The following is a 57,033-nucleotide window of genomic DNA, read 5'->3' as shown; positions in this document are numbered from 1 at the left end:
GTATAATTCTCGTACCAATCTGGACCGTAACGCATGGCGAAAGCCTTCCGAGCGGAACTGCCACCATTGGCACGCAAACCAAACTCCGGCAACGCAACCACAGTCTGACCGGGCCTGAGACTACTTCCATTAATGCAAGCTTGTGGATGGTAAATAGAAAGCATAGTTCCACACCACAAATATTTTGCCAGGGCATTCGGATCTTCAGATGACACGAAAGCTCCCATTTCAGCCGTCTCTCCCTTGAGAAGCACAACCTGCTGCTCAGCGGCAACTACGCCAAGTCCCACCAAGAGGTCTCGAAAGAACTCGTTTTTTGGCGTGCCTTCATCTCCGAGCGATGAGGCATCAAGTTGATTGACGAACACAGCCGGCTTCCCACCGTAGCGAACTCCATCCATAGCGGTCATTTCAAAAAGGTCGGCGGCTGAATCGAGAGGAGTTTTGGCAGTGCTTGTGATACCTACCTTGGTTCCATTACCGTCCGGATCGAGGCTCAATTCGCAATCGTTTGAGAGCCCGCGGAGTTTAAAAGTTCGCGGCCCGCGAAATTGCCCAGCCGACCAATCCCGAACCTTGACGTAAGGACTGTTCTCATAGCTAACTCGGCAAATCCTGCCGGCAAACGTACTGAAACTATCGCCCGCGTCCAAGTCCACACCATCATTGGCGTAGGCCGGAGCTGTTTTTGTGCTCATCGTGTTTCCTTCTGTTTTAAGTGTTTTTTACTGCACTTGTTTTTCCATAGAACAAGTCTGATGCCAGACTATCTCTAATTAAAAACAGTGTCAATTTGGCAAATCAAAAGTGGCGTAAAACCGCGCAACCGTTTAGAATGAGCTCATGGAAAATGAAGATAAAAAAATTCGAATCAACAAGCATCTTGCGGATAAAGGTTTCGCGACCAGAAAGGGCGCAGATGAATTAATTGAAGCGGGAAAGGTTTTTGTTAATGGTAAAAAGGCGGTGCTCGGGCAAAAGGTGGGAGAAGAAGACAAAGTTGAGGTAAAGGGCGGCGCGCCTTCCGAGGCGCGCCGCTACCTCGCCTACTACAAACCCAAAGGCTACGTCACTTTAAACCCCACCACAGAAGAAAAAGAAATTGCTGACATTTTTGAAATGGAAGGACTGTTCCCTATCGGCCGACTCGATAAAAATTCCGAAGGATTGATAATTCTCACCAACGATGGCAGAATCACCGACCGCTTGCTCAATCCCAAATACGCGCATGAAAAAGAATACGTTGTCGAAACCGAACGCGAGCTCACTGAAATGTTTATCGAAAAATTAGAAAAAGGTGTCGACATCGGCGAAGCTACACCCGCCAAACCTGTCGAAGTAGAACTCCTCGATGACCATCATTTTTCGATTGTCATCACTGAAGGCAAAAACCATCAAGTCAAGCGCATGACCGAAGCGCTCGGCGTTTCCGTCAAAGAACTCAAACGCACCCGCGTCACCAACATCGAACTCGGCAAACTGACTCCCAACAAAAGCCGCGCCATTGTCGATAAAGAATTGGAAAAATTTCTGAAATCACTAAACCTCTCTTAGATTAAATTTTTCTTGACTTCAAATGGCCCTAGAAGTAGTCTACGAGCTAGTTTGAAGGAAAGTTAAATGTATTATGGAACGTATTTCAATCGCTGGCGCCGCTGTATTTGTTGGCGGCAGAGTGAGGTGTACCTTGAACGTACCGACAGCTTGCATCGCCCAATCAGAAAGCATCGTGGCGGGTTTTCTGGAGGCATTCCGAAGCGTGGGCAGCTTTTGTGAGGAAGTGCCTTGGCAAAAAGGACTCGACTTCGGTCTCAACACCGACCTGCAACACGAACACGGACGATCAACGATCGCTCGTTTCAATCAGTATTTCTCGCCCTACTTGGTCACGGGCCCTGACGTGGACATAGACCTTGATTATGGAGTCCTGACAGGAAACGGGAGTCGATTGATGGTTGGTTCACGTTTCGTAGCCCCATAACCCTAGCACTTTGTGTCTGGGTTTTTTCTTGCAATTTTTTTGATCCTCCAATCTGGATAATAACTGAAAAAATTGACGGTTCTCTACTGTAATGATACCGTAACGCCAGTTTTGACTGCTAGTTCCCAAAAAACAAAAAACGCAAAATTATGACCGCCTTACCTTTCTTCCCTCAATACCTCAACAAAGGTAGCAAGGGACCGGTCGGAACAATCCGGCTTCTCCAACTCTTGCTACTCGCAGGAGGACACAACGCTGGTATCGTTCCCGACGGTGACTACGGGGAACAAACTGCTCTGGGGGTAAGAAACCTCCAGGTAGAAATGGGATTTACCGGAGATGATGTCGACGGCAATTTCGGACCCAAAACCCGCGCCGCCTACAAGTTGATAACCGGTATCGACATCAACGCCATCCCCGAAGACTTTTTCCTGAATGTCGTGACCATCAGCCGGCCGAAAAGCCTTCCACCGGTAATCTTGGTCAAGGCTAAGTCAGCCTAAAATCATCTGCGCCACCCGCAATCCCGCGAGTGGTTTTTTATTAAAAATTTATTTCCCCGATTTTCCTGAAACTTTCTGCTCAAGACGACCGACGCGAACAAGGAGTGTGTCAAATTCGTTTCGGCGGACAAATTTGTCACCGATGTCGAGGATATCATTTCGAACTTTTTTAAAATTTTCTTCTACCTGTTTGAAATTTTCCCGAGTTTCAACCTTAAAAGCTTCGATGTTATTTTCTTGCTTCTCAAACCTCCTATCGACATCCGAAAATCCCCGGGCAACCATTCCCGCTAAATCTTCTAATGAAATTTTCTTGTTCAGCTCTTTTTTCATAATCATATTTTAACAAGGTCACACAAATTCCACAATTGAATTTTTGTTGTCAGCTGTGGATAACTAAATACCAAAACCACTATCTGACCGCACGAATGATCCCCTCTTTTGAAATTCAGCCTTAATTCTCCAAACCCTTGAGAATATCGCTATGTTTTGCTAAAATGCCGACGTGGAACAAGACAGCGGAAAACAACCCTGGTGGGAACCGGCGGTAGAAATATTTTCAAAAATTTCCGTTTGGATTGCCGCGCCCGTCATTTTCGCTCTTGTGGCGGGAAAATGGCTCGACACACAGTTCGGAACGAAACCTTGGATATTTTTAGGACTGGCCGCTTTTGGATTTTTAATTTCAATTGTCGGCATGATCAAAACCATTCAAAAATTCAGCAACACAATAGAAAAAGAAACACCGAAAAAATCAGATGACTCAGCAAACAACAAAGCTTAATACTAAAACTGAGGTGACGGCGGCGCCCGCAGCGGGCGCCGCTTCCGAGGTGAAGCACGAAACTACCCTTTTCGCCGAAAATATCACTCACGTCGGCTCGCTTCCTATCACCAACGCACTTTTGACCAGTGTCAGTGCGGTTTTAATCATCGCGCTTTTGGCCATCATCATTCGTGTCACGCTTCGCGAAATTCCTGGCAAAATTCAAAACTTCTTCGAAGCGCTGCTTGAAGGTGCGCTCGACCTGTGTGACCAAGTCACCAATAGCCGAAAAATTTCCGAGAAAGTTTTCCCGCTCGCTTTTTCAGTTTTTCTATTTATTTTGGTCAACAACTGGCTTGGCCTCTTGCCCTTAGGTGGCATTGGCCTCATTGAAGATGGTGAACACGGCCTTTCCTTCATCCCCTTCCTTCGTAGCGGCACCGCCGACATCAACACCACAATCGCACTGGCAATCATGGCCGTCGTCTCGGCAAACCTCTTCGGAATTTTCTCAATCGGAATCTGGAAAACTTTTAACAAATATGTTAACCTGAAGGCGCTCGGGGGAATTTTTACCCGAGTCAAAAAGGATCCAACAGTGCTTGTGGTAGCACCGGTAACTTTTTTTGTCGGCATTCTTGAGTTAGTGGGTGAAATTGCCAAAATCGCCTCCCTTTCATTTCGATTGTTCGGAAATGTGTTTGCTGGAGAAGTGCTTCTTATGGCAATGAGCAAAATTCTTCCCTACCTTTTGCCAATTCCATTTTTGTTTCTTGAAATTTTCGTCGGGCTCATCCAGGCGCTCATCTTCTCAATTTTGGTGTTGGTGTACTTCACTATCGCCTCACAAGATCATGATAGCCATGATAGTCACGATGAGCATGCCGAAGGTCCTGACGCAGGAAGGGCGGAGGAACACGAGCACCACACGGCAAAGGCTTAACTGAAATTTGAAGGTTGCCTTTTGGTATTTTTAATAAGATATCAGAAGGTAAAGGTCAAACATTTATTAATTAATTTAAATTTTTATGGAATTAATCCCACTAGCAAAAGCTATTGCAATCGGAGTAGGAGCCATCGGCCCCGCCATCGGTATCGGTATGATTGGATCAAAGGCTATGGAAGCTATCGGCCGAAACCCTGAAGCTGCTGGAAAAGTTTTAGTGCCTATGCTTATTGCTTCAGCCTTCGCGGAAGCAATCGCCATTTACGCCCTCGTTATAGCGTTTTCGCTATAACTTTCGCCTCAAGTTGTCAGTTTCTAGATTTAATTCGCAGTAGCGAATTAAATCTCCAACTGTCCGCTTAATCACGACAGTATAAACCTGCCTGCCGGCAGGCAGGTCTTAAATCTTTTTTATGGAATCAATAATCAATACTTTTCATATAGATTGGCACATTATTATCGCCCAAGCCATCAACTTCGCGATTGTTTTTATCGTAGTCTACATTTTCGCGCTTAAACCTCTCAATAAATTGATGGCTGAGCGTTCTGAGAAAATTGCCCGAGGTGTACATGATGCCAAAACTAACGCTGAACTTTTGACCGCGACAAAAGCAGAATACGAAGCCGCGCTCGCCCAGGCTCGCGCGGAAGCCCAAACCATTTTCCAAGATGGTCGCAAAAAAGCCGAGGCCAAACGAACTGAAATGATCGAGGAAGCAAAAGCTGATGTTGCCAAAATGATGGCGAACACCAAGAAAACCATGGAAGCCGAAAAGGTGAAAATGGTTGAAGATGCCCGAAAGGAGGTTGTCACTCTTGCAATTGAGGCCACTAAGAAGCTTCTTGAAAAGCAATCCGAGCAAATGTCTAACAAATAAATCTTCCACCTTCCCATCATGGCCAAATTTTCCAGCAAAAATATCGCAGAAGCAATCTACCAGTCCGCAAAAAATAAAACGGGTGCGGAACTTGATAGTGCTTTAAAAATGGCGGTAGAATTTTTAGCCAAAAAAAATTTGCTATCAAAAACGCCAGAAATTTTAAATTACATCACTCAACTTTCTGATACCGAACAAAACATTGTACGAGCAAAAGTTTCGAGCAAAAATCCCTTAAGCAAGAGCGCTGAAGAAAAAATTGAGACACTTCTGAAAGCCCGACACAAAAGTAAAACTCCGAGGATAGAATGGAAAGAAGATAAGTCCCTACTCGGCGGAGTAAAGATAGAAGCTGGCGGAGAAATCTTAGACCTTTCACTGAAACATAGAGTCGATCGATTGCAAGAATATTTAATGACAAACTAACATGGCAAACAACACTATCGTTGAGAATTTAAAAAAACAAATTGAAAAGTTTCAATTTGAAGCCAAGACAGAAAAAATCGGCCATGTTGTCGAAGTGTTCGACGGTATCGCTAAAATTTCCGGCTTGGGAGACATCAAAGCCTCTGAAATGGTGCTCTTTCCAAACGGCGAGCTAGGCGTTGCCCTTAACCTCGACGAGGATTCTGTCGGTGTCATCATTCTCGGCGATTTCTCAAAAATTAAAGAAGGAGATGAGGTGAAAGCTACTGGAAAAATTCTTGAAGTTCCTGTGTCCGATTCACATATCGGCCGTGTGCTCAACGCACTTGGAGAACCAATCGACGGCAAGGGCGCAATCAAATCTGCCAAAACCTACCCAATTGAAAAAGTGGCTCCAGGAGTTGTAACTCGCCAAAGTGTTGACCAACCAGTCCAAACCGGAATCAAATCAATCGACGCCTTGATCCCAATCGGCCGTGGCCAACGAGAACTTTTGATCGGCGATCGCCAGACCGGAAAAACTGCTATCGCTATCGACACGATTCTAAACCAAAAGGGTCAAAACATGATCTGCGTCTACGTTTCAATCGGCCAAAAAGATTCCAAACTTCGCAAATTGCAAACTCGACTTGAAGAAGGAGGCGCGATGGCCTACACCGTCATTGTCTCCGCTGGATCTTCGGAGTCGGCCGCGCTTTCCTACATTGCTCCGTACACCGGCGTTTCAATTGCCGAATATTTTATGGATCAAGGAAAAGATGTTTTGATTATTTACGATGATCTTTCAAAGCATGCCGTCGCCTACCGCGAAATTTCCCTCTTGCTCCGACGTCCACCAGGCCGCGAAGCCTATCCAGGTGATGTCTTCTATCTTCACTCTCGCCTTTTGGAACGCGCCTGCCGACGAAATGCAAAATATGGTGGCGGTTCAATCACCGCGCTTCCAATTATTGAAACTCAGGCCGGAGATATTTCTGCCTACATTCCAACCAACGTAATTTCGATCACTGATGGTCAAATTTTCTTGGAAACTGATCTTTTCTACAAAGGTATCCGCCCAGCCGTCAACGTTGGTAACTCGGTTTCTCGCGTCGGTTCTTCAGCCCAAATCAAAGCTATGAAAAAAGTGGCCGGAACTTTGAAACTCGAACTCGCGCAGTACCGCGAACTCGAAGCCTTTTCTCAATTCGGTTCTGATCTTGACGAAAGCACCAAACGCCAACTCGAACGTGGCAAACGCGCCGTTGAAGTGCTCAAACAACCTCAATACGCACCAGTTAAAACCATTCATCAAGTTGTTACCCTTTACGCTTTGGTGAAAGGCTTCATGGATGATGTTCCAGTAGCCAAGATCAAAGAATTCGAAGCTGGTCTTGTTGATTATGCCGAAAGCAACGCTAAAGTTTTCTTCAAAGATGTCACCGACACTAAAATGTGGACGGAAGCCGGCGAGGCAGAGTTGAAGAAAGTTATTGCTGAATTCAAAACGACATTTACGAAATAAATACATATGAATGGAGTAGAAAAATTATCCCAGCCTTTAGGCTTGCAAAAAATAGAAATTCCTGAGCCTCTAAAGGCGGCTTTTTTAGAGTATAAAAAGAAAAAATTGGATAACTTACCACGTGATCAACGAACGGATGATAATTATACCCTTTATGAACAACAATATCCGCTTGTATCACTTTTACCGAACACACTGGAAAGAATAGAAGAAATTGCTAGTCAAACTCTCATTGATGCTCCCTCGGCATTTGCCTTAATGGATTTAATAAAAAAAATAAATGAGGGTCTTGACGTTGCAGAGTCTGAGGGTTTAGATGTTAAATCTTTTAGGGAAGAAATTTTAAAATATTTCTCATCTATTATGGCAAAAGCTTTACAGTCTGCACTTGAACAGTTAGCCACTAATATTGAGCTCGTTGAGAGACGAGAAACCGAAATAGAGAAAGATCCCCAGTTAGTCGAAGGCTCTGATGAAAAAAGAAAGTGGAGTAATCTTTCTTTTGCACTTGGAAATCATTTGTATTATTTCCCAGAATTTTTTACTCTTGCCGCAGAACTTGGATTCGTGTTGCCTCCTGAAATCGAGCAAGATTTTAGAGGTTTATCCAAACGATTTATGCATGAATCAGATGAAAGGCTGGATGACATAATAGCAAAAGCTCGTAGTAAAGAAGAATAAATAGCTTGAACAAATTGAATTCCTTAACTTAAATCTTGAATCATAAATCTTAAATCTATTTTATGGCCGGCGCAAAAGAAATTAAAAGACGAATAAAGAGCGTGAAGAGCACGCGGAAAATCACCAAGGCCATGGAGCTCGTGGCGGCTTCGAAGATGAAGCGTGCGGTGGCGTCTACGCTTGCGTCGCGCCTGTACGCTGAATATTCGTGGGAAATTTTGCAATCAATCGGCAAAAATTTGGATGAAGTCACTCACCCGTTATTCATGGAACACGTAACACGTAACAACACTCTTTTAATACTTATCACCTCAAACCGCGGACTTTGCGGCGCATATAATTCACAAGTGATTAAGAAAACATTAACCCTGCTGCGAAAACAGCAGAATGTTGATTTGCTTACCGTAGGAAGAAAAGGCGACACCGCTATGCGCCGTGTCGGCAAAAAAATCATCGCCTCATTTACCGAACTTCCTGCAAATATTTCCCTTTCCGACATTATGCCTATTTCAAGAATGGCGATGGAGGAATTTTCAACTGGAAATTATGACAAGGTTCTCGTTGCATATACAGACTTCAAATCGGCGATAACACAAACAGCTAATATTAAACAAATCCTGCCAGTATCAAAAAGTGACCTTAAAGAATTGATAGACGACTTAGGAAAAAGCCCCGACCTGGAGACTTCACCTCAAAGTCAGGGCGGAAACGGCAAGGTTGACTATTTGATCGAGGGCGACAAAAATAAACTCCTCGGTTCACTCGCCGAAAAATTGACCCGCATGCAACTGTATCAAATGCTCCTTGAATCGAATGCTTCTGAACAATCTTCACGAATGGTCGCAATGAAAAACGCTTCAGACGCCGCGGGAGAAATGATTGATGACCTGACACTGGTATTTAACAAAGCCAGACAAGCATCAATCACCCAGGAAATTTCGGAGATTAGCGCGGGAATGGCGAGTGTGAGTTGAGGAGCGTAGGCGACGAAATACTGAGGCCACCAGGCCGAATGTATTAAGAAAGTTTATAATATTATAAAGTTTATAAAGCAAAACCCATGACAACTACAGGAAAAATTAAAAAGATCATCGGACCGGTCGTCGACGTCGAGTTTGCTGACCACGTGCCAGATATTTATAGTGCTTTGACCGTTATGAACGGTACGAAGAAAATCATTCTCGAAACCGAACAACATATCGGCGGCAACACCGTCCGCGCCGTGGCCATGGATAGCACCGACGGACTTTCTCGCGGTATGGAAGTAACCGACACCAAAGCTCCGATTTCCGTTCCTGTTGGCAAAGAAACCCTTGGCCGAATTTTCAATGTTCTCGGCGAAGCCATCGATGACGGAAAACAAGTAACCACCGGCACCCTGTCTCCCATTCATCGCAAAGCTCCATCATTCGTTTCTCAGGCAACCGAAGTGGAAATTCTTGAAACTGGTATTAAAGTTATCGACCTTATTTGTCCCGTTCTCAAAGGAGGAAAAGTCGGTCTTTTCGGAGGAGCGGGCGTCGGTAAAACTGTCGTCATTCAGGAACTCATCCACAACATTGCATCAAACCACGGAGGATATTCTGTGTTCGCCGGCGTCGGAGAACGAACGCGCGAAGGAAACGATCTCTATCATGAAATGAAAGACTCGGGTGTCATCGACAAGGTGGCTATGGTGTTCGGACAAATGAACGAACCGCCAGGTGCTCGTATGCGCGTGGCACTTTCCGGACTTACCATGGCGGAATATTTCCGCGATGTTGAAGGTAAGGATGTGCTTTTCTTTATCGACAACATTTTCCGATTCACCCAAGCCGGTTCTGAAGTATCAGCGCTCCTCGGACGCATTCCTTCAGCTGTGGGATACCAACCAACGCTCGCTACAGAAATGGGAAACATGCAGGAAAGAATTACCTCAACCGACAAAGGTTCGGTGACTTCCGTTCAAGCTGTCTACGTGCCAGCGGATGACCTTACTGACCCCGCTCCTGCAACAACCTTCTCCCACCTCGACTCTACCGTCGTGCTCAACCGTTCACTTTCTGAAATTGGTATTTATCCAGCCGTTGATCCACTCGACTCGTCTTCGACCATTTTGGATCCAAACATTGTCGGCAAAGATCACTACACCACCGCTCGAGAAGTTCAGCGCGTACTTCAACGCTACAAAGATTTGCAAGACATCATTGCCATTTTGGGTATGGAAGAACTTTCCGAAGATGACAAAGCGCTCGTTATCCGCGCTCGTAAAATTCAAAAATTCCTTTCACAACCATTCTTCGTCGCTGAACAATTTACCGGCGCCAAAGGTCAGTACGTTCCACTTGCCGAAACCATTCGATCATTCAAGGAAATTTTGGAAGGAAAACATGATAGCAAAGCTGAGAGCGAGTTTTACATGAAGGGTGCCCTCTAAAATGGCCCGAAGTCTATGGCTAAAAAACTTAAACTAAAAATCATCACCCCAGAACGCCTGATCCTCGACGAGGAAGTTGATCAGGTTACCTTCCCAACAACCGAAGGAGAATTGACCATTTTGCCTGACCACATTCCGCTCATCGCAAATTTAAAATCAGGTGATGTCGTGGCAGTTTCAAACGGTGAGCATATTCCAATGGCAGTGGCCGGCGGGTTTGTTGAGATCAAAAAAAATGAATCGGGGCAAACAACAGTCGCAGTTTTGGCTGATTTTGCTGAACATGTATCTGATCTTTCTGACGATATCATCGCCAAAGCTAAGTTACGCGCAGAGGAATTGCAAAAACAAATGGCTAATAAAGAAGTAGTGAACTTCGAACATTTCTCCGCCGAACTCGAACGCTCGCTCACACGCGTCAAAATTGCTGACAAGTGGAAATCGAAAAAATATCGCAAGTAAAAACCGCCAATTTTTTGGCGGTTGAAGTGGAATTATTGCGGAAACGTATTCCGCTTAAAACTTTTCTGGACATACCGCCTGCTTTCAGTCCACGAACTCTCCGTCTCTCCATACGTTTGACCGCATGTGTCACATTCAGCACGCTGGCTATTATACCGAGAAACACGCACAGTACCCGAACATCCGTGTCGTGTGCAATTGCCGTTGCTTTTTATTCTTTTTTCCATAAGATTCTATGCTATTCAAAACATATCACAATAGTCCAAAATAGCAAAACTAACAATTCTTACTAAAAATAAATGAAATTGTCACTTGTGATGATTTGCAAAGAACGTTAAAATTACTACATGGAAGAAGGAGCAAAATTTGTACCGAGAGTGGCAAACAAAGAGGCTTTTGATCTGGCTCGAGAATATGTGGAAGCCGGCAAAGAGCCTGACGAAGAGTTTGATAAAAAAACTAAAGCGATAATTGCTGCGGCAGTTGAAAAACGAGAGCGTCGACGAACTCGACGCCCAGCACCGACTCCTCCAGTCTCTCGTCGACAAAATTTTCAAACTGGCTCTGGCGCCATGGCAGAATGGCAGAAAAAACGAGAGGATGGCGAAAAATAATTTATAGAATTTTAAAACTGCCATCTGTGCAAAGTTTTTATATAAAAAAGCGGCTTTAGAAAAAGGCCGCTTACAAACATTATTACCTCAAGTAATGACTGTAGTCTCGAGGGCTTTTGAAATTTGGCGCCGCTTTAACCGAGCTTCCTCGTCGGCCTTCCACTTCTCCACTTCTTTGATTCTCTGCGAGATTTGATCACACAATAAACGCAACTCTCTACGTCCCGCCACCAATGGTCCGAGGAAATCGAGCCAGTCTTCCATAGGAATCAATTGATTGCCACGAAGTGCTTCGATAGTCGGCCCCAAATGGTTAATCTCGGATTCGAGTTTTAACAATCGTCCCTTTTGATATTGGATCTCTACTGTCCAAATCTCAAGATCACTGATATCGATATCCCAACAGCGTAATCCCTCATTTCTCAATCGATGAAAAAGCGTCTCCGCATCCATTTCCAATCGACGGAATTGCTCCAGGTATTCTCGCCCTCTTGCCAACGCACCCTCTCTCCTCAAACGATTTTTGCGCTTATCATCGAGGCACATCCAAACAATAGTTACAACTGCCCCGCCGATAAGCAGCGCCATGAAGCCAAATGGGAACCAACCTATTTTTTGCATATACAAGTGTTCTAAGATTTACTAAAAAAATAGTAACACACTGCCACCGAAAGATCATTAATCTTGCATTTTTATTTTAAATCAGTAGTATCAAGGCAGAAAAACTTTGGTAGATTGAAAATTATGAAGCCACTTCGACTCGCGCTCCTGATTTCAGGAGGAGGAACCACCGCCATGGCCATTGAGGAAGCCACTCGCACTGGACCGCTTCAAGGTTTGGTAGAAATCGCTTGCGTCATTGTCAGCCGGCCTGATGCTGGAGGTATCAAAAAAGCTCTTGAAAGAAAGTTGATCTGTGAGGTCGTGAGGCGTAAAGACTTTCAAGACGGCATTCAGTTTGGCAGAGCTCTTATCTCATCGTTCGAAAAATATGAGGTCACCGCTATCGGCCAGCACGGTTGGCTTCCTACCACTCCGCTGAACGTCATTAACCTGTTCCCTGAAAGAACGAACAACCAGCACCCGGGCGCAACCGACCCGGGCTATCCCGACTTTGGCGGCACAGGAATGCATGGTGCGAGGGTTCCCTGCGCCACTCTGTACTTCATGCGGAAAGCCAAGATTCCGCACCCTTGGATCGAGGCCACAGCGCACGTGGTTGATCCAGTGGTTGACCGAGGGCTTATCATTCACAGTGAGAGGGTTGCGATCCTGCCAGATGACACTGTTGCAAGTCTGCAAGAAAGACTCCTGCCCGTTGAACACAAGGTTCAAATCGAAGCTTGGCGGCAAATTGCGACGGGCACGGCCAAACCTCACCTCCGGCCAGAGGAACTGATCAAGCGGGATTACTTGGAAATTCTCAACGAAGCCAAACGAGCTGCTGAAATCTTGTACCCGAAAGGTTAACGTTCCAACCCTAGTTGGAACGTTTTTTTAATTCAAACTGAAAAATATTAAATTCAAAAATCGAAATCTTTGCGTAATTTAAAAAAACCCGCTACTTTAGTTAACTAAAGTAGCGGGTTTTTTCTTTATGCTAATTCCTAAACATTAGGTATCTAGAAATTTTCTATCTATTACAAACTATGTTCTGATATTCTTGAGAACATTAGAATATAAGGCAAGAAAAAACTCCGAAATAATTCGGAGTTTGAGTCGAGATTAATTCCCTACTTCAGAATATTCTTCGTGCCCATCATGGTTCCCACGTGCTCGCCGGCGACAAACCGCAAAATGCACTCAGTGCCGTTCAAACTAGCGATTGAAACACGCATGCCCTGCTTCGCGCATTTTGCCGCGGCCATGATTTTTGAACCCATGCCACCGCGCCCGGTTTTTGACGCTGCGCCTGCCGCGCGAAGTTCTTTCGGAATGTTGTGAGGGTCAATTTCCAGGTACGCCCGGGCATCGGCATACTGCGTTGGATTTCTCTCAAAGACGGCTTCGACATCCGAGAAGAACATAATTGCATCGGCATTAAGTAGCCAAGCAATCTTCCCTGCCAGCCAGTCATTGTCACTGATGCCCGCGAGCATGGTCTGAATTTCAAGGTCAGACACTGGGTCATTTTCGTTGAAGACTGGAGTAATACCGGCTGCCAGCGCTTCAAGCGCTGTGTCTCTAATGCTCCTGCGTTCACCCGTATCGGACCAATTGCGATAGGTCACCCAAAATTGGGCAATCAGACCTCTGTTTGAAAAAGCCTCCGCCCAATAGGTTAAAATTCGTAAGGCACCTATTGCCGCGCGCAACTTTTTTGAAATCGCGTTGGGGTTTTTACCAAGCCTTAGCAATTCTTCCCCACCGGCCACCACGCCAGCCGAGGTAACAATAATCACTTCGACTCCTTGTCTTTTCAATCGCACCACTTGATCTGCCACTCGGGAAAAAACCGCCGAGTCAAGGAAACTTCCACCGTTGAGCAAAGTTCCAGTGCCAAACTTAATCACGAGCCGTTTGATAGTTTTCATAAGTAATTCTGAAGTTTTGTTTTCAAAGGTCGAACCATGCGCTATGCATGACCAGAAACATATTTGTTCTGGTGGAAATCCGTAAAATTTTTAGGAACTTCCATCAAAACAAAACCGCTCCGATACACATCGGAGCGGTTTTGAAAAAATACGTAAATTCAATTAGCCCCGTAAATTAATTGGAGCTGGGGGAACAACAGTAACTGTAGCGATTCGGAAGGTCATGGGTTTAGTATACCCATATTCAAAAATGTGTCAACACAAACCGCCAGCCCTTCAATACGAAATACGGGCTAACGAAAATACGAAATGATACGAAAATTGTAGTGGGGTTAAAAAGTTTTTGTATTTTTTCGTATATTTCTGTATATAATTCGTATTTTCGTATGGAAGGTTTCGGGTTGACCTTTTTCCACCCCGCACGTAGACTTGCAACCAGTACTCTATTTCTCCGACCGTTTCGGAAAATACAGGCGCTAAACAGCACCTGATTGGAACCTCGACACACAAACCTATGAGAGACCCGTCAAAACGAGTCATTGTTGCTTTAGACAACATGAGCTACGCCGAAGCCATTGCGATGGCACAATTACTTCAAGCAGAAGTGGCAGGCGTGAAAATTGGCCTGGAACGTCTTTATGCCGAAGGCGTCAGTGCAACAATGGATTCACTCGCCTGTCTTCCTGGCCCGGAAATGGTTCCTGTTTTCGCAGACTTTAAACCCTACGACATAGCGAACACAGTGTCCAAAGCTATGAAAAACCTTGCTCGCCTGGGACCGCAGATTATCAATGTCCCCTGTTTGGGTGGTCGCAAAATGCTCATGGCTGCACGAAAAGCTGTTGACGACGTGTGGGAAAATGACCGATACAATTTTGGACTAACAAGAAAACCCTTGCTCGTCGGCGTCACGATTCTTACGAGTCTTGGATTTGAAGACTTGCGAGAAATCGGTTTGATCACAACCGAAGGTTACGCCGCAGTCGAAGGCATTACGCCTGAAATTGCGCAAGCAAAAACTGTTCGAAACCTTGTGGTGAAATTAGCCCTTCTGGCAAAATCTTGCGGACTTGACGGCGCCGTGGCTGGAGCTCACGAAGCACTGAGTATTCATGCCGCGTGTGGCTCCAGTTTCAAAATTATCACTCCGGGCATTCGTCTCGCAGGTGCGGCGGCGGATGATCAGGTTCGTATCGCAACGCCATCAGAGGCAATTGCGGCAGGCGCAGATTATCTTGTAATCGGACGTCCGATAACGGAAGCGAAGGATCCCTTAGCGACCTTACAACTCATCAATCAGCAAGTAGCGGAAGCACTTGCGCAACAACAGGAAGGAGTAGCTCGATATGCAAGGAAATCTTAGTGAGTCTGAAATCCTTAGGATTTTTGAAGAGTGCGGCGTGCTCATAAATGGGCACTTCATTCTGCGTTCCGGTCTCCACTCAACGGGCTACCTTGAAAAAGGTCATCTGTTAGCTCGCACTCTAGTATTAAAAAGGTTGTGCCATGCCATGGCTGAGCTCTTTGTTGACGACCACGTTGAAACAGTTGTTGCGCCAGCAGTCGCTGGAGTTGCTCTATCTCAGTGGATTGCGCACCACTTAACCATACTTACTGGTTGTGAAGTCTTTGCGGTTTTTGCCGACAAAAAGGATAGTGGTGGCTTCGAGATCAAACGGGACTTCGACAAATACATCCGCGGAAGGCGAACCTTGGTGGCAGAAGATATTGTCACAAAAGGTGGAAGTGTCCGAGATGCAATCGAAATCACGCGCAAGGCCAAAGGAGATGTTGTCGGAGCTTGTGCCATTGCCGATCGTGGTGGAATTACCGCGAGTGATCTGGGAATACAAAGGTTTGAGACTTTGATACGCTTGAACCTACCGACCTACAACGCAGGGCTAAGTGAGTGCCCAGCCTGTGCTGCTGGTGTGGCAATTGACACATTGCATGGTCACGGAAAAGTTCTTGTTCCCAATTATTTGTAGCAACACCCTGTAATTACTGGGTGTTTTTCTTTAGAAATTTAAGCGCGTAAAACTTTTTCAGTATCGTCAGTGATATCAATAAGTCGCGAGGGAGATGCGGTGACTTCCCCACCATCTTGATAGAAATCAACATGGTGTCCGAAGTATGCCCTCGCCTCGGAAATATTTTTAGCAACGAGATGACCTTGCGGATTAGCTGACGGAGCAACGAGGGGTCCGGCATCGCCAAGAAGTGACTGAAGTTCATGCCGCACAGGTACGCGAAACGCAAGCGAGTTTTTTCCACGATGAAGATACGCAAATCTTTCTGAATTGCACGGCAGAATCACACTGACTGGGCCCGGCCAAACTTTTCTTAGAATTTTTTCCTGTGCCTCAGTCGGTATCACACCAAACTTTTTCAAGTCTTTCTTGTCAGCAATCAAAACAATAAACGGTTTATTTAAATCTCGCTTGCGCAACCGGTAAATTTCATTGACCGTTCTTTCATTAAGTGCCGAACCAACAATCCCGTAAGTTGTATCAGTTGGAATCACCGCAACTCCGCCGCCTCGTAAAATATCTCGTAAACCCTTTTTTTCTTCACCCCACTTGTCCTGAGTTTTTCGAAGGGATGACCACTCAGGCTTCTCTCCTTTCAACCAGCACAGAAGATACAGAGCCGTGGTTAACAGCAAAAATCTCGGGGCAAAATTCAGTAACGTGTCACTTCCAGAGTGGGAACCTAAGTCGACTAAGCGAAAAATGTAGACCAAGAGCAACACATAGAGTGCTAAAACAGCGTAGCTTTCCCATGTTCCAAATGTCCACCCCCATCCGTATTTTTTTCTTTTAAACCAGATTTTTTTCATAATTCTTTAAAAATTCTTCTATTTTTTTACCATCTCTCTCAAGCCACCTAATATTCCCATCGATTTTTTCAAGTGCCTGCTCAACAGCTCGAGAAGCACCGGGAGCTGGGTGAGTTTTGAAAAAGGTCTTGATATCAGTATACGCCTCACGCGTACTGAAAACGACACAGGTTTTAATCAATCTGGAAAGTTGATGACCACCATCACCGAATCGCTCGAGAAAAGTTGGCCAGTTTTTCTTGAGGAATGCCCAGGCTAAATCACTTCCCGCTGGGTTACCCAAAACTGACGCAACGAGACTGAGCGCGTCCTGCCCACGAACGTCCTTTGAAAGCGCAAACGTCAAAACTTCACTTAAAAGTTTTTTATTTTTAAAGCCCGCCAACGCCCGGCCAAGTCTCCCCTGCTCTTCATGTAATTTTTCTCCTCGGTACAAAGCCAAAATTTTCCGGAAATCTTTTTCATTTCCGAACTCTGCCGCAATACCATAAACCGCGCCGCGAATATCAGCAGGCACTGGTTTCTGTTTGTACAAAAAATCATTCATCATTTTTTTGGCCATCGCGACCGTTGCACTATGACCATAATCTCCTGCCGTACCTAAAATTAAACTGCGGAGAAGTACGTCCTCATGACCATCAGAAGATTTGGCTTGCCATCCTACTCTTTGTACCGCTTTTTCAAAAATCGCAAGAACAAATTGACGGTAGTTTTCTGTATATGATTGATTTTGTATAAGACGCTTAATTTTTTGCAAACGTCCAGAAAGCTCAGCCCAAATGGTGTAACTCTCTTCATTTGTATATTGACAGACCAGAGAAAGCGCATCGGTCACTGAAACTATTCCGCCTTCGGCAAGCGCAAAACTATCGCGGACTAAACCAAATCGATCAAGGGTTGAAAGCTTGTTTTTGGAAAGTGGAATTTTAAATCGTCCCAGTAGCTCAGGCGAATAGGCCGTACGGAAAAAGCTACTCTCATTTGGATTAATTTTGTACCAAGAGCCTGCAGGCAACTTTTGGGAGGCTTGCGAAGCGTCGAGTAAAAACTTTTCTATTTTACCGGCACTTGATAGTACTGAAATGGGCACAGTCCACGTTGTTTTTTCCTTGTGCAACTTCGCTGAAACTGGATTTGAGAAAAATCTTTTTTGCGAGAGTAAAAGTTTACCTTTTTCTTCCGAAACCGAAACTACAGGATACCCACCCTTGCCTGTCCAATTTTTCATAATTTTTTCTACCGGTTTTTTGGAAACCTTGGCAAAGGCTTGCCAGAGATAAATGGTCGAGGCGTTGGCATAACTGTGTTTTTTCAAATACAATCGCAACCCGTCACGAAAATCTTTTTCACCCAGATAGTCCGCGAGCATTCTGATCACCGACGCACCTTTTGAATACGACACCTCATCAAAAATTTCGGCAATTTCTGAAGGGTGATGCACATCGATTTCAATTGGATGCGTATGTTTCAGAGCATCGAGTCCGAGTGCAGATGAAAGATCAAGATAGGCAAACTGCGTCCAGATGTTCCATTTTGGAAAAAGTTTGTCTACCGCTAGATATTCGATGTATGACGCAAAACCTTCGTTCAGCCACAAGTGCGTCCACCATTCCATCGTCACTAAATTACCGAACCATTGATGCGCAATTTCATGGGCAATGACTAGCGCCACCCACTGCTTTGAAGCGGCTGAGGTGTTTTTGGGGTCAACCAAAAGAGCCGACTCCCTGTAGGTAATCGCGCCCCAATTTTCCATAGCTCCTGCCGAAAAATCGGGAATAGCGATCATATCGAGAACTGGAAGCGGATACGGAATATCAAAATATTGGTTATAGAAAGAAAGTGTTTTAGCGGCGCATTCAAGCGCAAATTCTGCTTGGTGTTTTTTGCCGGGCGTGACGAAGACTCTTACCAATGTTCCCTCTTTAGTCTTTGTTTCGATGTGCTCAAATTCACCAATGATAAAAGCCAAAAGATAGGTCGACATTTTTGGTGTCGGCGCAAAAATTACCTCTCGCAAACCATCGCGCTCCTCCTCGGAAATCGGTAAAGTGTTTGAAATCGCTACGGTGTGAGTCGGCACCAAAAGCGTGACATCAAAAATAGCTTTGTGCGCCGGCTCATCAAAACATGGAAACGCTCGACGAGCATCGGTTGATTCAAACTGGGTTGTGGCCATGTGACGCTTCGTTCCAGCAACTTCATATTGACTGCGATAAAATCCGCGAAGTTTGTCGTTGAGAACGCCGCGGAAAACTAATTTTAATTTAGCCTGACCTTTTGGAATTAATTCTGGAAATGTGAGCGTGACTGTTTCTGCTTTTTCATTGTACGAAATTTTTCCAGCAAAATTTTTATCTTTTCCATGAGTAACTTCCGCCACTTCAATATCGAGCTCCTTTGAGTGAAGCGTGAGTGTTTGTGTAGCTTTTCCAACAATGATTGTAATGACCTCCTCTCCTTCAAATATAAATTTTTCAAGATCGGGCTTCAATTTGATCGCGTATCTTTTTGGGGCAATATCAGCTGACAACCGGACTGATTTTTTAGAATTTTTCTGCATCTGCCTAGAGTACAGCAATAATTTGATGTTTTCAAGCCACTACAGTAATAATTAATCAAACATTGACTTACACTTAAAGTGTGTTAGGGTTTGTCGCAGAAACACACCTTGAACTTTTTATGACTGAATGTCGTCTACCTAAGTTTCTGACGCAAGATATTGCCAAACAGGCAGTACAAATCGCGGTTGCAACGCTAAGTTGCCCCTACCTACTAAATGCTCTCAAACGTCAATCGTTCCACATTGTTGTACTTGTACCGAAACTCGAATACAACAACACGCTAACCAATAGTGGTTACGACGCCAATCGGGTAATAGGTTCAGTTCAACCTCACCTCCTGTATCAGGAAACAATCGGTGACAAAGGAATCTGGACCGGTGACTACGCTGAGATGGCCCTGGGTAAGGCTCAACAACTCTGGCTGGACCGCCAGGATGGCGGAAGTGACATAACTCCCCATCTGCTTTTTCCAGGAGACGTGGTTTACTGGGGCGGGGTCAAGAGGCAAGGTATTGTCGTTGCCTGCTCCGGCATCCAAGCCTATTTGGACCGCCTATTTTCGGGCATCACCGCCGACGCGTGCATTGCTCTTTCCTACCACGCATGGAAACTGCACAAAGACGGAACAGACGGTGATAAAGATTTTCTCGACTAACGAACCGATGTGATTCAATCTGCTACTCTGTGGCAGGTTTTTTATTTTGGGAAATTGAGAAAAACTCCCCGATTCGCGAAGCGAATCGGGGAGTTTTTCTATTCTCCCTGTCTTATTCATGAATCCTAAATCTTGAATCCTGAATCTACCCATTAGAACCCCAAATTCTCCCCAACAAAAATCAACGTAATCCTTTCTGGCTGAACCTCTTTGTTTACAACCAAAATTTTGCTAACAAAACTGCCGGGAACACCGTAGGCTTTGTGGGCTCTCTCACTCTCAAGTGGTAAGACGTGCTCATAAATGCGCTTGTGTCCTTCATCCAAATCTTTAACAATTTTTTGCGTACCCACAACCCAGATGACATGATCCGCTCCATAGGCATAGGCAGGCAACTGACTTCCGGTATTTGAAGCGATCATCACTTCACCGTTTTCTGTCACCGCGTGAACACTACCGACAGTCCATTCGGGCGCCGCACCGAGACGCTTTTTTTCACGGGGAGCAACGTCTTTGTCCATCAATTTATTTCGCACGGAATTAAATTTTCCGGATTGGTTGATTTCATCTACAACTCCAATCGTTTCAAGAGTTATCGAGGTCATGTTCATCACTTCAGCCCCCGCCGGAATTATTTCCAAAACCTTCTTTTTTGCCTCAACTCCGCTTTCGACAAACATAGCTTCGATGCCGGTTGATTTTAAGCCAGCGATAGTTTTCTCAACAGATTTTTTAGAGGCAAGGGTGTTATACATGTTATTTTGTAGTTTTAAGTTTTTCTTTCGGACATTCGTTAATAGTGGTCATAAAATGTTTCAGAAGATCCGCCATGTGCTTCACATTAATTGAGTAAAAAACCTCTTTTCCTCTTTTCTGATCGGAAACAAGCTGACAAGCCTTGAGGGTTTTTAAATGCTGGGAAACAGCGGGTTGGGAAAGTTTTACTTTTTTAACAATTTCTCCCACAGTTAAAGGGCCTGAGAGCAAACTCTCAATAATTTGATACCTCGACGCAGTACCGATGCCTTTTCCTAGTTTTTGAATTTCATCACAAAAGCTCATGTAAACATATTATCATATGCTTATATATTAATACAATAGACAATTGACTTTAACTTGTGTTCCAGTACTTTTTATAATTTCAGCTTCTTTTTAATTATCGAGATGATCTGCGGAAAATCAATTTTCTTATCCCAACTAGAAAAATGCCCTTGGTGCTTAAACTCATAATACTCGGTCTTCAATTTTTTATGGACAAACCGCGCTTCGGCAATCGGAATAAATCGATCATCAACTGAAGCAAACTGAACAATCCATTGCTGATTATTTTTAATTGCTTTCCAATTCCACGGCTTATCATAATACTTACTAACTTTCTCATTTGGCTCGCCGAGATCGGTATAACAGGTAGCAACTAAAATCGAACCTAAAATTTTATTTTTTTCTGCGTACCGCATTGCCGCAACCGCACCAGAGGAGTGTCCGACTAGAATGGTGTTTTGATCAGCCCCCAACTTTTTAATAAACGGCAACCAATACTTTGCTCGAGCAAGCACAGGGTCGGGAAATTGCTTAAATGCCACATCGAGCCCGAGCTTTTTAAGCTTAGCCGCAACGGGTGGCAACCAATTTTCCTTTGGCCATCCCCCACCGTTACCATGTATCAGAATAACTTTGATTTTCGGTTTTTTTAACATCGTACTATAATGCTACTCTATGTCACATGAAATTGAAACCAAAGTTTTAGATATTGATGCTGAAAAAATAAAAGCGAAATTGATTGCGTTGAGTGCGAAAAAAATCCAGGATACTCGCCTTGTAGTCGATTGGTACCGACCCGTGGGAACAAAAGAAGGCACAGATCCCTGGTTTTTAAGAATTCGATCTAATTCTCAGGGAACACATGAGGTAACGTGGAAAGCCAAATCAGAAATCCTCGGTGTTGCGCGCAAACACAAAGAAATTAATTTCTCCATAGCTGAACCAGAAAAACTTTCTGATCTTTTCGAAGAATTACAATTAGAAAAATATGCTCACCAGGAAAAAAATCGGATTTCTTTTACTTTGAAAGATTGGCAATTTGATATTGACGAGTACCCAAACATGCCCGCGTTTCTGGAAATCGAAAGTGGAAGCGAAGAACAAATTCAAAAAGCCCTGACGCTCCTTGATCTAGCAAAAAATAGAACCTGGGCGAAAGGAGAAAGAATTCTCATTCAAGAAATCTACAAGCTGGATTGGTACGACATGAAGTTTTAATTTAAACCTATTTAGGATTTTAGTACCCCTTGTTCTCAATAAGCATCTCCAAAAGTTTTGTTGGGAAAATCGGAGGATTTTCTGCGAGCGCTTGCTGATACAACACCGTCGACGGCGTGAGCGCTGGAAGCGTGTTAACTTCAATAATCATCACATCGCCATTGTTTACATTCATAAACGCATCGACTCGTGAGTAACCTTTGATACCGACACCTGAGGCGACTTTTTTAATTAAATCTTTGACCCGCTTGAGAGACGACGGTTTCAAAATGCTTATAGGCGGTGGAGTGATATTAATACCCGTACCTCCCTGAAATTTTTCTTCAACCGTCAAAACTCCACTTTCAACAATGGTAATACTTGGATTAAGAACTGAAATTTTATCCTCAATAGCCACTACCCCCACCGTTATTTCAACCCAACCGGTTTTACGAGCATGTTTAATTTGATTATTAACCACTTTTAATTTATCAGTCTCAATAAATTTTTCAAACAGCAACTCGTGTGGCGCTTTGGTTGGCAATTCAACCACATCTTTGTTTTTTATATAACCCTTCGGAATAAATTTCGCCTCTTGTCGAAAAAAATCAATATATTTTTCAAAATCCTCAAAACCACCGAGTCTCGCGACACCTGTCGAACAGCCATCGTCAGAGGGCTTTACAATAATAGCTCCTGTGCCAATTTTCTCTGTAATTTTTTTCCAGAAATCATTCAACTCTTTAGATTTTAATTTCAAAAGTTCACTGAGTACCGCCACCTCTCCTGCAATAGGAATAATGCCGTCGATATTTAAATCCTTGATAAACAAAGACGTGGCTCTTTTGTCGATGCACAACTTGGAAACTTTGGCGTCGGGACCGTTAAACAAAACGCTTTCGTTGGCTAACAGAGCTTGAAAGGAGCCGTCTTCGCCTTTTCCTCCGTGAAGCGCAATAAACACAAACGGAGAAAGTTTAATAAATTCTCCAAGACTCATTTTCTTTGGCGCAAAAAAATCATGTGGGTCAGCGTCGTACTCCAAGCCAAGTTTGATGCGTGTCCTTTTTTCGAAACTGGCCAATCGCTCTCGAGCGACAGCATAATTTTCACAATTTTGTGCAATTTCCTCAACGGTATGATTAAGCGCCAATTGATATGGCACGTGCCAGACATCCCCCTTCATATCAAGCAGAAAAGCCTGTGGGTCATAGCGCTCAGATTTTCGTAGTTTCAACCAAGCATTCGTTCCACTCATAAGGGAAACCTGTCGCTCCGAACTGTCGCCACCAAAAATAACATTAACCGGTTTTCTCGGAAAATTTCCAGATACAACGGGAGGTTTTTCAGACAGTGAAAGTTCGTGACGATTACAGGCGTTTTGTAAAATAAACCTCAGCACTTGGGCATGAGTGAGGCCGACACGCGAAGCTTGTTGAAACAAGAAACTATTCTGCTCCATACCACTGATACTGTTGAAATCGCAAAACCAGATATTGCCGTCAGGCAATACCCATCCATCAAATCGCGCAAAATCCCTCATTTTGAAAAGAGAAAAAATCTGCTCCGCCTGAGCTTGAATCTTCTCAATGACTTCCTCGGGAAATCTCGGCGGACAATGCCAAATCACTTGCCGTGTCGGCAAATACTTTCGTCTAAAATCAAAAATTTGGTTTTCCGAATAATCAGTTTCAATTTCAGTTGGAGGAAGCGCTACTGGAAGCCCGTGCTTATTTTGTAAAACAATCGTGGTAAATTCCGTACCTGTGGCTACCGGTTCAAGCACTACCCGGGTGTCCATGCGTTTGGAAAATAGAAATCGAACACGATCGAGCGCCTCCTTGGGACTGGAGACACAGAAGACGCCGATGCTTGAGCCTCCGGTTGCCGGTTTAACAATAGCTTTGGAAAGTTTGTGCTCCTTAAAAAAACTTTCAATAACGGCCTGGTGATCTTGGTTGTAGATTTTAAGTAGCTGCGATGGAAAAGTAAAAAAACCACGGCCGCGAACAAATTCATTCGCTGAAAATTTATCAAAAGCGGTTTTACAAGATTTCGAATCAGAACCAACGAACGGAATAGAATTTTTCTCAAGCAAACTTTGAATACCGCCATCTTCACCAAATGGCCCATGCATGGCGGGAAAAGCGATATCAACTGACTTAAGTAATTTAATGAGCGCTTGGGGTGAAAGTTCGGCCGCCATCGCGCTCAATTTGAAATCAAAATCCGATGGTGTATTACTGTACAACTGGGATCGCGAAACTCGATAGGCTCGCTTTCGAGTATCAAAATAGATTGGGACAATTTCCACATCCTCGGACTCCAAGTGATCGAGCACTGAGCGCGCCGAATTAAGGGAAATTCCCCTTTCTAACGACGGGCCACCACATAAAAGTGCTACTTTCAAGGTTTTTTGCAGAAATTAATTCCTATAATCTCCTTATAACACTAGCATAAAACAAAATGTTTTAGCAAATATTGTAAAAGATTAAAAATTTTGCAATTCTAAAACTTCAATCCAGCTAGAAATTACTTTTTTGAAATAATCGCCGTGACCGCTTGATGATCACTGACACCTTCAGTCAGCTTCACTTCAGAAATTGTGTATTGTGGCGTACTAAAAAGTCCGTCAACCATAAGCTGTAAATCACCCGCTCGATGAAGATTCCCATCGATACTTGTTCTGTAATGCGTAGGAATATTATCTCTGTATCGATTCGCAATAGAAGTAAAAATCTCTCGCCCACGTGGAGCGTTAAAATCCCCTGACAAAACAAAGTCAGGCATAGTATCGAGTATCGAAAAAAGCTCCTTAAGATTCACACGTTGCTCGTCGGTGGCTTCACCATTTTTGGTCCACGTAAAATGAGTCGTAGCAAAGGTATACAAAACATCATCACAAGAAAGCTCAACCGAAAGAAGAACTTTGTTTATGACGGTAGTTCCTACTTCGGGGTTTTTGTAAAATAAGGGTATCGCGTCCGCACTACCAACATAATAGCGTATGGAAGAATTGACCAAAGATAATCGAGTAAAAATAGCAACACCCGAAAGCGTGAGTGGTGCAAGAGGACTGTCATCGGCAATTTGTCTCTTGGCCATCGGCGCGAAAACGCATTTCATGCCAAGTTCCTGTTCGAACATATGGATGTCACATTCGAAAATTTCTTGAGCACAAAAAACGTCCGGTTGAAAATTTTTTAGAAATGGAAAAATCCTATCGTAGTGGAGGTTGTGTTCAATATTAATAGACGCGAAACGAATCGGTTTTTGGAAATCAGCGAGCATATTCTCTAAGAGGTTATTTCAGGCTGACTCTGCGAACGAGTCAAAAGATAAATCGCCGCCAAAAGTCCGATCATGCCGACTATCTGTACCCAGGTGATTGGCATACTGATAAACACAGCATTGACCGCAACTGCCGCAAGTGGAAACCCGAGCTCAGCAACCGTAGCCACAGAAGCTTTGGTACTTTCCAAACCCTTGTAATACAAAAACAAAGAAACAATTCCTGATGTGACCGCGATGATAAGAATATAAAACCAATCTTTCGTCGTAATGTTTGAGATAGTGCCAAGTGTTGCATCGTGAATGTTGAGTCCAATTAAAAACACGAAACCGATGACGAAACGCAAAGCGGTCATCGTTTTGAAGCTAACTGTTTCCAGTGCATATTTGCCGAGGACAGTCGAAGCCGCCCAGAAAATCGCGGCTAAAAGAGCTAGCTTAACTCCCTCAAAATTAGGGTTAAATGCTTCGCCTGGATACAGTTTTGGGACAAAGCCCGAAAAGGAAATAATGTAGGCAGCAAAAACTGCGAAAAATGTTAGTGGCCAAAAATATTTTGGTAATTTTTCCTTAAGCAAAAGCATAGCAAGTCCAATAGCAATAAACGGCTGTAATTTCTGAAGTAAAATCGCCACCGAAGGGTTTACATAATGAAATGCTTCGGTAAACGCGACAGAACCTAAAGCTGATCCACAGACTCCGACAAAAATCACCGAGAGCCAGCCTTTCCAGGTTAACTTTTTAATTTCAGACCATCCGAGAAAAATAAAGGGAATGGCAACCAAGATGTCAAAAAAGTGCTCTCCTAACACAATCAGGTTGCTTGGTAAATCTTTCGTCAAATGCAGTCGAAACGGCGCGTCGGTCGCCCAAAGCATAGCGGCAAAAAAAATCAGATAGGGACCAAATTTTCTTAGTAAATCTTTCATATCCATGAATGCATTTTAAATATAATAATCACAACATTGTACAATACCAAACAAAAAAAACCTACGTCCGCCGTTACTTTAGCAGACTAAAATAACGGCGGAGCCGCCACCTCCTTTTCAACCCGCTTCACATCTTTTTTAATCTGAGCAATTAAAAGTTTTTCGGTTTTAAAAGTTTCAAAGGGTCTGAGAAATTTATAGGGATAGAGCGTCAACTTTTTTCCATACAACTTCCCCTTGAAACCTAAAATATGCGCTTCGATTTTCGGAGTTTTTTTCTTGTCGAGCGGACCAATCACAATCGCCGTTTTTAGAATTTTTTTGAGATGATGCAAAAAAACCACACCGGCGTAGACCCCGAGCGGCAAATCCATTTTGTCTTTCAAAAACTGTTTCCTATCCAAATTCGCTGTCGGAAACCCCAGCTTCCGGCCATATCCGTCGCCTTTTATGACTTTTCCCTCAATAATTGGCGTAATCATTCCCCCAGCTTACCACAGCCATTTTATTTGTCTCCGTTTCTCTTTAAAATCTTTACAATCCCTAAATTGGCATCTACCTCTACTAAATCCCCATCCTTTAAAACCTTGCTAGCAACTTGGGTACTAATAACACAGGGCTTTTTCAACTCACGCGCCGTAATAGCAACATGAGAAAGGATTCCACCCGCATCAGTTACAAACGCTGCAGCTTTTTTCATGAGCGGTAAAAACTCTGGTCGAGTCATCCCGGTTACTAAGATATCTCCATCGTCAAACTTTCCCCCGTCCTTCAATGGATTAGAGATCACTTTTACTTTACCAATAACCTTCCCCACAAAAGCAACTTGACCTTTTATAAGATCGGGTGCCAAAAAAGATGAAACGATTTTTTCAATTTCATCTACAGCCATACCAGTAAAAACCTGACTCTCTTTGGAATCGAAAATAAGTACAGAACTTTCATGCCGATTTTTTAGCTGGGCTTTATCCGGCAATAAATTACCTTGAAAATACGATCTGAATTCTTCCTTGGTTAGGGCCAAAATCATTTCTTTGGTGTATGAAGTTTCCGTGACCACTCTCTCAGCGAGAAGTTCTATATAATTTTCGATATTTCTATATGCGGGTTCGCAATACAACCTTGCCTTTTCAAGTGTTGGTAAAAATTTATCTAGATCTTCAATCGAAAGACGATCAACAATATACTTAACACTCACATGGTATAAAAAATAATCTTGGACTACCTTCCAAAATTCATTAAATTCGACAAGTCCAAAATTTTTTACACTTTGAGAGTCTATAAAAGAAGCTACCCTGTCTGTATGAGAAATCAAACCATTTGATATTTTTTCTACAAACGTACTATCTTCCCTCGCCAAAGAGCTTAGTCTGTCACCTAAATCATCTTTATCTTCACCACGTACCCACCCATGAGAAATGCCATTTTTGTAAAACGTCACCGTCTTAGCAAAAAATGGCTTACTTGAAATATCACTTTGCTTTGTACACTGATCTCCAAAATGAGAATCGAAAGCCAGACTTCCTCTAGAAGACCAAACTTTTACCCAATCAGTGTGTTTTTTGAAATCAGAAAGTTCCACAAAATTTTATTTTCCTTCTTTTACAATTTCCTCAATAACTTCAATCGGAACAACTTCGTTAAATTTAAACTTTTTGCCGCCAGGCAATTCCTTCTTGTAAATAATCCTAACTGCTGGTTCGCTATTTCTGTCAGTGGTTACAAGTTCGACATCAAAACCTTCCGTAAAATCAAAAATGTTTGGAATAAGAGCTAGAAGTCTGTCACGCTCCTCTATTCCTTTAGTTTTTTCAATCACCTTAAACAAAAAAGACTCGGTTACACCACCATGAGAACCTAAAAATCGCTCGAGTTTGGGATCTTGATATTTACCACTTTGGACAAGTTCCTTCCATCGGCTAGAGACTGAAAGATATTTCTTTACTACTTGAGCCACATCTCCAGCTTGTCTTGAGTATGTTGACCCTTTCGAGTCTTTTACTTCCTTCGCCAATGCATCACTTGAATTAACTAAAAACTTCATATATTCTTTCTTTGAAAAAGCTTCAAATGCTTTTGCTCCAAATGGGGTATCCTTATCCATAGTAAAATCGAGACGAGGATCACTCATTACCTTAGATCCGTAGGAAATATCTCCATCCAGTTTTGCCTTAAGTTCTTTCAGCGATTCGTCACCAACAACACTATCGAGCGCCTGGCCAGCCATCGCAAAAGAGGCAGTCTGTTGTGACCGTGCTCTCGGGCTCCCAAAAGCCATGGTCTGCCGGAGGTTCGGTCTTTCCTCAATTGACTTCGCTTTATTCATTCCCTGCTCTCGTCCAGCCGCAGAAAGTTCGTATTCAGGGTCAGATTTTGCTGGATCCTTAAACTGTTCACCGTGTCTGAAAAAATGTAATTGTATCTTGGAAATAATTTCCTGACTCTCTTGCTTAGGTGGCATTTCGTTAATATTCATAAAACTAAAATAACAACTAGGCTTTTAATAACCGAATTATTCCACTATCAGCATCCACTTCCACCAAGTCCCCGTCCTTCAAAACTTTTGTCGCAACCTGTGTTCCAATGACACAAGGTTTTTTCAATTCTCGAGCAGAAATGGCGGCATGCGAAAGAATACCTCCTGCGTCAGTAACAATGGCTGCTGCCTTTTCCATAATTGATAAATATTCGGGTCGCGTCATTCCTGTCACTAAAATATCTCCCTCAACAAAATGATTGGCTTTTGTTGGATCGAGAATAATCACAGCGCGGCCAGTCACCTTACCTTTATAGGCAACCATTCCCTTAATCACATTGGTTGCAGTTTGTTTAGTAACAATGTCCTCAACCTTCTGTACATCAGCACCAGTAATGACCATCGAGTCTGTTTCATCAAATAAAATTACCGCTCCCTTATTTCGCTCTTCAAGAACGTTCCTTTTCGGAAAAATGCCGCCTTTAAAATATTCGTCCATCTCAGACTTCGTCGTGCAAAGCACAAGCTCATATGGTAGATTAATTTTTTGACCAATAGCTTGCGCTGTTGAGATCATAAAATCTTCGGTTCTCTTGAAAACTGGTTCGGCATACAAACGAGCTTCTTCAAGATGTGGTAACAACTTCTGCAAAAGTTCTGGTTCCAAATAATCAACAACATATTTAACATTAATATGCGGTGTGTAGTACAGAAGTACATGGTTCCAAAAATCATTGTAAATTTCCAAACTTGGTTGAGCTGCAACGTTTGTATCCAAAAAATTTATAATCGAATCAACTTCTTTCTTTAATTCAGAACAAACTTCTAACGCTTTATCGGGATTATTTTTAACCTCCGTTGCAAGAAAATTACCTAAACGGTCCCTGTCTGTTTGAGTTGCCCACCCATTACTTTTGCCTTCTTTTACAAAAATAATACTCTGACTGAAAACGGGATGACTTCCGAAGTGAATTTCTTTTGTGTAATCATTGCCAAAATGAAAACATGTCAAAAAACTCCATGATCCCGCCCAAATTTTCGTCCAGTCTGCATGTTTAAATTTTTCTATATCCATATCATTTAATTAATCTAACAATCCCAACTACTGCATCAACTTCAACAAGATTCCCATCTTTTAAAACCCTAGTAGCAATCTTTGTCCCAATTATACAGGGCTTTCTAAGTTCCCGCGAAACTATCGCGGCATGACAAGAGAGTCCACCCTCATCGGTTACAATCCCAGCCGCTCTTTTCATCGCAACCACAAAATCAGGCGTAGTCATGCTTGTAACCAAAATATCGCCTTCTTCCAGCTTATTGATTGTAGCCATGGTCATAACCACTTTCACTTTTCCTCTCACAACACCCTTGCAAGCAACGGTACCAGAAATTTCCTTTACATTCGTAAAATTTTTAGGATTAAAAAAATCAAACAACTCATCAACAAGTTTTCCTGCTATTAACAAATCTCTACCTTCAAAAACACCGAGAATAAATCCTGTATGCCTTCTTTCTATTTCTTCCCCGCTAATTGTGAGTCGGCCTTGGTTCAGCGAGGCCTCGACCTCTCTATAGCTTAATTGCAAAAAATCCTCTCGTGACAATGATACATCCGTCGCCAACTGTTTAGCCAAGTTTTCATATGCAAACCAAATTTGTTGGGATAATTCTTTGGCTCGATTACGCAAGTAGATACCAACCTGAAGTCCAATTACAAAATGTTTGTAAGGATTTTCCGGCGCTTCTCTCGGTTGAAAGACATAAATATCATGTTTTATTTCACTCAAAACATCTTCCTTAGTATACGGCTCAAGAATATTATAATTCGATTTAATCCACCCAAACTGCGCTAGATGTTTTAAGAAAAGATTATCTAAATTTTGACTATTCTCGTTTTTTGCTCTTTTGATTTCGATGAGCGATTCATTCATACGATCAACATCAAGCGGTTTGTACTGTACCGCATACTCAAGTAATGACGGGTTACGCTCCTTTAAAATTTTCTCGCAATAATTTGTCAACGGTACTGTAAAAGCATAGTATTTTTGAATTTCCAGCAAAATTTCGACGTACCGATTCAACCAAAAAATCTTTTCATCTGTGCTCGTCCTACTCCAATCCGTTTCAGTAAATTTCCCAACCAATTCATCTTTTTTCTTAGCAGATTGTTCAATATTTTTAAATACCTCTATTGGCCAATGTGGATCTTCCTTAAAAGCATTCGGAAAAATCACCTTGTTTAAATTATCTGTAAAATCTTGGTCATAAATCGCGGAATTCCTAACCCAAAAACTATTTTTATCGGAAACAGCGATATGTTTTGTAAGCCATGTTTTCTGCCCAAGTGCCTCACACACAATTTGCTTCGACTGAAAAAATCCGGGCCTCTGAACTCGGTTTTCCCAGTTTCTAGATTTAATTTTCTCAACTATTTCTTTTTCTTCTTTTGATACTCTCATAATTTAAATAGAACTATTTTGCTCCACTTTAGTTAACTAAAGTGGAGCAAAAAAATGTTCTTTTATTTACAAATTATCTACGAGAATCACTCTCGCTGGACCACCCTCAATCCCGGTAAATTTAAGCGGCAGACAAACAAGTGTGTAATTGCCAGCGGGCACTTGGCAGAGATCGATTCCTTCGATAATGGGAATATTGTGAGAAAGTAATGCCGTGTGCGGACGTTGATCTTTACTTCCTCGTTGCTTAACTGAAAAATAATCGATACCAAAAAGTGTGATTTCTAAATGAGAAAGATATTCTGCGGCGTCACCATCGAGATAGACGTAATCATCGTAAAATTTTTCAAAACCTCGCGCGGAATTTTTGGTTTTAATCAAAATTCGATCTCCTTTAACAATAGAATGCTTACCTAGGTCAGCAGTCTTTACCGAACCTACACTCTGAGTGCAATCAATCACCTTGCATGGACCAACAAAAACCCCGAGTGGGATCTGATCGAGTGATGAAGCACCCGCCACTGCGTGACTCGGCGCATCCACATGCGTTCCGGTGTGTGAGCCCATAACAATCTTCGAAAGATGCGTCGTGTGTGCCGGCATTTCGTGATGCATAGAAATCTCGAGCGGTACGTTACCCGGATAGATAACGGTTTTTTCGTTGAGTGGTACCGAGATGTCGAAAATTTTCATAGTTTTTTTATTGGACTCAATTTGTACGATATATCGTACAAATTTACAGTCTGGAATTTAATAATTTCGGGATTTATTTGAAAATTGAAAATTGTAAAATTGAAAATTCGCAGGCAAAAACTTCCTAGTTTTTGCCTGCGCCGTGTCCCCCGAATTGATTTCGTAAAGTCGAAAGCACCTTGCCAGTGTAACTTGGGTTTTTTGCAGATGCTACACGAAATTGAAATGAGGCCTCAATCACTGGTGTCGGAATACCGAGTTCCTTGCCAGCTTGAACCGTCCACTCGCCTTCTCCCAGGTGTCCCACGGTACTAGAGATCTCTCCGAGATCAGTTCCGTATTTCTTAAAACCGCTCGCCAACCAGCCGATAAGTCTCGATTCAACCACACTTTTATGATTATACAAATCCGCTACCTGTTCCAAATCCAATTTAAAATCAGATTTTTTCATAATGGCAAACCCTTCAGCGATGGCCTGCATCATGCCGTACTCAATGCCATTGTGAACCATTTTTACAAAATGCCCCGCGCCAGCTTTGCCCATAAGTCCCAAAGCCTTAGGCGAAACTAAATCCTTGAAAAGCTTTTCGTATTTTTCGTACACTTCTCTTTTTCCGCCAACCATAATGCAGGCTCCTTCTCGCGCGCCCTTAGGTCCTCCTGAAACTCCTGCGTCAAGAAATTCAATTCCCTTTTTCTTAAGTTCACCCGCTCGTCGAATCGAATCTTTGTAAAAGGAGTTACCGCCATCAATTACCGTATCACCTCGTTCCAAATATTTTGAAACTTCAGTGAGCACTTCATCAACAGCCGAATTGGAAACCATAAGCCACACCGTCCGTGGTTTTGAAAGTTTCGAGACTAACTCTTGCAATGACTGAGCGACAGGAATTCCCGCTTTTTTTGCTTCAATTCTGGGTGCCTCACTTCGGTTATACGCCACAACGCTGTAGCCCTTCTCCTGCATTCGCAAAACCATGTTTAATCCCATTTTCCCCAAACCAACGTATCCAATTTTTATTTTTTTCATCCCCACTATCTTATGCCTTTTTGAGTAATTTCACCACACCAGCGTTCGCGTCAACCTCAACTAAATCCTCGTCTTTCAAGACTTTAGTGGCAATCTTAGTGCCAATTATACAAGGCTTCTTCATTTCACGAGCGATAATGGCCGTATGCGAAGTAATTCCACCCTCATCTGTCACAAAAGCGGCCGCTTTTTGCATACCCATGATGTATGAAGGAGCTGTGGTTGGAGCAACCAAAATATCACCCTCATTAACCTTACCAATATTATGTGCCACCATAACCACCTTCACCTTTCCTTGCACAAGACCCTTAAAAGCAACAGCGCCTTTTAGCTCTGTTACAGCAACCTGTTTTTTCTCTAGGATAATGGGCTGGTGAAATATCGCGAACTCTTCTCCAAATGAAGCAACTGAAAAATTGCCGTATTCATACTTTTGAATTTTACCTTCCATAAGATCGAGTGCGCTGTAGTCACGCAACTCGGCAAATGTTAAACCAAAGTGCTCAGCGATTTCAGTGAGAACAGGTCGGGCTTGCCACATCAATTCATACAAAACATCAGTGCGCAAAGTTCTAAAATAAACCAACTCTTGGGATATCGAAACAAGTTCTTTTAATTCTGGCGGCACCACAGGATAAGCAAATTGAGCCACAGGTTCAAATTTTTCCAATCTTTTTCTTTCGAGTGTCAGTTCTTTGGTGGTAAAACCATCTGCAAACCCACCTCGAGCTTTTATCCAAGCAAATTTTTCATGAACTTTTTCAAGCGGCATCTCACTCCGAAGAGCCTGCTCAAAATAATAATGGGCATTTTTCTTTATCGGAAAGCTAATGTCGCCAATAATCTTTTCAATATCGCCGGAGATGTATCTTGGAACTTCAAGACGCATTTTTTTCACAAATACCTGCTCAAAACCATGCGCAAGCCATATATAACTAAACATCTGCGTAAAAATATCATACATTTTTATCAACTTATCCTTCGGAGAAATCTTTGACGAAATGAGTTGGTTAATGGTTTTTTTGTGCTGTTGCAAATATTCTTCACAGCTTTTTACCACCTGAAAAATATCACCACTGTTGTCTAGCCACTGATGCAACTCCTTACTAAAAATTTCCCATACTTCTTCACTCGCATACCAAGCTCCATTTTGAAAAACTGATGCGGGCAACTCAGTATCTACACCGACTTTTTGCATGAAAAACCTACTATCACCGCCTTTTTCAAGAGAACAAAAAAAGGCACCTTGATCCCTGTCTATCCAGTGTTCCCAGTTATATTTCAAAACATTTTCTTTAATTTTTTCGGGGGGCATTCTCGCAATTTTACTCTAGATTTGTATAGTTGACAATATGCGACTAAATGTGCTATTTTCCTTTCCAGTTAGCGGGGCAATGTCGCCCTGCTAAAAGAAAGGTCTTATGCTTGTCAGAAATAGTATGATCCTTGTCGTGGTTCCCCATGGGCCAAAACTTACTGGGGTTGCTGGATGCGAGGTGACACTCGCAGCTGATCCGCCAATGACAATGAGTGGGAAGGCCTACATGCTTGCTCTGGTCCCACGTCTCAGAGCAATGGGACCCTATCAAGTAACCTTCTGTTCACTAATGGATCGAGCGTGTGGTTCCATGTGTACCGTCGTCAAACGTCTCAACATCAAGAAAGTCACGTGTATCGAGGAGCTCGGCCATTACGGCAACCTTGATGCTGACGGTACCATAATTCCTTACCCTGGCCACGAACGGGATGATGTCCATACATGGCAAGGCCAGGCGATATGTTCGATGGCAGTTATTTACAACAATTCACCTGTGAGCGCGGATAGAGCACTGGTCTTTACTCACCGACCAATCCTCGCCGGGCTTGTTGCAGTTGCATTGGGGGTCACCGACACAATTGGAATCCAAACAATTCTAGATCAGTCAACACTCGCAGGCAATGGATTCCGCAAGTTCGAAATTGTCGACGATGGTACCACGGCACTGAAAATCAGACTGCTGGAATAGTGGCACAAAAAACAATCGCATCACCCCGCGCGCAAATCTGATTTGCGCGCGGTTTTTTATTTTCAGAATTTATTAATAATTAATTATCTTAACTCCTGTATTTTCACTGCACTTTAGTTAACTAAAGTATAATTTATATCATCGTCATTCACACATTCGTACGAATGTGTGAATGACGCAATTGGAAATTTTATACAGTCTCTCTAAGTTCAGACAATTAGACCTTTCCTCTTTTAAATTTTTGGCATCGATCCTTTCGCATAGTGCACCAATTCAGTCTTCTCCCACTTTTTGAAAATTTCTTCGACAAGTTTCCATTCGGCAATGACTTCTGCTGTTGATATGAAAAGTGTTTGATCTCCCATAATTGCATCGAGCAGTACTCGTTCATACGCATCGGAACGTTTGTTTGAAGAAGATAGGATATCAAATTTGACTGTGTTATCTCCCGCGCTACACACAGCGTCGACGGGACAAACCAAGTCATGTGACTTTTTAAAATGAATAACAATCTCAACTCTATGTTCCCCCGTAGCCTTGCCGGCCTCCAAAACAAAAGCGGTGTCGCGCCAACGTGGTGCACTTGAATTAAGTGTACAGCGAAAATAAGTTTCCGTTTGAGAATTAGGAGACACAGCTTTCTCCTCACGAAAACCCACGTACTGCGCGCGCAACGGCGGCGGGGTTTCTGCTAATTTAAATTTTTCGAGCACCTCGGCGCGAGCTTTCCGAATGGCTTCCACCGAAAACTTGCGTGGATTTTCCATAGCCACCAATGTCGCCATCTGAAGTAAATGATTTTGCCCCACATCTCGCAGAGCACCCACCCCATCGTATGATTCCCCGCGGCTTCCGACACCATCCTTTTCTAAAAATTTTACATCGATAGTATCGATGTTCTCTGAATTCCAAATTGATTCGAACGGCCCGTTAGAAAAACGGAACTGCAAAATGCTACGCATAGTTTCTTTGGCCAAATAATGATCAATACGAAAAATTTGTTCTTCGGTAAAAAGTTGGGCAAGCAAGTTGTCCAGTCGCTCCGCGTTTTTTAAATCATGTCCAAATGGTTTTTCGATAAGCACCCGAGTCCAGCCAGTTTCCGATTGACCCTCGACAGGCGCACAAGGAATTGCCAAACCAGAACTAGAAATTTTTTGAAGAATCGTTTCGTAAAACGCAGGTGAAGTAGCAAGATACAAAAGTTTGTTGGTGCACACACCAGCCTCAGCATCAAAACGCGCAAACATCTCAGCAACCTTTTGATAACTTTCCAAAGTGTCAAAATTACCCTCGCAGTAAAAAATACGATCAAGAAATGCTTCGAGAATCTCAGTGGAAATGTCTGGAGCTTTGCTCACAAGGGCCTCTCGTATAAATTCTCGAAATTTTTCGTTATCCCAAGGACGGCGGGAAAAAGCGACGATACGTAAAAATTCCGGCAACTCCTTCTTGTCGGAAAGCGCAAGCAAGGCCGGCGCCAATTTCGTTCGAAACAAATCCCCCGTGGCTCCAAAAACCACGAGTGTTGTTGGATTGGCTTTTAACATGGGTACTATTGTACTACAACAAAGAGATTTAGCTTTTCAAATCAGCTTTGCTAATTTCATAGGCTTGCCCACCAACCGTTTCCACATTTTTGGCACCGAGTTTGGCGCCAATGCGACAGGCAGCCGCTAAATCTAAACCATTGAGCAATCCGTAGATAAGACCAGCGCGATAGGCGTCGCCCGCACCTGTGGTCTCTACAACTTTTTTCGCTTTGACCGCCTTGATCTCAGTCGTACGATTTTTTTCGTAGATAACACTTCCCTTTTCTCCGACCGTTTTCACGACGGCTTTTAGTCCTTTTTGTAAAAGTTTTTCATAGGTATATCCCAAAATTCCCTCCATCTGTTTAAACTCCACTTCATTGCCGATAAAAATGTCAGACAGAGCTAACGTTTCCTCTAAAGGTTTTTTATCGTAAAAAATTGAAATAACCTGTCCTGGATCGAAAATAATAACCACCTCGTTGCCGAGTCTCGCTCGCAACTCTTTCATCTGCTTAAAAATACTTTTTCCAGTACCAGCGGAAAAAATCGCTACTCCTATTTCTGAAAAATCCTTTTCCGAAATTGTAGCGGAAAGCGAAGTGGTATCAATCGCGGCATAGGCGTTCGGCTGATAGACGCCAATTTGCTGAGTCTCTTCGTCAGACATACCATAAAAAGTTGCTGTCCACTCATCTTTCTTTACAACCACCCGTAAATCAACCCCTGAAGTTTTTAAATGATTTTCAAATTCCCCTTCAAAATCTTTCCCTGCAACAGAAAAAAGCAACGGCTTCATGCCAGTCTTTCCCAAACCATATGAAATATTTCCACCTGTTCCACCAAAAAAATGTTTCTTATCTTTGGCGGTGAACATCAAATTCTGCCGTCCAAGTTTACCGTTTTCAATCAAAATCTCGTCTTGAATTTTTCCGTGAATACCAAAAATCACGTCATATGCAACAGACCCAACCACCAATGCCCGCCGACGGGCAGAATTATGAATTAGGAATGATGAATTATGAGAAGAGAGATCTTCTGATTTTTTCTTGGTTTTCTTGTCTTTCATTCTTAAATTCTTATTTTAATTTTTCCCATTCCTAATTCTTAATTCGTAATTCCTAATTCCATCAAGTGCGCTTCGCACTAAGCCGTTCCCTCTTCCCAACTTCCCAAATATTTTTTCTGATCAGCGGTCAAAACATCAACAGAAACCCCGAGTGAGGCCAGTTTAAGCGCTGCAATTTCTCGATCAACCACTTCAGGAATAACATAGACCTGAGGTTTAAATGTTCCAACATTTTTAAGCATGTATTCCGCACCAAGCGCCTGATTGGCAAAACTCATATCCATAACAGACGCAGGGTGACCTTCTGCCGCTGCCAAATTGATAAGGCGTCCTTCACCTAAAACATAAATTCTTTTTCCTCCCTTGAGGGTAAATTCTTCCACGAAATCACGAATCATTCGTCTCTTTGTTGAAAGTTTAGCGAGAGCTTTGAGATCAATTTCAACGTCAAAGTGTCCTGAGTTGGAAATGATGCAACCATCTTTCATCACCGCAAAATCTTTTTCTCCGATGACTGATTTATTTCCGGTGACCGTACAAATAAAATCGGCTTGAGCTACCGCTTCATGCATTGGCATTACTTGGTAGCCATCCATAACTGCCTCAAGTGCTTTGACTGGATCAATTTCAGTCACGATGACATGCGCTCCCAAACCATGCGCTCGGCTCGCTAGACCTCGGCCACACCAGCCGTATCCTGCAACCACAAAAACAGAACCGGCAACAAGACGATTGGTTGCGCGAATAATTCCGTCCATAGTGCTCTGCCCTGTTCCGTAACGATTATCAAAAAAATGTTTGGTCATGGCTTCATTGACCGCAAGAATTGGAAATTTTAATTTTCCAGCGCTGGCCAAGGATTTCAACCGAATCACGCCAGTTGTTGTCTCTTCAGTGCCACAGACAATATCTTTAATTTGCTTGGTGCGATTTTTGTGAAGTTCAGAAACGAGATCCGCACCATCGTCCATGGTGAGAGATGGCTTGGCGTCGAGTACCGCGTTGATATGTTTAAAATAGGTCTGACTATCTTCGCCCTTGATCGCGTAGGTTGCGATACCAAAATCTTTAACCAGTGATGCCGCCACATCATCCTGTGTTGAAAGCGGATTCGATGCGCACAAGAAAACTTCCGCGCCGCCTTCTTTAAGGGTAATGGCAAGATTGGCAGTTTCGGTGGTGACGTGAAGGCAGGCCGCCAACTTTATTCCCTTGAACGGTTGTTCCTTCTTAAATCGTCTGCGAATTTGCCGCAACACCGGCATGTCTTGTTCTGCCCACTCAATTCTCAACTTTCCTTTTGACGCGAGGCCAAGGTCTTTTACATCGTAGTTCATATTTTTGATATCATATTAAATTAGGCCTCAATTAAAGCATAGTTCGAGAAGTACAACAACCAACCTAATTTTTAAGCGTTGTAATCGGGCGACTTTGAACAATGTAAAATTTTCCTTCGGCGAACGCCCATTCGATGTCACAGGGAAAACCGTAATGATTTTCAATGTGAATGATAAGCTCGGACAGCTCGAGAATTTGAACTTCGGTTAATTTTTGTTTCTCACCTTCAAGTGTAGAGATGTCTCGCCACTCGTTACCGCCACCAAGCTTTTTGAACAAGCCACGCTCTTGAGTTGAAACATTAATATCGAGGATTTTTAGCGGGACTTTTTCGACGACATAACTATCGGGAGTAATCTGTCCAGAAACAATCGCCTCGCCAAGGCCCAATCCTCCTTCGATAATGAGTTGATTGCGATCTTCCGTCACCGGATGGACCGAAAAAGCGATGCCGGAAATTTCGGATTCCACCATTTTTTGAACCACCACGGCCACGGAAATTTTGGTTTTATGCAAATCTTTTTCAAATCGATAAAAAATTGCCCGAGGTGTAAAAAGCGAGGCCCAACAGCGCTTTACATTTTCCAGTAAAGTTTTTTCGGTGGTATTGAGAAAACTATCTAGTTGTCCTGCCCACGCCGCCGAAGCTGAATCTTCCGCTGTAGCACTTGAACGCACCGCCACAAATGTCGCTCCTAATTTTTTAAAATATTTTTCAATTTCCGCTTCAATATCCTTCGGCATTTTCGCAGCAAGAATCAGAGCCTGAATTTCTTCCGACGCTCGATCCACTGTGTGAATTTCTTTGTGATCTACTTTATGCAAAATCGCATCAATCTCAACATTGAGATCCGTTTCTTCAATAAATCTTTCAAACGCACTCGAGAGCAACACAAACCCAGGTGGCACCGGAATTCCCGCCTGTGTCATTTCACCAAGTGATGCTCCTTTCCCTCCCGCAATCCCGACATCATGCTTGCCCAGAGCCTTAAATTCTCTAAGAATTTCCATATATACAGAGTAACACGAATTAAAAGACGAAAAAAGAATTACTTGGAGTTGATATGGCCGAGCAAAACTTTTTCAAAAATTCCTGAAGCGATCAACTTCTGAGGCTCACCCTCAGCCACCACTTCACCTTTATCCAGAACGTACGCTCGATTCACAATTTCAAAAAGCGATTTAACATTGTGCTCTACAATAAGCACCGCAGTTTTGTGGCGTTCATTAATTCGCCGTATGGTTTCAAAAACTTCTTTGACAATTTTTGGAGCGAGACCGAGCGATGGTTCGTCCAAAAGTAAAATCTTTGGATCGGTCATCAGGCCGCGAGCGATAGCCAACATTTGCTGTTGACCACCCGAAAGCGTACCCGATTTTGCGCTGATTTTGTGCTTCAACGCCGGAAAAGTTTCCAATACTTCGGTTATCCTTCGACTGACTTCTTTTTTGTCGGCGACAGTGTATGCTCCCATCTCCAAATTTTCCAAAACTGTCAAATGAGAAAACACTCGACGACCCTGCGGCACAAAAGAAATTCCACGCGCTACTATTTCGTGCGGAATAGGAAAAATTTCTTGCTCGTGCCAAAGCACTTTTCCGGATGAGATCGGCGCTAACCCAAAAACTGTTTTCAAAATGGTAGATTTCCCAGCGCCGTTTGGACCCATGAGCGCTACAATCTCACCTTCATCAAGAGAAATGCTCGCGCCGGAAAGTGCTTTGACCCCACCATAGTGGACATGAATATTTTCAATTTTAAGTAAAATTTCTTTCATACAATATTATTCACCGAGATACGCCTCGATCACATCGCGCCGGGCTAACACCACCTCCGGCTTGCCTTCGGTTAAAAGTTTTCCGCTATCCATGACGAATAGATGGTCACTCAATTCTCGAATTAAATCCATGTTGTGCTCAATTAAAATTATGGTTTTCCCTTGCTCACGAAATTCCTTCAAAATTTTTACCACAATTTTAAGCATTTCGGGAAACAGTCCGGCAAAAGGTTCATCGAATAAAATAATTTCCGCGTTCATGGCAATCACCCGCGCGATTTCAAGTAACTTTCTCTGACCGTATGAAAGATTTTTTGCCAGCTCATTTCTCTTTTCCCAAAGGCCAACGCGGCGCAGGGCATCTTCAGCTTTGTCGTGGTGAAATTTTTCGTGGCGCTCAAACAACGCCGACCACACTGAACGTCCAGTCAGAACAACTAAGATGTTATCCAAAACTTTCATTTGTTCAAACAGTCTTACCTCCTGAAACGTACGCGTCAAACCATAGGTTTTTATTTCGTAAGCTTTAATTGATAGTAGTTTCTCATGACCAAAATCCACTTCGCCTGAATCAATCGGCACGAAACCGGTTAAAAGATTAACGAGGGTGGATTTGCCTGAACCGTTTGGTCCGACAATACTAGTAATTTTTCCGGAAGAAATCTCCAGGCTCAAATTATCCACCGCCGAAACTCCTCCATATTGCTTATGTAATTTTTTTATACGAAGCGTGTTCATATTATAATTTGTATTCTCCAAGCAACCCCTGCGGACGATAGAGCATCAAAATCACCAGCATTAAACCATACACCACCAGTCGTGTTTGCGCGGCAATGTCCGGTGGGAAACCAACAAAGCGTAAAAATTCAGGTAGAAGAACCAAAAATAGCGCTCCCAAAAGAGCGCCTCGCACATTCGCTAACCCGCCCAAAATAATGATTGAAAGCATGAAAACCGATTCGTTAATCGTAAAATTATACGGATCAATAAAACTAATGTAGGACGCGAACAACGAACCAGCTATGGCGGCTAACGCTCCTGCAATAACAAAAATTAACAATTTGTAATTTTGAGTTTTGTAACCAAAAATTTGAATGGCCTTTTCATCTTCGCGAATAGCCTTGAGCACGCGTCCAAAAGAAGACGTGACCACAAATCTTGATAGCGCGTAGACAAGCGCCAAAAAAACAAGCGTTAAAAGTAAAAATGAAAAGTTGTCACTGAAATGTATCCCGAAAAATTGAGGTCTTGGTATGCCGGGAATGCCAAGCGGCCCCCGGGTCAACTGTTCGAAGTTTATAAAAATGCTCCACGCTATCAAATTAAATCCAAGTGAACCTAACGTGTAGTAATCCCCTTTCAATCTTGAAAGTACAATTCCGATAAGAGTAGCCAAACTCGCGGCGACCACCATCCCGATGAGGACTGACAGAAAAAAGTTGGTTCCAAATTTGGTCATGGAAATGGCTGTGGCATAGGCGCCAAAACCGAAAAAGGCGGCGTGGGCCAAAGAAATAAGACCGGTATACCCAACAACGAGGTTAAGCGAAAGAGCTAAAATGCCGTAGATCGAAAACAAAATTGCTAAATGAATAAAATAATCCATAATTTATCGTTTAAAAATGCCCTTCGGCCGAAACAATAAAAACAAAATCAAAACGACCATAGAAATGGCAAACTTCCATTCACCGGAAAATTTCCAAATGCCAAAATTTTCAATGAACCCGAGAAGCAGTGCACCCGCCGCCGCCGAAAAAACGTTCCCCGCGCCTCCTATAATCGTCGCCACAATCGCCCCGAGCAAAATCACAAAACCCATGTTTGGCTCAATGCCAGTATCAAAACCAACCAACACTCCGCAAAGTCCACCAAAACATCCCGCAATAAAAAACATGTACCCAAGAATTTTTGAAGTGTTGATACCAACAATTTTTGCCACTTCCTCATCGTCGCTAATTGCGGTTAAAGCTTTTCCAAATTTTGTTTTTGTAATTAAAATCCAAAGTAATGCTGTAACCAACAGCGCGCATATAAAAAGAATGAGTTGAGTAAAACTGAAAACGCCACCGAGAACCTTAAACGAATCGGCGGAATCAAAATTTCGAGCCAAACTTCTGAATTGGCTTGTAAACAAAATGGCAATGGCCGCTTGCACCGCGGTGAAAATACCAAGTGAGGCAACCAGCATCACCGTGCTCGTCGCCTTCCTCTCTCGCAGAGGCTGGTAAACAAGTTTGTAGCTAAAAAAACTCAGTAACCCGGCCGCCACGATTCCACCAAAGGCAGAAATGATGAGTGGCAATCCTAGCCGATCAATGAAAAAAAATGTTGCAAACCCAGCCACGGCAGTCGTCGCGCCAAATCCGAGATCAAAAAATTTAGCCGTGCTGTAAATCAGATTAAAACCGATAGCTAAAATAGCATAGATTGAAGCGGTAATTAAACTATTGACGACAAGTTGAGGAAAAATATCCATACAATCTTTAGAGTGGAACCAGACCCTAAAACTCTAACAGTTTTGGAGGGGAAATTCAAACGAAAACCCCCCGATCTGCCGCGGCAGATCGGGGGGTTTTCACCAACCTAAAAATTTTACTGAACGTATTTCTCCACTTTACCGGCCTTCACCACTTCTACCGTGTGTCCACCAACCCTGTCTCCGTTTGAACCGATCGTCACTTTACCAGATGCGCCCTCCCAATCTTTAACAGTTCTTGACCATGCGGCAATTTTTTCACCATTGTAGCCAACTGTTTTTACTGCGTCTCGGATCATATAGACTGCATCGTATTCTGTCTGACCGTATGCTTGAAATGGTAAATCAGCGTTAAATTTAGTTTTGTACGATGCGAGCAATTTGCTCATGGTAGGATTTTTTGGATCACTACTAAATTCGGCAGTTATCGCGCCCTCAAGCAAATTTTTGTATTTCATGACAAGTGCGACATCTCCGGCTGTAGCATCGTTAATAATAATCGCTGGCTTCCAACCCAAATCCTGAACTTGTTTCAAAATTCGGTCAGACATAGCAGGAGTTTGAGTATCTATAAAGAGAGCGTCAGCGTTAGCCGCTTTGAGTTTTGTCAGAATTGAACGAAAATCAGAATTGGCAGTTTCGGTTTCTTCTTTAACAATTGTTCCACCAAAACCTTCAAAGGAAGTTGAAAATGATTTGAAAACACCGAGTGCGTAATCTGTTTGCTCTTGAATCACTGCCACTTTTTTCCATTGCTTGCTGTTGTAAGCCGTTTCTGCCAAAACTTTTCCTTGTGACGCATCGCTTGGATAATTTCTGAAAAAGTAAGGGCTGATATTGGTCAAGTCAGGACTGCTCGAGCCCGGAGAAAACAAAGCGACCTTGCCCGCCGCTGCGATTGGTGTAGCGGCAATTGACTCGCCACTGCAGAATCCTCCGAGAATTATCTGAACCTTATCAATATTTATCAGTTTCTGCGCAGCGCTTGAAGCGTCCTTGCCGTTACATTTACTGTCTTCGATAACGAGTTCGATTTGTCTTCCGTCAACTCCACCCGCCGCGTTTATTTCTTCGACGGCAAGTTGATATACATTTCGTCCGCCTTCACCGTATGACGCCGCGTCACCAGTAAGTGGCAACATCACTCCAATTTTAACCGGACCAGTTTCTTGTGGCACCTTTGAAGATGTCGAGTAAAGAAAAATACCAACGGCGATCACCACAACCACCACTACCCACGTAAAAAAGTTAGACTTTTGACCTTCCATATTTTTTGATTAGTTAATAATTTTTAATTACAATTCAAATGGTATACCCAGCCAAAAAATTTGCAAGCTTCGAAAGTTCTAAATCTAAAATTGACCTGCGTGACAACCCCGTGCTAAAACTAACCCAGTGAAAATTGGAACCTTAACATTACGATTCTTCTATGACTCTTCGCGGAATAAAATTCATGCCCGTGTGCCAAGCTGCAGGTGCCACAAACTTCGATTGCGGAGGGTATTGGTACCATCACCTGCTATGGCCATTTGGTTGTAGTTTCCGTTACTCAACACCGGTGACAAAAACCACAACCTTACTTCCTCGCGCCGGCAACATGCCGCTCGCGAAAGATAGAATGACACCGAAGGAATTGATGCCAAGGTGCATTATAGTTAGCCACAAACATCAACTGGCTCTCAACGCTGTTGGTCTCAGTGGTCCGGGACTTGAGTTTCTTCTACAACATGCCGGGTGGAACACAATGGCTGAGCCGTTCATGATATCGGTTATGTCCCTTGAGAAAACGCCAGCGACGCGGCGAGCTGAGTTGAGAGAAATTTTCACCCAGCTCGCTCACACCAGAGAACATCTACGTTGGGTTGACTGGGCAATTCAAATCAACCTGTCCTGTCCAAATGGTGGACTTGACCCCAATGACCTGATCGATGAGGTACTGCCGATTCTTGATGATGCCCAGAACATCCTACCGGCACGCATTCCTGTTGCTGTAAAATTCGGCCCGGAAGTTCACCCGAGTTCCATGCTTCGCATCGCCAAACATCCGCGTTGCGATGCCATCTGCGTCTTTAACACCTTGCCGTTTGGGAAACAACCAACATGGGCAAAGGAAACGCCGCCGGTTAATTGGGAGAAATTTTTTGGAACTTCCAATCCTGCAGATTCACCGATGGCCAAACGTTTCCCAAGTTTTGCTGGCGGCCTTTCAGGAGCGCCTCTCAAACCCTTTCTTTTCGAGTGGGTAAGAGCGGTGACGTCTCTCGGAATCACTAAGCCAATCATAGCTGGTGGTGGTTTGCTTTCAGGAGAAGATGCGTGGAAAGTCATTGAGGCAGGCGCCGAGGCCACGTCCCCTGGATCAATCGCCTTTCTGGCACCAACTCAAGTGCGAAAAATGATCCGCGCTTCGTACAAAGCGGCACACTTTTATAACCGTCTCTAAGCAAGTCTTTCCGACTTGCTTTTTCTTTTGCGTGGAATAGGATATGCGCAGACTAGAAAAATTTGAACACGTTAGAAAAATCAATATCATGAAAAAGCTACCGCCACTGCAATCTTCCACCACGCCACTCGGCGCTAGTCGGAAATTCACTAAGTTCGTGTTAACACACGGGCACGCGCGAGATGTTCCCGAGGGAAAAGTTTTGGAAGAGAAACCAATCCCGCGCATGAAGACCGCTGTCATTACTACGAGCTGGTGGGCGCAACACGACATACTGCAACCAAACACGCAGGTACCCGGGCCGATTCTCACGGCCGCTGATGTCGTTCGGTATCACACTGGACTCGACCGATTCATCCCGGTAGTAGAGAACAAAAATAGCATCCGGTTCAGTGTCAGCATTAAGCTCATGCCGAAAACAACACGGGTCGAGTTGCAAGCCGCGTGGGACATCGGAGTCAGAACGGCGAAAATCTACCCTGCCGGAGTTACCCATTCAAAAGACGGGTGGACTTCATTCAAGAATGACATGTATCAACCTGTCGGCTGGGCGCTCGAGATCGGCTTCATTGTGTGCATTCACGGTGAAGAGCCGGGTGATCACATCGACACGTACCATCGGGAAAGTTATTTCATGCGCAATCGTTTCAAACCGATGGCGACAACGGACTTCCCAGGCGGACGATTCAACGTTGAGCACATTTCGCTCGAACGAACCATCGACATGGTTGGTGAGATGCCGGCCAACGTCACCGGAGGACTCACCATTCAACACGCCCTTGCCACCCGAAATGATCTGCTCGAGGGCAAGTGGCGTGGACAAACGGGACTTGATCCGAGAAGCCATTTCAGGCCTCCGGCACAGAAGTCACCTGACATGCGGGCAGTGCGCTTCGTCATGTTTAATGCGCACAAACCGGCGTACCAGAAATTCCACTTTGGACCCGATTCGGCTCCGCATTTTGACAAGCTTTGTATTTGCGGCTGTCCGGGAGCTCACGTTGCGCCAACACTCGGACCAGTGATAGTCGACCTGTTCGACCAATATGGCCAGCTCGACTCGCCAGCATTTGCCGCCTTCACCGTCGAAAACGGCGCGCGCGCTTTCGGGATCAAAGTTGACCTCGAACAAACGTTTGAACTTGAGAGATGGGAATGGGAAATGCCGGAAAGTTATGGTGGCGTCCTGACATTCTTCGGAGGAAAGAAAATCTCGTGGCGACCGACTGAACCAGCCGCGCTTGATCCAAACCTCCTTCTTGCGGCTTAGCTGAAGAAACGTACCCAACCGTCCCTTACTACAAAGTGGACGGTTTTTTTATATCATCTTTCCATCTCCACCACTTGAGTGCTTCGGGATCATGCCGGGTGTTTGAAGCGAAATAGACCGCGCAACGAAAAACGTAGAGCATACAGCGATCAACGTGAGCATTCTCTATTTTACAAAGCTTGTCGTAGAGTTTCTGGGGATCCTTTCCTTTAAGATCCGAAACTTTTCGCAAACCTAAATTCCATAAGTCCTCCGCAATCGACTTCCCCACTCCGGGAATTATTTGGAAATTTTTTAAAATAATTTGTTTCTCTGTCATGGACTAAAAGGCTTTGCGAATCATGGTAGCCACTTCTTGTAATTCTTTTTCTGGGCTGTCTTGTCGGCTCCCGGGACGATATAAAAATTTACGTGGTTCAAATTCGGTAATTCCTTCGTCTCCTTTTTTTCTCGACACAACATGAAGATGAAAATGTGGCACTGACTGGCTAGCGACTTTTCCTTCGTTCCAGGCGAAATGAAAACCTTCTGCACCAAATAATTTTTTTAACACGGGTAGCAACTTTTTTCTTAAATCAAAAATAGCAGCAATTTCTTTGTCGGTCATCTCGTCGAGTGTTGCAACACAACGAATTGGAGAAATTAAAACATGTCCAGGCGTAATCGGGATGTTGGTTAGAAATGCCCAAGCCAACTTGTTTTTGATAACAGTCCGTTCGGCAATTGCCGGAATTTCACAAAAGGCGCAGGTTATTTTTTCTTTCATGGAATAAATTGTAGCATAGGGTAAAACAAAGGAAAAAGCCCCGCCGCGCAAGGCGCGGCGGGGCTTTTTCAACACAAAATTCTCAAGTTCTAACTTACATCGCTGACGGAGTGCTTGAACCCCCCATCATCTTTTCACAGCACATACAATTTTTCTTGTGTGAAATAATTTCGTACACTGCTGACAAACCAACCAATCCGTAAATAATCATAGCGACCGTTGATCCCATTCCAAAAATACTATCTACCAAATTATAACCAACTGCAACCAAACCCCAGTTTAATCCTCCAACAACGAGAAGGATAAACGTCACCATGTGCAACTTCTTCATTTTATTTAGAGCTTTCGCTCATTTATTACGCGACCTAGTTATTAATACGTAACGATATTTTACAATGTTTTTTTCGCTCTGTCACAAAGAAAAAGGGGGATAAGTTTCAGTGCGAAAACGCCCCGAAACCTACTGGAACAGAGCCATGAATTTCATAGGGTCGATTGAAAGACCGCCAACCCGAACAGTGAAGTGTAAGTGTGGCTTTTCGGCATACCCTGTCTGCCCTGAAAGACCGATGAGCTGTCCAGCTGACACCAGTTGTCCTTCACTCACTTTGATTTTTGAAAGATGCATATAAAACGTAAACAATCCTTGGCCATGATCAATCACCACTGTTTTGCCATAATTTCGAAAAGTTCGCGAGAGACGTACGACACCTCTATTACTTGCAAAAATTTTCGTTCCTTCTGGTGCTCTAAAATCAGTGCCTTTGTGCGTAATGGTGTATCCACTTGTCTGACGAGTGTAACCATAGGAATCCGTAACAATTGGATTTTCAAGTGGAAATGTAAATTTTCCAGTCCACAGAGCTTTTGGTTGAGTCCAAAGAGAATTGAGCACGACATTTTCCTGACTTAATGTACTCACCAAATTAGTCGCCGCCTGGGGTGTATTGCCACCAAGTTTTTCCGGAATGCCGAGTGGCGCAGAAATTTTTTCACGAGCTCCAATCGAAACGGTTTTTTCAAGCTGTTCTCCACTTGAAAGTGTTACCAACAATTTATAATCGCCCGGTTTTTTATTTAAATCAATTCCAAGAAAAGCCATCACTTTGCCCTCAAGCAAAAATACGCCGACGGACTTCCCGTCAAATGAAACAGCTTTCACTTCCGCCACACCCGAAACATTTTCAATCGTAACTCGCACCGGCTCACCTTGAATAATCGTTTCAGGAAAAATAGTAACGCTTGGGGTTACGGCAAAAACTGATAATGAGGGAAAAATAAAAAACGCAAGAATGAAAAGCCTTTTCATTCTTACATTATAGACTAGAAACCGCTTCAATAATTTTAGTATTCACCTGTACAATTTCAGAAGGGTTTTGCCGATAGTCATGTCCAACGCCCGGAATGAGGATAAATTTTTTTGGTTCATTAGCCCGATCGAAAATCATTTTTGCATATTCGGGTAAAACAACCATGTCTAGTTCACCTGCGACAATAATCACCGGAACATGAATTTTTGCGGCATCCTCTACGGAGTTGTACTGCATTCTGTCTTTCGCGTGAGAAAATGGCACTTGAAACTTTTTAGTTTCGTTTTTCCCTGGCACATCGCGCGTCGCCTCAGCAAAGCCTGTTTTTTCCCAACCTTCCGTTATTTTTTTATCTAAAGAAAAAGGAGAAGAAGGCATAATTCCAAGCACCATTGAGATTCTTGGGTCACGCGCAGCATAGAGAACAGAAACCATTCCTCCACGGCTATGTCCGCCCAAAAGAATTTGTTTGTAATTCCCCTTTCGCAACATATATTCCAAAACACTTTTCACATCGCTCAAGTATTGCGTAGTTGTATATTCTGAAATATCTCCCTCGCTTTCCCAGGTTCCCGTTGGATCAAAGCGAACAACGGTATAACCTTGTCCCACGAGTGTTTCGGCCAAAGCAACAAGGTGGTCATAATCTTTTGTATCTAAATACCCAGGACAAAGAATTGCCAGTTTGCTTGTTTCAAATTTAGGCCGGTGCATAACTGCTGACAAATTAACACCTTTTGAATTTGGAATTCTAACTTTCTCCATGTTGTAATTATACGTGAGATTTTAAATATAAAAAGCAACCGATGATACGGTTGCCTTACAAAATTAATTCCGAGGTTTTACAAAAAACCAATTGTTGATACATTGGCCAACCCTAACACCGGGGTATACGCCAACTGCAAGAACTCGGCTTACAAACGTATTGCCGTTCGCTCGTGCCGTTCCTTCCAGATATTCCTTGAACGTAAAGTGGATTGGCTGTCCAACCATTGCGGCCCGAGGGTTAACCTGACTTTCAACACCAAAGATTATGTTGAAAACAACAAGCACCACTCCGCAAACGGACGAAAACGCCTCGACAATGACCCTCCTATGGCTTTTCACAAAATGACTCCTTTTTGAAATTTCTAGGAAAAGTCTAACACGATTTTTGACAGCTTCAAAAGCAAACTTAGGATTTTTTCTGGTCCATAAGCTCCAAATCCAAACACACGGAGTTCAAACAATATCTTTTTCCTGTATCGGTCGGACCATCGTCAAACACATGACCCAAATGTGACCCACACCGAGAGCATACAATTTCCGTTCGCGACGAGCCATGTGAGTTGTCTGGAATATTTTTGACCGCTCCGGGAAGAGCTTGATCAAATGACGGCCAGCCAGTACCCGAATCAAATTTGGCATCTGAACTAAACAGAGCTTGGCCGCAGGCGGCACAGGCATACATCCCGTCTTTTTTTTCATGTAGGAGTTTTCCACTAAAGGGCATCTCGGTACCCCTTTCTCGTAACACTTTATACTGTTCTGGAGTCAATTTTTTCTTCCATTCGTCTTCATTTTTGGGCATCGTTTTTGTATCCATATTATTTTTTTAGATTAGGATCTTCTAATAAATTGGCAAAATTTTTCTGTACCTTTTCAAGCTTCGGATTGATAATCACTTCACAGTACGGATTCCCGGGATTATTAGCAAAATAATCGCGCTGATAATTTTCTGCCTCGTAAAAAACATCGATTGGCTCAAGTTCTGTGACAACGGGCGCACCATGCTCATTTGAATCGTTGATTTCTTTAATAAAATCTTCTGCCACTTTTTTCTGCTCTGGCGTTGTGTAAAAAATTACCGAGCGGTATTCAGTTCCCACATCATTCCCCTGCCTGTTTCGAGTTGTCGGATCGTGACTGCCAAAAAAAACTGTCAGCAAATCTCGGTATTTCACCAGTGTTGGATCGTACTCAAGTCGAATGACTTCTGCGTGTCCTGTCCGGCCGGTGCTAACTTCATCGTAGGTCGGATTTTTAGTGGTTCCACCTGAATACCCGGGCAAAACTGAACTAACTCCGCGGAGCATTTTAAACACTGCCTCGGTGCACCAGAAACAACCGCCACCGAAAATCGCTACTTCTTTTTTTCCTGTTTCTGCCATGCAGTGATTTTAACATTTTCAGAACCAAAATGAAAAAGCCCCGATTCGCAAAGCGAATCGGGGCTACACAAAACTTAATCCATCTCAAGAATTTCCACCTCATCGCCAACCATTACCACCCCGGAGTTTTGGTGGTCAAAATATCGACCGAAAAATACGGCATTGGGTTTTTCAAAAACGCTAACATCTTTATCTCTCCCACGACGATATGTGGCAAGTGTGACTAAAGGCTCCTTGCCTCGGACAGCGGTGACTTGGTCAATGCACGTAATAGGACAACGATCGCACAGCGCCTTGCCGTCAAAAATCACGTCACCAATTCGGATACGCCGCAGGCGATCCTCGTAATACGGCGGGCATCCACGCAACCAAATATCAGGCCGAAAACGATTTGCTGGCAGTGGAGCGAAATGTTTTTCGTGAAGCCTTCGGTTAAGATCGCCGAGCGACTCGTCGGAAATCATCATGAATGGATACCCATCATGGAAACCTTGGAGCGCGGTGCCACCCTTACTCTGCCTCTGGCATCCATCAGTCATCCGCATAAGCCGATATTCCCCGGGTCGCTCACGGGAGAGAAACTCGCTAAACCAGCTCGCGGCTTCATCACCTTGATCTATCGCAAGAAGCTCACGATCACGCCACACCGTAATCTTTTCTTCCATGCCCTTTTTCCCCGCGAGCGGGAGATGCAATGAGCGCATATTGGGCGCGTGCACCAGAAGCTCATCGTAAAAAAGAGTGGGTTGAACCTGACACAGAATTCTCACTTCAATACCAAGTCCCAAAGGCGTGAGGGCGTCAACCACTGCACCAGGAAGCGGAACGGGAAGACTCGCTCGTCTTTGAGCAACAAACATGTTTCCTTCTCCGACCACAACCCACCGACGGTCATAATCAAACCCTCGTGGACCCACCGATAGCCCTGAACCACCCTTGTTAACCCACCTCCCTCCTGCGGATTTTATAGGAGCATAAAACAGACTTGAAACCGTTATCATAGGTGTCTCTTTCCAATTTTTATCTCCGGCTATTCTAGTCATTTGGTGCAAAAAAGCAACCGCGAGGCGCGTAAGAGAAAATCCCCCGTCCCGATGTACATCGGGACGGGGGATTTTTCTGAGAAAACTATTTAGCCGCGAAAACCGTAAACTCCTCGCTCAAGCCCGGAATAAATCCAGCGGCGCTATAGTTGAAAACTTTTGTGCCATCGTCTCGATACAACACAATGTGGTAGGTTTTTCCAACTTCTGTACTGCGCAAAAGACTAATGACAACATTTGTGTAGGTTCCAGCATCAAATCGTTGAGCTCCCAAAATTTTTCCAAGAGCTCCGCTGTTATCTTCTCGTACCGCTACCCATGCTGGTTCAGTGAGAGAAACTGAATCAACACGCACCAATGTGGTTGCCGCTTGATCAGCAACACTTACCATATTATCGCTTGGCGTATTTGTGGTAACACCCGAACCAGTTTCGTCTGCAGCCTGATCAACTGGCTGATCTTCTGTTTCGGTCTGCGTATCAGCGGTAGCCGCTTTCTTCACATGACTCTGCCAGTACGATCCAATAAAAAATCCGACAATCAAACCGATAATCAAAACCGCTACGATATACAAGCCCGTATTGCTAGGGGCAGCTTGTCCTCCCGACACCACTTTTGCTGGTTGTGTATTATTATTCATCCCCCAATACTAATCCCCAGCTCTGCATTTTTCAACTTGACAGTTTTTTTGTTTTGTTCCGACAAATGTAGACAACACGACACTAAAAATGACCCCGATTTCCGTTCTTAAACCACTCCTTAATTTTTTTCCAAAAAAGTAAATCTACACCGAGTAATTCAAGTCCAACAAACACAAGCCAAGAACCCGGTGTCAGCGGCGTAACTAAAGCCAGAAACCCTAAAACAATGAGCGCAATGGCAATTATTTTTTTAAGCTTCGGCCAATTGCTAAAAACCCTTTCGACGTAATTTTTCATTTTATATCACAATCCTAGCATACAAAAAACCACAAGCTATTGCTTGTGGTTTTTTTTAGATTGTTGGTGGCACACCGTGATTGATGCATCTGATACACACAATTTGCTTATCACGAGTCTTAATATATTTATTACCACACAAACACAAAAGAATAATACTCTTGCGGGGTCGATCAACCCACTTTCCGGGCTGTTGGAAATTTCGTCTTTTAGTGACGGCTAATTTTTTGGTTATGGTTTTCATATTATTTTACTCCAAAAATGTAAGTGCTTTACCGCGCTTGTCAGCTCGGCCAGTTCGTCCAATTCGGTGGACATAATCTTCGTAGGTAGCTGGCAAATCAAAATTGATAACATGCGACACGTCTGCAATATCAAGCCCTCGCGCCGCCACGTCCGTCGCTACCAAAATCTTGGCGTGGTTTTCCTTGAAAAGAGAAAGCGCGCGCTGACGCTTCGAATGATTTTTGTTACCGTGAATTGATTCGGCTTTAAATCCTCGTTTCTCGAGCTCTTTAGAAAGTTTTTCAACTCCGTGCTTGGTTCGTCCGAAAATCAAAACTTTGCTGAATTCCTCGCGATTCAAAAGTTCGTGAAGTACATCAATTTTATTAGTTCCTCGTTGTACTCGAACGACATCCTGTTCTACATTTTTTGAGGTATCACGAGTTTTCACCGAAATTCTCACCGGTTCTTTCAAAAATTCCTTAATCAATTTTTCAATAGTTGTTGAAAGCGTGGCTGAAAAGAAAAGAGTTTGTCGGTTTTTCAACATTCGTTCCATCACAAAACGCATATCATTGATAAATCCCATATCAAGCATGCGGTCGGCTTCGTCGAGCACAATCGTGCCGAACTCGGCGAGGTTGATACGTTTTCGTTCAACCAAATCCTTCAGTCTCCCCGGGGTTCCGATAATAAAATTGTGCGGATATCGAAGTTCGGAAATTTGGCGCATGATGTTGGCGCCTCCGACGCAACAAACCGAAAACACTCGGACGCCCGATTTAATAGCGCGAGTAAATTCTTTTAATTCTTGATCGATTTGAATCGCCAATTCTCGAGTTGGCGCGAGTATCAAAATTTTTTCTTTAGGGTTTAATCGAACTTTCTGAATCATCGGAATGAGAAAGGCTCCGGTTTTTCCAGTTCCGGTGTTGGCAATACCGACAATGTCCTGTCCCATTAAAACGTGAGGAATGGCTTTGTCCTGAATCGGGGTTGGTGAGGTGTAACCTTTTGCTACAATTGCACCTTTAATACTTTCGTCAATTTTAAAATCTGAAAATTTGTGCTCGGGTACAAAATGTTCGGCTTCCTCAGTAATAACTGATTTATTAATAAATCGAGCGGGGTCAATTTTATCTCCGCGCACGCCGCCATTAAATCGTCCACGAGTATTCCCCCCGAATCTTTTTCCACCACCACGAAACGAACCGCCTCCGAACGAGGAAGTCTTTGGTCGAGCATGGAAAGAACCTCGGCCAGCCTGGGGCGGTCGTGAGGGTCGGAAAGATGAGCCGCTAGTGTTAGTGTTGTTGGTTTTGTTAAACATAAGTTTTATCAATAACCAGAAAGCTTCTATTTTAAGCCGTCTACAGGTGCTTATCACAATCGATAAGCCCGTTTCTCGCCAGTTTAGATAAAGCTTGCGCTTTGCGCTGATTAAAATTTTCGCGCCCAAAACCAATGAGATTAGTTACAAAAGCAGTATATATTAAATTTATATTTTTGTCAATCTTCCCTCTCGCGACGCCTTGAACCTGACCGCCGCCATTAAAACTTGTATACATTGATCAGTAACGGCCGTTACTGATCAATGTATATTGAAAAACAAAAAGCGCAGGGAATTTTTCCTGCGCTTGCTCTAAAAATAAATCCGAAACCTACACCGCGGCGTCACCTGTTTCCTCTGTGCGAATGCGAATGGCCTCATCGATCTTGGAAACAAAAATCTTGCCGTCACCGATTTTACCGGTTTTGGCGGCGGCGATAATAGCGGCAACCGCTTCGGCACATTTTGCATCGGAGAGCACGAGCTCTACCTTGAACTTGGGGACAAACTGCGAAGTGTATTCCTGCCCGCGAAAAATTTCTGGGTTACCTTTTTGCTTACCTAGGCCCTTCACTTCAGTGATAGTGAAACCGTGAAGCTCACAGAGATCCAGAGCTTCCTGGACATGCTCCATTTTGAATGGCCGGATAATCGCTTCGATTTTTTTCATCTTTTGAATGTGTGCAACTGCTAGCTTCATACTAGCGAGCAAGAAGAAAAAGTCAAAGATTTAGGTAAGAAAAAAACCCTCAGCTTGAGGGGGTTTTTTCTTTTTCTTAACTCTTCCAAATATGTTTAACCACCCGCCACATGTACTTAGCCACAAAAATCAATATGAGAGCGTAGAGTACAAACTGAGCAACAAAGAGCACAAGGACAAGCAAATTGATCGTAACACCCTGTACAACTTCGTTGACATCGCTGAAGAATGACCTGAGAGCCTGTTTCCATGAATCTTTAATATCTCTGAAATCAAAATATTTATTTTCATAGACCGAAACGTTGAAATACGTGTACTCCAATCTATCTACCTGCTGACCCTTGTTGCGTGCCAGTCGATCAAGTTCAGAATTGATATTGATGCGCTCCCCCGTCAGTCTTTCGATAAGTTCAATTTTACTGTCGATAATTTTGGCCAAACTTTCCGGACTTTGGGCCTTGGTGGCCACGGCGGCAATTTCATCATATGAACGAATAGCGTTTGCGAGCGTGCTGTCAATTGAAGCCAATTTCTTTTTCAAGATATCTTCTTGGCTCGTAAAGTCATCGATCTGGTTTTTGATAGTGTAAATACTCTCTGAAAGTGTTTTAGGATCCAACTCTTTGAGAGCGGCAAGAATTTCTGCGACGTGTTTGTGCTCAACCTTAAAGGCAAAATTGCAACCTCGATCATACTGATTGGAATTTTCAAAAATAACGTATGAGAGCGGTTTCCAACCATTGATCACCCCGCAGGTTTTTTCCAAATTCTGACTTTCAATGGTCGCGCTGTAATCGGTCACTTCAAAATTTTCTGCGCTGTTACCAGTCGTGCCGTACGATGGAACTGGCATACTATTGTACGCGTTCCGTACTGACAAACTGACAGGACTTCCCGAATAATCCCCCTTCATTCCCATTTCATAACCAGGCATCATATCCATTGGTCCTGGACTTGAAAAAACTGGAGCGCCATCATATGCCACGTTGAACATTTGCCCCCCGCCAAATTTCGATAGATGAGTTGTAGGAAAACTGGTTTTAATAATCAAAAGCAAAACAACTAAGGCAACAAATCCGGCGAGGACCGCTGACAGCACTTTGAGAATATTGTGCGGAGTCACCGGAAATTTTTTAAGAAGATTTTTCATGATCATATGTGATGTGTGTGAATTTAATTTTTAAAACTGATTTCGAACATCTTTATTATACCAAAAATGCACTCTTAGACTATGAGTCCATAGTTATTCCGTCGCCGTACTCGTCGCCACCGGTTGAGTTGAGGTTGCGGTTACGAAAAGATTGGTAACAATAACACTTCGAGTAGATGTGGCGATGTTCATTGCGGCATCGTGTGCGGTGTAAATAACGTGGTAGGTTCCTGCGGTGGTGGTGTCGACGGTGTTTTCAAAGAGGTCGGGGGTGATGTTTTGAGAGAGGTTGTCGGTGACGGTGGCGCCGAGGTCAATGTAGCTTGAGCCGGTGCCGATTTCTGCAGGGTTGTCGCCGGTCAAAGTGATTACCGGTGGAGTAACGTCGGAAGTTGGGGTCGAGGAGGCCGCGCCCGCTGCGGGCGCGGCTGAAAGATTACTATTTTGTAGCAATGCCTGCAACTGATCCTTATTAACACAGACATCATCGAGACACAGCGTTCTCGTCTCCACCCTCCCAAACTTCCCTGTGGCAGCAGAGATGGAATCGAGCACTAGATTTTTAACATTGGTCAAGCCTTGAGAAATGAGATTTTCCACTTTCAAGTTCAACTCCTGCACCGC

General features: G+C 43.5%; 66 protein-coding genes and 1 pseudogene (1 of these 67 only partly in view). 22 read left to right on the top strand and 45 right to left on the bottom strand.

The genetic code is table 11. The features are described 5' to 3' along the window. Positions 1-698 carry the 5' portion of a hypothetical protein gene (locus V4467_04680; GenBank protein MES2088255.1) on the bottom strand. Its footprint begins 463 nt before the window's first position, so the window shows 698 of its 1,161 coding nt (coding positions 1-698); the start codon lies at positions 696-698; its stop codon lies off the left edge, out of view. A 145-nt stretch (positions 699-843) separates the two neighbouring features. On the opposite strand from V4467_04680, the gene V4467_04675 reads away from it, so the two are divergent. The 3 genes from V4467_04675 (at position 844) to V4467_04665 (ending at position 2,484) form a co-directional block, all read left to right on the top strand. Beyond that, entirely contained in the window at positions 844-1,554 is a 711-nt protein-coding gene (locus V4467_04675) for a pseudouridine synthase (protein ID MES2088254.1), read from the top strand. A gap of 73 nt (positions 1,555-1,627) precedes the next feature. Then, positions 1,628-1,981: a hypothetical protein gene (locus V4467_04670; GenBank protein ID MES2088253.1), complete on the top strand. Its 354-nt coding sequence runs from the start codon at positions 1,628-1,630 to the stop codon at positions 1,979-1,981. 149 nt (positions 1,982-2,130) lie between these two features. Next, a complete protein-coding gene (locus V4467_04665; protein MES2088252.1) occupies positions 2,131-2,484 on the top strand; it encodes a peptidoglycan-binding protein in 354 nt (117 codons plus the stop codon). Positions 2,485-2,532: 48 nt separating this feature from the next. On the opposite strand, the gene V4467_04660 is transcribed toward V4467_04665, so the two are convergent. Continuing rightward, positions 2,533-2,817 carry a hypothetical protein gene (locus V4467_04660; GenBank protein MES2088251.1) on the bottom strand — a complete coding sequence of 95 codons (285 nt, stop codon included), beginning with the start codon at positions 2,815-2,817 and terminating at the stop codon, positions 2,533-2,535. A gap of 172 nt (positions 2,818-2,989) precedes the next feature. Between V4467_04660 and V4467_04655 the strand changes: the two genes are divergently transcribed. The 11 genes from V4467_04655 (at position 2,990) to V4467_04605 (ending at position 11,177) form a co-directional block, all read left to right on the top strand. Next, the gene (locus V4467_04655; protein ID MES2088250.1) at positions 2,990-3,268 is read left to right on the top strand and encodes an AtpZ/AtpI family protein; all 279 of its coding nucleotides are present in this window, start codon (positions 2,990-2,992) and stop codon (positions 3,266-3,268) included. Beyond that, positions 3,243-4,193, top strand: coding sequence for a F0F1 ATP synthase subunit A (atpB, locus tag V4467_04650; protein MES2088249.1), 951 nt, complete (start codon positions 3,243-3,245; stop codon positions 4,191-4,193). Before V4467_04655 ends, atpB begins: the two co-directional genes overlap by 26 nt. An 85-nt stretch (positions 4,194-4,278) precedes the next feature. Continuing rightward, positions 4,279-4,488 (top strand): ATP synthase F0 subunit C, encoded by a 210-nt coding sequence (gene atpE, locus V4467_04645; protein ID MES2088248.1) that lies wholly within the window; start codon positions 4,279-4,281, stop codon positions 4,486-4,488. Positions 4,489-4,609: 121 nt separating this feature from the next. Then, positions 4,610-5,074, top strand: a complete 465-nt coding sequence (gene atpF / locus V4467_04640; protein MES2088247.1) for a F0F1 ATP synthase subunit B — start codon at positions 4,610-4,612, stop codon at positions 5,072-5,074. A gap of 18 nt (positions 5,075-5,092) precedes the next feature. After that, positions 5,093-5,500 (top strand): F0F1 ATP synthase subunit delta, encoded by a 408-nt coding sequence (locus V4467_04635; GenBank protein ID MES2088246.1) that lies wholly within the window; start codon positions 5,093-5,095, stop codon positions 5,498-5,500. A 1-nt stretch (position 5,501) separates the two neighbouring features. Continuing rightward, the gene (gene atpA / locus V4467_04630; protein MES2088245.1) at positions 5,502-7,004 is read left to right on the top strand and encodes a F0F1 ATP synthase subunit alpha; all 1,503 of its coding nucleotides are present in this window, start codon (positions 5,502-5,504) and stop codon (positions 7,002-7,004) included. Positions 7,005-7,010: 6 nt separating this feature from the next. Continuing rightward, the gene (locus V4467_04625; GenBank protein MES2088244.1) at positions 7,011-7,685 is read left to right on the top strand and encodes a hypothetical protein; all 675 of its coding nucleotides are present in this window, start codon (positions 7,011-7,013) and stop codon (positions 7,683-7,685) included. A 62-nt stretch (positions 7,686-7,747) separates the two neighbouring features. Further along, on the top strand, positions 7,748-8,659 hold the full coding sequence (gene atpG, locus V4467_04620) for an ATP synthase F1 subunit gamma (GenBank protein MES2088243.1): 912 nt from the start codon (positions 7,748-7,750) through the stop codon (positions 8,657-8,659). A gap of 86 nt (positions 8,660-8,745) precedes the next feature. Next, positions 8,746-10,101: a F0F1 ATP synthase subunit beta gene (gene atpD, locus V4467_04615; protein MES2088242.1), complete on the top strand. Its 1,356-nt coding sequence runs from the start codon at positions 8,746-8,748 to the stop codon at positions 10,099-10,101. A gap of 15 nt (positions 10,102-10,116) precedes the next feature. After that, entirely contained in the window at positions 10,117-10,563 is a 447-nt protein-coding gene (atpC, locus tag V4467_04610; GenBank protein ID MES2088241.1) for an ATP synthase F1 subunit epsilon, read from the top strand. 347 nt (positions 10,564-10,910) lie between these two features. Next, positions 10,911-11,177, top strand: coding sequence for a hypothetical protein (locus V4467_04605; GenBank protein ID MES2088240.1), 267 nt, complete (start codon positions 10,911-10,913; stop codon positions 11,175-11,177). Between the two features lie 87 nt (positions 11,178-11,264). Here the strand turns inward: V4467_04605 and V4467_04600 are convergent, their stop codons facing one another. Next, positions 11,265-11,798 carry a hypothetical protein gene (locus tag V4467_04600; GenBank protein ID MES2088239.1) on the bottom strand — a complete coding sequence of 178 codons (534 nt, stop codon included), beginning with the start codon at positions 11,796-11,798 and terminating at the stop codon, positions 11,265-11,267. A gap of 123 nt (positions 11,799-11,921) precedes the next feature. On the opposite strand from V4467_04600, the gene V4467_04595 reads away from it, so the two are divergent. After that, positions 11,922-12,647, top strand: a complete 726-nt coding sequence (locus tag V4467_04595) for a formyltransferase family protein (protein ID MES2088238.1) — start codon at positions 11,922-11,924, stop codon at positions 12,645-12,647. Between the two features lie 263 nt (positions 12,648-12,910). On the opposite strand, the gene V4467_04590 is transcribed toward V4467_04595, so the two are convergent. Continuing rightward, a complete protein-coding gene (locus V4467_04590) occupies positions 12,911-13,711 on the bottom strand; it encodes a hypothetical protein (protein MES2088237.1) in 801 nt (266 codons plus the stop codon). A gap of 514 nt (positions 13,712-14,225) precedes the next feature. Between V4467_04590 and pyrF the strand changes: the two genes are divergently transcribed. Together pyrF and V4467_04580 are read left to right on the top strand one after the other, a co-directional pair. Further along, positions 14,226-15,074 carry an orotidine-5'-phosphate decarboxylase gene (gene pyrF / locus V4467_04585; GenBank protein MES2088236.1) on the top strand — a complete coding sequence of 283 codons (849 nt, stop codon included), beginning with the start codon at positions 14,226-14,228 and terminating at the stop codon, positions 15,072-15,074. Continuing rightward, complete coding sequence (locus V4467_04580) at positions 15,058-15,699, top strand: phosphoribosyltransferase family protein (protein MES2088235.1); 642 nt, start codon at positions 15,058-15,060, stop codon at positions 15,697-15,699. The genes pyrF and V4467_04580 overlap by 17 nt, the downstream gene beginning before the upstream one ends. 38 nt (positions 15,700-15,737) lie before the next feature. Here the strand turns inward: V4467_04580 and V4467_04575 are convergent, their stop codons facing one another. Then, complete coding sequence (locus V4467_04575; protein ID MES2088234.1) at positions 15,738-16,550, bottom strand: L-threonylcarbamoyladenylate synthase; 813 nt, start codon at positions 16,548-16,550, stop codon at positions 15,738-15,740. Then, positions 16,531-19,113, bottom strand: coding sequence for a M1 family metallopeptidase (locus V4467_04570; GenBank protein MES2088233.1), 2,583 nt, complete (start codon positions 19,111-19,113; stop codon positions 16,531-16,533). The genes V4467_04575 and V4467_04570 overlap by 20 nt, the downstream gene beginning before the upstream one ends. Positions 19,114-19,193: 80 nt before the next feature. Between V4467_04570 and V4467_04565 the strand changes: the two genes are divergently transcribed. After that, positions 19,194-19,769, top strand: coding sequence for a hypothetical protein (locus tag V4467_04565; protein MES2088232.1), 576 nt, complete (start codon positions 19,194-19,196; stop codon positions 19,767-19,769). Between the two features lie 152 nt (positions 19,770-19,921). Here the strand turns inward: V4467_04565 and V4467_04560 are convergent, their stop codons facing one another. From V4467_04560 to V4467_04550, 3 genes are all read right to left on the bottom strand, one after another. Then, entirely contained in the window at positions 19,922-20,524 is a 603-nt protein-coding gene (locus V4467_04560; GenBank protein ID MES2088231.1) for an LUD domain-containing protein, read from the bottom strand. Position 20,525: 1 nt separating this feature from the next. Further along, entirely contained in the window at positions 20,526-20,831 is a 306-nt protein-coding gene (locus tag V4467_04555) for a metalloregulator ArsR/SmtB family transcription factor (GenBank protein ID MES2088230.1), read from the bottom strand. 71 nt (positions 20,832-20,902) lie between these two features. Further along, positions 20,903-21,466 (bottom strand): alpha/beta hydrolase, encoded by a 564-nt coding sequence (locus tag V4467_04550; protein MES2088229.1) that lies wholly within the window; start codon positions 21,464-21,466, stop codon positions 20,903-20,905. Positions 21,467-21,485: 19 nt separating this feature from the next. On the opposite strand from V4467_04550, the gene V4467_04545 reads away from it, so the two are divergent. Further along, positions 21,486-22,028, top strand: coding sequence for a CYTH domain-containing protein (locus tag V4467_04545; protein MES2088228.1), 543 nt, complete (start codon positions 21,486-21,488; stop codon positions 22,026-22,028). Between the two features lie 19 nt (positions 22,029-22,047). Here V4467_04545 and V4467_04540 read toward each other — a convergent pair whose 3' ends face one another. The 11 genes and pseudogenes from V4467_04540 to V4467_04490 form a co-directional block, all read right to left on the bottom strand. Next, on the bottom strand, positions 22,048-24,417 hold the full coding sequence (locus V4467_04540; GenBank protein ID MES2088227.1) for a hypothetical protein: 2,370 nt from the start codon (positions 24,415-24,417) through the stop codon (positions 22,048-22,050). Between the two features lie 122 nt (positions 24,418-24,539). After that, positions 24,540-25,298 (bottom strand): endonuclease/exonuclease/phosphatase family protein, encoded by a 759-nt coding sequence (locus tag V4467_04535; GenBank protein ID MES2088226.1) that lies wholly within the window; start codon positions 25,296-25,298, stop codon positions 24,540-24,542. Positions 25,299-25,303: 5 nt separating this feature from the next. After that, positions 25,304-26,233 carry a DMT family transporter gene (locus V4467_04530; protein ID MES2088225.1) on the bottom strand — a complete coding sequence of 310 codons (930 nt, stop codon included), beginning with the start codon at positions 26,231-26,233 and terminating at the stop codon, positions 25,304-25,306. An 80-nt stretch (positions 26,234-26,313) separates the two neighbouring features. After that, on the bottom strand, positions 26,314-26,709 hold the full coding sequence (locus tag V4467_04525; protein ID MES2088224.1) for a riboflavin kinase: 396 nt from the start codon (positions 26,707-26,709) through the stop codon (positions 26,314-26,316). A gap of 23 nt (positions 26,710-26,732) precedes the next feature. After that, the gene (locus V4467_04520) at positions 26,733-27,809 is read right to left on the bottom strand and encodes a PEP-utilizing enzyme (GenBank protein MES2088223.1); all 1,077 of its coding nucleotides are present in this window, start codon (positions 27,807-27,809) and stop codon (positions 26,733-26,735) included. A gap of 6 nt (positions 27,810-27,815) precedes the next feature. After that, the gene (locus V4467_04515) at positions 27,816-28,703 is read right to left on the bottom strand and encodes a hypothetical protein (protein ID MES2088222.1); all 888 of its coding nucleotides are present in this window, start codon (positions 28,701-28,703) and stop codon (positions 27,816-27,818) included. 16 nt (positions 28,704-28,719) lie between these two features. Then, positions 28,720-29,778, bottom strand: a complete 1,059-nt coding sequence (locus V4467_04510) for a PEP-utilizing enzyme (protein ID MES2088221.1) — start codon at positions 29,776-29,778, stop codon at positions 28,720-28,722. A 16-nt stretch (positions 29,779-29,794) separates the two neighbouring features. Further along, a pseudogene (locus V4467_04505) lies at positions 29,795-30,070 on the bottom strand (PEP-utilizing enzyme). Between the two features lie 1,158 nt (positions 30,071-31,228). Continuing rightward, a complete protein-coding gene (locus tag V4467_04500) occupies positions 31,229-31,855 on the bottom strand; it encodes a cyclase family protein (GenBank protein ID MES2088220.1) in 627 nt (208 codons plus the stop codon). A 124-nt stretch (positions 31,856-31,979) separates the two neighbouring features. Then, complete coding sequence (gene gnd, locus V4467_04495) at positions 31,980-32,885, bottom strand: decarboxylating 6-phosphogluconate dehydrogenase (GenBank protein MES2088219.1); 906 nt, start codon at positions 32,883-32,885, stop codon at positions 31,980-31,982. Positions 32,886-32,895: 10 nt separating this feature from the next. After that, positions 32,896-34,200 (bottom strand): PEP-utilizing enzyme, encoded by a 1,305-nt coding sequence (locus tag V4467_04490; GenBank protein MES2088218.1) that lies wholly within the window; start codon positions 34,198-34,200, stop codon positions 32,896-32,898. 106 nt (positions 34,201-34,306) lie between these two features. On the opposite strand from V4467_04490, the gene V4467_04485 reads away from it, so the two are divergent. Continuing rightward, positions 34,307-34,891: a hypothetical protein gene (locus tag V4467_04485; GenBank protein MES2088217.1), complete on the top strand. Its 585-nt coding sequence runs from the start codon at positions 34,307-34,309 to the stop codon at positions 34,889-34,891. A gap of 233 nt (positions 34,892-35,124) precedes the next feature. On the opposite strand, the gene V4467_04480 is transcribed toward V4467_04485, so the two are convergent. The 9 genes from V4467_04480 to V4467_04440 all read right to left on the bottom strand — a co-directional run bounded on the left by V4467_04480 (position 35,125) and on the right by V4467_04440 (position 44,352). Next, complete coding sequence (locus V4467_04480) at positions 35,125-36,441, bottom strand: glucose-6-phosphate dehydrogenase (GenBank protein MES2088216.1); 1,317 nt, start codon at positions 36,439-36,441, stop codon at positions 35,125-35,127. A 28-nt stretch (positions 36,442-36,469) separates the two neighbouring features. Continuing rightward, complete coding sequence (locus V4467_04475; GenBank protein ID MES2088215.1) at positions 36,470-37,492, bottom strand: PfkB family carbohydrate kinase; 1,023 nt, start codon at positions 37,490-37,492, stop codon at positions 36,470-36,472. A gap of 77 nt (positions 37,493-37,569) precedes the next feature. Continuing rightward, the gene (gene ahcY / locus V4467_04470) at positions 37,570-38,829 is read right to left on the bottom strand and encodes an adenosylhomocysteinase (GenBank protein ID MES2088214.1); all 1,260 of its coding nucleotides are present in this window, start codon (positions 38,827-38,829) and stop codon (positions 37,570-37,572) included. Between the two features lie 64 nt (positions 38,830-38,893). Next, positions 38,894-39,841, bottom strand: coding sequence for a PEP/pyruvate-binding domain-containing protein (locus tag V4467_04465; protein MES2088213.1), 948 nt, complete (start codon positions 39,839-39,841; stop codon positions 38,894-38,896). Positions 39,842-39,879: 38 nt separating this feature from the next. Beyond that, positions 39,880-40,608, bottom strand: a complete 729-nt coding sequence (locus V4467_04460; GenBank protein MES2088212.1) for an ABC transporter ATP-binding protein — start codon at positions 40,606-40,608, stop codon at positions 39,880-39,882. 6 nt (positions 40,609-40,614) lie between these two features. After that, positions 40,615-41,346 carry an ABC transporter ATP-binding protein gene (locus V4467_04455; protein ID MES2088211.1) on the bottom strand — a complete coding sequence of 244 codons (732 nt, stop codon included), beginning with the start codon at positions 41,344-41,346 and terminating at the stop codon, positions 40,615-40,617. A gap of 1 nt (position 41,347) precedes the next feature. Next, positions 41,348-42,214 carry a branched-chain amino acid ABC transporter permease gene (locus V4467_04450; GenBank protein MES2088210.1) on the bottom strand — a complete coding sequence of 289 codons (867 nt, stop codon included), beginning with the start codon at positions 42,212-42,214 and terminating at the stop codon, positions 41,348-41,350. 3 nt (positions 42,215-42,217) lie between these two features. After that, positions 42,218-43,084, bottom strand: a complete 867-nt coding sequence (locus V4467_04445; GenBank protein ID MES2088209.1) for a branched-chain amino acid ABC transporter permease — start codon at positions 43,082-43,084, stop codon at positions 42,218-42,220. A 116-nt stretch (positions 43,085-43,200) separates the two neighbouring features. Then, positions 43,201-44,352, bottom strand: coding sequence for an ABC transporter substrate-binding protein (locus V4467_04440; GenBank protein ID MES2088208.1), 1,152 nt, complete (start codon positions 44,350-44,352; stop codon positions 43,201-43,203). A gap of 185 nt (positions 44,353-44,537) precedes the next feature. On the opposite strand from V4467_04440, the gene V4467_04435 reads away from it, so the two are divergent. Further along, positions 44,538-45,527, top strand: a complete 990-nt coding sequence (locus V4467_04435; GenBank protein ID MES2088207.1) for a hypothetical protein — start codon at positions 44,538-44,540, stop codon at positions 45,525-45,527. Between the two features lie 88 nt (positions 45,528-45,615). Then, complete coding sequence (locus V4467_04430) at positions 45,616-46,797, top strand: hypothetical protein (GenBank protein MES2088206.1); 1,182 nt, start codon at positions 45,616-45,618, stop codon at positions 46,795-46,797. 28 nt (positions 46,798-46,825) lie between these two features. On the opposite strand, the gene V4467_04425 is transcribed toward V4467_04430, so the two are convergent. The 16 genes from V4467_04425 to V4467_04350 form a co-directional block, all read right to left on the bottom strand. Beyond that, the gene (locus tag V4467_04425) at positions 46,826-47,116 is read right to left on the bottom strand and encodes a helix-hairpin-helix domain-containing protein (protein MES2088205.1); all 291 of its coding nucleotides are present in this window, start codon (positions 47,114-47,116) and stop codon (positions 46,826-46,828) included. A 3-nt stretch (positions 47,117-47,119) separates the two neighbouring features. Continuing rightward, positions 47,120-47,563 carry an HIT domain-containing protein gene (locus V4467_04420; protein MES2088204.1) on the bottom strand — a complete coding sequence of 148 codons (444 nt, stop codon included), beginning with the start codon at positions 47,561-47,563 and terminating at the stop codon, positions 47,120-47,122. Positions 47,564-47,657: 94 nt separating this feature from the next. Then, on the bottom strand, positions 47,658-47,894 hold the full coding sequence (locus tag V4467_04415) for a DUF378 domain-containing protein (GenBank protein ID MES2088203.1): 237 nt from the start codon (positions 47,892-47,894) through the stop codon (positions 47,658-47,660). 129 nt (positions 47,895-48,023) lie between these two features. Beyond that, a complete protein-coding gene (locus V4467_04410) occupies positions 48,024-48,872 on the bottom strand; it encodes a M23 family metallopeptidase (protein ID MES2088202.1) in 849 nt (282 codons plus the stop codon). A 7-nt stretch (positions 48,873-48,879) separates the two neighbouring features. Then, positions 48,880-49,638 carry an alpha/beta fold hydrolase gene (locus V4467_04405; GenBank protein MES2088201.1) on the bottom strand — a complete coding sequence of 253 codons (759 nt, stop codon included), beginning with the start codon at positions 49,636-49,638 and terminating at the stop codon, positions 48,880-48,882. A 63-nt stretch (positions 49,639-49,701) separates the two neighbouring features. Then, complete coding sequence (locus tag V4467_04400; GenBank protein MES2088200.1) at positions 49,702-49,980, bottom strand: hypothetical protein; 279 nt, start codon at positions 49,978-49,980, stop codon at positions 49,702-49,704. Between the two features lie 67 nt (positions 49,981-50,047). Continuing rightward, a complete protein-coding gene (gene msrB, locus V4467_04395; protein ID MES2088199.1) occupies positions 50,048-50,458 on the bottom strand; it encodes a peptide-methionine (R)-S-oxide reductase MsrB in 411 nt (136 codons plus the stop codon). A gap of 1 nt (position 50,459) precedes the next feature. Next, positions 50,460-51,023, bottom strand: coding sequence for a peptide-methionine (S)-S-oxide reductase MsrA (gene msrA, locus V4467_04390; protein MES2088198.1), 564 nt, complete (start codon positions 51,021-51,023; stop codon positions 50,460-50,462). A gap of 74 nt (positions 51,024-51,097) precedes the next feature. Next, entirely contained in the window at positions 51,098-52,024 is a 927-nt protein-coding gene (locus V4467_04385) for an MOSC domain-containing protein (GenBank protein ID MES2088197.1), read from the bottom strand. A 127-nt stretch (positions 52,025-52,151) separates the two neighbouring features. Next, entirely contained in the window at positions 52,152-52,706 is a 555-nt protein-coding gene (locus V4467_04380) for a hypothetical protein (protein MES2088196.1), read from the bottom strand. An 82-nt stretch (positions 52,707-52,788) separates the two neighbouring features. After that, positions 52,789-53,004, bottom strand: a complete 216-nt coding sequence (locus V4467_04375) for a hypothetical protein (protein ID MES2088195.1) — start codon at positions 53,002-53,004, stop codon at positions 52,789-52,791. Between the two features lie 55 nt (positions 53,005-53,059). Beyond that, positions 53,060-53,248 carry a hypothetical protein gene (locus V4467_04370; protein ID MES2088194.1) on the bottom strand — a complete coding sequence of 63 codons (189 nt, stop codon included), beginning with the start codon at positions 53,246-53,248 and terminating at the stop codon, positions 53,060-53,062. Between the two features lie 6 nt (positions 53,249-53,254). After that, on the bottom strand, positions 53,255-54,559 hold the full coding sequence (locus V4467_04365; protein ID MES2088193.1) for a DEAD/DEAH box helicase: 1,305 nt from the start codon (positions 54,557-54,559) through the stop codon (positions 53,255-53,257). A gap of 331 nt (positions 54,560-54,890) precedes the next feature. Beyond that, complete coding sequence (locus tag V4467_04360; protein ID MES2088192.1) at positions 54,891-55,229, bottom strand: P-II family nitrogen regulator; 339 nt, start codon at positions 55,227-55,229, stop codon at positions 54,891-54,893. A 106-nt stretch (positions 55,230-55,335) separates the two neighbouring features. Then, positions 55,336-56,409, bottom strand: a complete 1,074-nt coding sequence (locus V4467_04355) for a hypothetical protein (protein ID MES2088191.1) — start codon at positions 56,407-56,409, stop codon at positions 55,336-55,338. A 93-nt stretch (positions 56,410-56,502) separates the two neighbouring features. Further along, the coding region (locus V4467_04350; protein MES2088190.1) for an immunoglobulin-like domain-containing protein at positions 56,503-57,033 on the bottom strand (531 nt) is incomplete at its 5' end.

The organism is Patescibacteria group bacterium (genome assembly GCA_040390045.1).
In the GTDB taxonomy this organism is placed as follows: domain Bacteria; phylum Patescibacteriota; class Minisyncoccia; order Phycocordibacterales; family SIBU01; genus SIBU01.
Note: the sequence above shows the minus strand (reverse complement) of the source record. Positions and strands in the feature narration are given on the sequence as shown.

Coding starts and splice junctions, on each gene's coding strand:
- V4467_04675 (MES2088254.1), top strand. CDS start 844: ATGGAAAATGAAGATAAAAAAATTCGAATCAACAAGCATCTTGCGGAT.
- V4467_04670 (MES2088253.1), top strand. CDS start 1,628: ATGGAACGTATTTCAATCGCTGGCGCCGCTGTATTTGTTGGCGGCAGA.
- V4467_04665 (MES2088252.1), top strand. CDS start 2,131: ATGACCGCCTTACCTTTCTTCCCTCAATACCTCAACAAAGGTAGCAAG.
- V4467_04660 (MES2088251.1), bottom strand. CDS start 2,817: ATGAAAAAAGAGCTGAACAAGAAAATTTCATTAGAAGATTTAGCGGGA.
- atpB (MES2088249.1), top strand. CDS start 3,243: ATGACTCAGCAAACAACAAAGCTTAATACTAAAACTGAGGTGACGGCG.
- atpE (MES2088248.1), top strand. CDS start 4,279: ATGGAATTAATCCCACTAGCAAAAGCTATTGCAATCGGAGTAGGAGCC.
- atpF (MES2088247.1), top strand. CDS start 4,610: ATGGAATCAATAATCAATACTTTTCATATAGATTGGCACATTATTATC.
- V4467_04635 (MES2088246.1), top strand. CDS start 5,093: ATGGCCAAATTTTCCAGCAAAAATATCGCAGAAGCAATCTACCAGTCC.
- atpA (MES2088245.1), top strand. CDS start 5,502: ATGGCAAACAACACTATCGTTGAGAATTTAAAAAAACAAATTGAAAAG.
- V4467_04625 (MES2088244.1), top strand. CDS start 7,011: ATGAATGGAGTAGAAAAATTATCCCAGCCTTTAGGCTTGCAAAAAATA.
- atpG (MES2088243.1), top strand. CDS start 7,748: ATGGCCGGCGCAAAAGAAATTAAAAGACGAATAAAGAGCGTGAAGAGC.
- atpD (MES2088242.1), top strand. CDS start 8,746: ATGACAACTACAGGAAAAATTAAAAAGATCATCGGACCGGTCGTCGAC.
- atpC (MES2088241.1), top strand. CDS start 10,117: ATGGCTAAAAAACTTAAACTAAAAATCATCACCCCAGAACGCCTGATC.
- V4467_04605 (MES2088240.1), top strand. CDS start 10,911: ATGGAAGAAGGAGCAAAATTTGTACCGAGAGTGGCAAACAAAGAGGCT.
- V4467_04600 (MES2088239.1), bottom strand. CDS start 11,798: ATGCAAAAAATAGGTTGGTTCCCATTTGGCTTCATGGCGCTGCTTATC.
- V4467_04595 (MES2088238.1), top strand. CDS start 11,922: ATGAAGCCACTTCGACTCGCGCTCCTGATTTCAGGAGGAGGAACCACC.
- V4467_04590 (MES2088237.1), bottom strand. CDS start 13,711: ATGAAAACTATCAAACGGCTCGTGATTAAGTTTGGCACTGGAACTTTG.
- pyrF (MES2088236.1), top strand. CDS start 14,226: ATGAGAGACCCGTCAAAACGAGTCATTGTTGCTTTAGACAACATGAGC.
- V4467_04580 (MES2088235.1), top strand. CDS start 15,058: ATGCAAGGAAATCTTAGTGAGTCTGAAATCCTTAGGATTTTTGAAGAG.
- V4467_04575 (MES2088234.1), bottom strand. CDS start 16,550: ATGAAAAAAATCTGGTTTAAAAGAAAAAAATACGGATGGGGGTGGACA.
- V4467_04570 (MES2088233.1), bottom strand. CDS start 19,113: ATGCAGAAAAATTCTAAAAAATCAGTCCGGTTGTCAGCTGATATTGCC.
- V4467_04560 (MES2088231.1), bottom strand. CDS start 20,524: ATGTATAACACCCTTGCCTCTAAAAAATCTGTTGAGAAAACTATCGCT.
- V4467_04555 (MES2088230.1), bottom strand. CDS start 20,831: ATGAGCTTTTGTGATGAAATTCAAAAACTAGGAAAAGGCATCGGTACT.
- V4467_04550 (MES2088229.1), bottom strand. CDS start 21,466: ATGTTAAAAAAACCGAAAATCAAAGTTATTCTGATACATGGTAACGGT.
- V4467_04545 (MES2088228.1), top strand. CDS start 21,486: ATGTCACATGAAATTGAAACCAAAGTTTTAGATATTGATGCTGAAAAA.
- V4467_04535 (MES2088226.1), bottom strand. CDS start 25,298: ATGCTCGCTGATTTCCAAAAACCGATTCGTTTCGCGTCTATTAATATT.
- V4467_04530 (MES2088225.1), bottom strand. CDS start 26,233: ATGGATATGAAAGATTTACTAAGAAAATTTGGTCCCTATCTGATTTTT.
- V4467_04525 (MES2088224.1), bottom strand. CDS start 26,709: ATGATTACGCCAATTATTGAGGGAAAAGTCATAAAAGGCGACGGATAT.
- V4467_04515 (MES2088222.1), bottom strand. CDS start 28,703: ATGAATATTAACGAAATGCCACCTAAGCAAGAGAGTCAGGAAATTATT.
- V4467_04510 (MES2088221.1), bottom strand. CDS start 29,778: ATGGATATAGAAAAATTTAAACATGCAGACTGGACGAAAATTTGGGCG.
- V4467_04500 (MES2088220.1), bottom strand. CDS start 31,855: ATGAAAATTTTCGACATCTCGGTACCACTCAACGAAAAAACCGTTATC.
- gnd (MES2088219.1), bottom strand. CDS start 32,885: ATGAAAAAAATAAAAATTGGATACGTTGGTTTGGGGAAAATGGGATTA.
- V4467_04490 (MES2088218.1), bottom strand. CDS start 34,200: ATGCCCCCCGAAAAAATTAAAGAAAATGTTTTGAAATATAACTGGGAA.
- V4467_04485 (MES2088217.1), top strand. CDS start 34,307: ATGCTTGTCAGAAATAGTATGATCCTTGTCGTGGTTCCCCATGGGCCA.
- V4467_04480 (MES2088216.1), bottom strand. CDS start 36,441: ATGTTAAAAGCCAATCCAACAACACTCGTGGTTTTTGGAGCCACGGGG.
- V4467_04475 (MES2088215.1), bottom strand. CDS start 37,492: ATGAAAGACAAGAAAACCAAGAAAAAATCAGAAGATCTCTCTTCTCAT.
- ahcY (MES2088214.1), bottom strand. CDS start 38,829: ATGAACTACGATGTAAAAGACCTTGGCCTCGCGTCAAAAGGAAAGTTG.
- V4467_04465 (MES2088213.1), bottom strand. CDS start 39,841: ATGGAAATTCTTAGAGAATTTAAGGCTCTGGGCAAGCATGATGTCGGG.
- V4467_04460 (MES2088212.1), bottom strand. CDS start 40,608: ATGAAAGAAATTTTACTTAAAATTGAAAATATTCATGTCCACTATGGT.
- V4467_04455 (MES2088211.1), bottom strand. CDS start 41,346: ATGAACACGCTTCGTATAAAAAAATTACATAAGCAATATGGAGGAGTT.
- V4467_04450 (MES2088210.1), bottom strand. CDS start 42,214: ATGGATTATTTTATTCATTTAGCAATTTTGTTTTCGATCTACGGCATT.
- V4467_04445 (MES2088209.1), bottom strand. CDS start 43,084: ATGGATATTTTTCCTCAACTTGTCGTCAATAGTTTAATTACCGCTTCA.
- V4467_04440 (MES2088208.1), bottom strand. CDS start 44,352: ATGGAAGGTCAAAAGTCTAACTTTTTTACGTGGGTAGTGGTGGTTGTG.
- V4467_04435 (MES2088207.1), top strand. CDS start 44,538: ATGCCCGTGTGCCAAGCTGCAGGTGCCACAAACTTCGATTGCGGAGGG.
- V4467_04430 (MES2088206.1), top strand. CDS start 45,616: ATGAAAAAGCTACCGCCACTGCAATCTTCCACCACGCCACTCGGCGCT.
- V4467_04425 (MES2088205.1), bottom strand. CDS start 47,116: ATGACAGAGAAACAAATTATTTTAAAAAATTTCCAAATAATTCCCGGA.
- V4467_04420 (MES2088204.1), bottom strand. CDS start 47,563: ATGAAAGAAAAAATAACCTGCGCCTTTTGTGAAATTCCGGCAATTGCC.
- V4467_04415 (MES2088203.1), bottom strand. CDS start 47,894: ATGAAGAAGTTGCACATGGTGACGTTTATCCTTCTCGTTGTTGGAGGA.
- V4467_04410 (MES2088202.1), bottom strand. CDS start 48,872: ATGAAAAGGCTTTTCATTCTTGCGTTTTTTATTTTTCCCTCATTATCA.
- V4467_04405 (MES2088201.1), bottom strand. CDS start 49,638: ATGGAGAAAGTTAGAATTCCAAATTCAAAAGGTGTTAATTTGTCAGCA.
- msrB (MES2088199.1), bottom strand. CDS start 50,458: ATGGATACAAAAACGATGCCCAAAAATGAAGACGAATGGAAGAAAAAA.
- msrA (MES2088198.1), bottom strand. CDS start 51,023: ATGGCAGAAACAGGAAAAAAAGAAGTAGCGATTTTCGGTGGCGGTTGT.
- V4467_04385 (MES2088197.1), bottom strand. CDS start 52,024: ATGATAACGGTTTCAAGTCTGTTTTATGCTCCTATAAAATCCGCAGGA.
- V4467_04380 (MES2088196.1), bottom strand. CDS start 52,706: ATGAATAATAATACACAACCAGCAAAAGTGGTGTCGGGAGGACAAGCT.
- V4467_04375 (MES2088195.1), bottom strand. CDS start 53,004: ATGAAAAATTACGTCGAAAGGGTTTTTAGCAATTGGCCGAAGCTTAAA.
- V4467_04370 (MES2088194.1), bottom strand. CDS start 53,248: ATGAAAACCATAACCAAAAAATTAGCCGTCACTAAAAGACGAAATTTC.
- V4467_04365 (MES2088193.1), bottom strand. CDS start 54,559: ATGTTTAACAAAACCAACAACACTAACACTAGCGGCTCATCTTTCCGA.
- V4467_04360 (MES2088192.1), bottom strand. CDS start 55,229: ATGAAAAAAATCGAAGCGATTATCCGGCCATTCAAAATGGAGCATGTC.
- V4467_04355 (MES2088191.1), bottom strand. CDS start 56,409: ATGAAAAATCTTCTTAAAAAATTTCCGGTGACTCCGCACAATATTCTC.